Genomic DNA, 56,002 nt, shown 5'->3' on the forward strand with positions numbered 1-56,002 from the left:
CCCGAGGAAATGGGCATGATGCGGGCCTTCAACGATGCCGACGGCGATGGCCGCGTCACCCGCGAAGAGTTCCTGGCGCGCGTCCCCGACTGGTTCGCCAAGATGGACCGCAATGCCGACGGCGCCGTCACCCCCCAGGACTTCGGACCCGGCAACTAACCGCGTGGCCTTGCAAAGCCAGGTGACAGAATCGCCAATCGCGGTCAGGACTTGGGCATGAAACGCGCCCCAGTCCTGACCCAAGCCCTCGTCCTGATCCTCTGCCTCCTCGCCGCCTGTGCCCCGCGCACGACGACCGAGGCGCCAAGCTTCCCCGTCGTCGCACCACGGTTCGGCGACAGCGACCCGGTGGACTGGGCGCCGCAGGACCATCCGTTGACCCATCCGGTCCACGGCATCGACGTCTCGACCTGGCAGGGCGACATCGACTGGCGGGCGGCCCGGGCCGCTGGCGTCAACTTCGCCTTCCTCAAGGCGACCGAGGGCGGAGACCGCCTGGACCCCGCCTTCCGCCAGAACTGGGCGGCGGCCCGGGCGGCGGGCGTGCCGCGCGGCGCCTATCACTTCTTCTACCACTGCCGCTCGGCTGCCAGCCAGGCGCGCTGGTTCATCGCCCATGTGCCCGCTGACAACCAGGCCCTGCCGCCCGTGCTGGACATGGAGTGGAACGCCCATTCCCCCACCTGTCCGGGCCGCCTCCCCGCAACCGAGGTGCGCTCCGAGGCGCGGATCTTCCTCGATGCCGTGACCCGCGCCTATGGACGCCGCCCGATCCTTTACACCACGGTGGATTTCTACGCCGACAACCAGCTCTGGAAGCTGCAAGGCGTCGATTTCTGGCTGCGCTCGACGGCGAAACACCCGTCGGACAGCTTTCCGGGTCAGCACTGGCTGATCTGGCAGTATACCGCGACCGGCCAGGTGCCGGGCATCGCGGGGGATGTCGACCTCAATGCCTTCGCAGGCTCGCGCCGTGATTTCGCCGCCTGGGTGGCCCGCTAGGCCCCGCCGCCGTCGATTTAACCTGCGTTAACGCTTCTTTCACTTCGTTTTCACAGGGCCCGGGCGCAGCCTGTCCCTGCGTGGTTGACACGCGATTTCGAACGGAGACTTTCATGAGCCGTTTTGTCATCGATCTGGGCGATGTTCCGCTCTCCAAGGAGGCCACGGCGGCCTTGAATGCCGATCTGCAGAAGGTGGCCCTGTCGCATATCGCCGGGCTGCAACTCGACAAGCCCTGGGTGGTGAAGTTCCCGCGCGACTGGCTGGGCTTCATCCTGCGCAAGGACTTCGAGGCGATCATCGAGGGCCAGAGGGCGCTCGAGAAGGGCCTCTTGCAGACCACGGGGCGCATGTGATGGCCCGGGGCGAGGGAGACTTCGCCCCGGTGCTTGCCTGCCCCTCGGCCCCCGCCACCCCTGGCGCCGGGCTCCTGGGCGTGGCGACACCGGATGGCCATATCGCCTATCTGCGAACCTTGATGCAGGTCGATGCCGATTTCCTGGCGACGGCCCGGGCGGCCGGCGTGCCCGAGGCGCGGATGCGCTTCACCCATGAATGCCAGACCTCCGCCTGCCGCCAATGGACGGGCAGCGCCTGCGGGGTGATCACCCGCGTGCTGGATGCCATGGGCCCGGGCCTGAGCCCTCCGGCCAAGCTCAGCCCCTGCCCGATAAGGGGCACCTGCCGCTGGTTCGCCCAGGAAGGCCCGGTGGCCTGCACCGCCTGCGCCGAGGTCCTGACCGACACGCGCGAGCCCGCCTGAGGCGGCGGCTCGCCCGATCTGCGGGGCGCGCTTGACCAAGGTTTCCCCGACCCCAGCGCCCCAAAGGCGAAAGGCGGCCCCGCTCCCGGGCCGCCTTTCATCCATCCAAACCGCCCAGGCTTTCATTGGTCCCCAAATATCCACGGGGTTTCCAAAGGGGAGCGTGCTCCCCTTTGGGCAGGGGGTGCGGGGGGCGGCAGCCCCCCGCTTCCGGCGTGTCACGCGCAAGGCCGCCAGGCCGAAGCCGCGTGACGCGCAAGCTTCAGTCGTTCTTGCGGATGCGTTCGTTCTTCGGATCGAAGGGGCTGTCCTCGACCACGACCGCATCCCATTCCTGGCGCAGCATCTTGACCTTCAGCTTGGTGCCCACCTCGGCCAGGTCGGGACGGACATAGCCCATGCCGATCTGCTTGCCGAAGGCCACCGAATAGCCGCCCGAGGTCAGGCGCCCGACCTTCACCCCATCCACAAGGATGGCTTCCTTGCCCCAGGGATCGGCATCCGCAGGCCCGTCGATCAGCACGGTGACGCATTTCGACCGGATCCCGGTCTCCAACATCTTTGCCTTGCCGCGGAACTCTTTCGACAGGTCCACGAAGCGGTCCAGGGCGGCCTCCAGCGGCGTCGCATCGCGGCCAAGCTCGTTGCCGAAGGCGCGGTAGCTCTTCTCCTGGCGCAGCCAGTTCTGTGCGCGGGCACCGACCGCCTTCAGACCGTGCTTCTCACCCACCGACCACAGGAGGTCCCAGAGATAGCGGCCGAATTCGATCGGGTAATGCAGCTCCCAACCGAGCTCCCCCGTATAGGCCACGCGGATCGCGCGGACCGGGCACATGCCAAGCTCGATGTCGCGATAGCTCAGCCAGGGGAAGCGCTTGTTGCCCAGCACGGTATCGGGCTCGGCATCCTTGACCAGGTCGCGCAGCAAAGCCCGCGCATTCGGACCGGCGAGCGCATAGACACCCCATTGCGTCGTCACGTCATGGATGTCGATATAACCGCCACCCGCCGCCATCCAGTCTTCCGCCGCCTTCATCATGAAATCAGCGTCATAGGCGGTCCAGGCGCCGGCCGAGATCAGGTAATACTCATGCTCTTTCAACCGCACGATGGTGTATTCGGTGCGGGTCGTGCCGGCCTCGGTCAGGGCATAGGTCAGGTTGATCCGGCCCACATTCGGCAGCTTGTTGCAGGTGAAGTGGTCGAGGAAAGCCGTCGCCCCCGGACCGCGCACCAGGTGCTTGGTGAAGGCCGCCGCATCGATCACGCCCACCGTGTTGCGCACGGCCTTGGCCTCTTCGACCGCATATTGCCACCAGCCGCCACGGCGGAAAGACCGCGAGTCGTGGTCGAAGTTCGCCGGAGCATCCTTCGGCCCGTAGTAGTTCGGACGCTCCCAGCCGTTCACCTGGCCGAATTGCGCGCCCATCTCCTTCTGGCGGTCATAGGCGGGGGCCGTCCGCAGCGGGCGGCAGGCTTCGCGCTCTTCGTCGGGGTGGTGCAGGATGAAGACGTGGTTGTAGCACTCTTCGTTCTTGCGCGCGGCATATTCGGTGGTCATCCAATTGCCGTAGCGCTTGGGGTCGAGGGAGGCCATGTCGATCTCGGCCTCCCCGTTCACCATCATCTGCGCGAGGTAATATCCCGTGCCACCCGCCGCCGTGATGCCGAAGCTGAAACCTTCCGCGATCCACATGTTCCGCAGGCCGGGCACCGGGCCCACCAGCGGGTTGCCGTCGGGCGTATAGCAGATCGGGCCGTTGAAATCGTCCTTCAGACCCACGGTTTCCGAGGAAGGAATCCGGTGGATCATCGACATGTATTCCGCCTCGATCCGTTCCAGGTCGAGCGGGAAGAGGTCGGCGCGGAACGACTCCGGCACGGCATATTCAAAGCGCGCCGGGGCGCCGTATTCATAGGGCCCGAGGATCCAGCCGCCACGCTCTTCGCGGACATACCACTTGGCATCGGCGTCGCGCAGGACCGGGTGCTCCGGGTTGTTCTTGCGATAGGCCTGCAGCATCGGATCGGGCTCGGTCACGATATACTGATGCTCGACCGGGATGGCGGGGATCTTGACGCCCAGAAGCTTGGCGGTCCGCTGGGCATGGTTGCCTGTCGCGGTCACGACATGCTCGGCCACGATCTCGAACTTCTCCTCGGAAGGAACCAGGCGCCCGCCGATCTCGACCATGCGCGTGCAGGAAACCACCCACTCCGACCCGGTCCAGCGATAGCCATCGACCTGGATCTTGCGCTCGATCGTGGCGCCATGCTGACGGGCGCCCTTGGCCATGGCCTGGGTCACGTCGGCCGGATTGATATAGCCGTCCTGCGGGTGATAGAGCGCGCCCACCAGGTCCTCGGTCCGCACCAGCGGCCAGCGGTCCTTGATCTCCTTGGGGCTAAGGAATTCATGATAGACACCGGCGGTCTCGGCCACCGAGGAATAGAGCATGTATTCGTCCATCCGCTCCTGGCGCTGCGCCATGCGCAGGTTGCCCACGACGGCGAAACCGGCGTTCAGACCGGTTTCGGCCTCCAGCCCCTTGTAGAAATCCACCGAGTATTTGTGGATATGGGTGGTCGCGTAGCTCATGTTGAAGAGCGGCAGCAGGCCCGCGGCATGCCAGGTGGACCCGCTCGTCAGCTCGTCGCGTTCCACCAGCATCGTGTCCCAGCCCGCCTTGGCCAGGTGATAGGCGATGCCATTGCCGACGGCACCGCCGCCGACGACCAGAGCTTTGACATGGGTTTTCATCAGGGGGACTCCGCGAAAGGTTTGCCCCATATGTGCCCGACGGGGGCCGACTTGGGCAAGTCAGCGCGACGTGAGGCGGCGAAAAACGACATGGGGCGTAAAAACCGACGCGTGAGAGGGGCATGGGGGGCTCCCGCCCCGCTTCGGGAACTTACGCGGCGCCACTGGCGCCACGGTTTGCCTCCGCACCCCGCCCCCCATGCCCCTCTCAGCCCTGGCGGCGGAGGCTGGCGGCCAGGGCGAAGAGGCCAGCGGCGAGGGCGGCGATGGAGGGGCCTGCGGGCGTGTCCTGGTTCAGCGAGAGCGCCAGCCCCGCGATCACCGAAAGCGCGCCGACGCCCGAGGCCAGCGCCGCCATCTGTTCGGGGCCCCTGGACAGCGCCCTTGCGGTGGCGGCGGGGATCAGGAGGAGGGCCGCGATCAAAAGCGCTCCCACCAGCTTGATCGCCACGGCGATGACGACGGCCAGGGCCAGGGTCAGCCAGAGCCTCTCGCGGTCGGGGTCGATGCCGCTGGCCCGGGCGAGGTCGGGGTCCAGCGTCGCCGTCAGCATCCCCTGCCAGCGCCACAGAAGCAGCGCCAGGACCGAGGCCGACCCGCCCCAGACCAGGGCCACCTCGGTCCAGGTCACGGCGAGGATATCGCCGAAGAGATAGCTCTCCAGCGAGACATTCACCCCCTTGACGAAAGAGATCGCCACAAGCCCGACCGCCAGCGCGCCATGTGCCAATACGCCGAGCGTCGTGTCCACCGCCCAACCGCGCGCCGAAAGCGTCGCCACCGTGACCGCCACGCTCAGCGCCACGGTCAGCGTGCCAAGGCCCACCGGCAGCCCGGTCGCCAGGGCCAGGGCTACGCCCAGGATCGAGGCATGGGCCGTGGCATCGCCGAAATAGGCCATGCGGCGCCAGAGGACGAAGGCGCCAAGCGGCCCGGTGGCCAAGGTCAGGCCAAGCCCCGCCAGGCCCGCGCGGATCAGGAACTCAGGAAGCATCTGGGGTCTCCTTTCCTGATGCAAACTTCACCCCCAACTCCCCGCCGTCCCGGGCTTGCCTCGGGACCTCGACCCGATGCCGCCTTTCGTGGTCATGCCCGTGGTGGTCGTGCCCGTGGTCATGGTGTCCATGCCCGCTGTGACCCGTGACCTCGACCGCGTGCCCATGCCCGTGGTCATGGTGCCCATGCGCCCCATGGTCATGGACCCCGTCATGGCTGTGGTCATGCCGGTGCTGATACAAAGCCAGTGCCCCCTGCGTCCCCAGGCCAAACAGTGCCCGATACTCCGGAGCAGCCGAGACCACCCTTGGCGTCCCCTCGCAGCAGATATGGTGGTTCAGGCAGACCACGCGGTCCGAGGCCGCCATGACCACATGCAGGTCATGAGAGACCATGAGCACCGCCGCCCCGGTCTCGGCCCGGACCTCGGCGATCAGCCGGTAGAAGGCCGCCTCGCCCGGTTGGTCCAGCCCCGAGGTCGGCTCGTCCAGCACCAAAAGCTGCGGGCGGCCCAGAAGAGCCCGCGCCAACATCACCCGCTGCAACTGCCCGCCCGAGAGGCCCGACAAAAGCCTCGGCCCCATACCCGCCATGCCCACGCGCTCCAGCACCTGCGCCGCCTCGGCATCCTTGACCCGAACCGGCAGCGACAAAAAGCGCCGCACCGTCATGGGCAGCGACCGGTCCAGGGCCAGCTTCTGCGGCACATAGCCCACCCGCAGGCCGGGCGCCCGCACCACCTGGCCGCCCGCCGGGATCATCCCTAGAAGCGCCCGCATCAGCGTGCTCTTCCCCGAGCCATTCGGCCCCAGGACCGTGACGATCTCGCCCTGGCGGATCGCGAAATCGACGCCGGTCAGGACCTCGGTCGCACCAAGCGTCACGCGCAGGTCATGGGCCTGCAACAGGGGGGTCCTATCCAGCATGGGCTTCCTCCTGGCAGGCGGGGCAGAGGCCCAGGGCCTCGATCGTCAGCCTTTCGACCGCAAAGCCGCCCGCCGCATGAGCAACCGTCGCCGCCACGGGCGCGCCCTCGGCCTCTGACACCGATTGGCAGGCGCGGCAGATCAGGAAGACCGGGGCATGGGCCTCGCCCGGATGCATGCAGGCGGTGAAGGCGTTCAGGCGGCGGATGCGATGGGCGAGGCCATGCTCCTCCAGGAACTCCAGCGCGCGATAGGCCACGGGGGGCTGGCGGCCATAGCCCTCGGCGGCCAGGCGCTCCAGCACGTCATAGGCGCCCAAAGCCCGGTGGCTCTCCAAGAGGATCTCCAGCGTCCGGCGCCGCACCGGGGTCAGGCGCTGACCCGAGGCCGCCAGTTGCGCCTCGGCCAGCGCCATGACATCGCCCGCGCAGCGCGCATGGTCATGAGGGGCAAAGGCAAGGCCGGGAGCGGCGCAGCCGGGGCAGTCGTCATGCATGAGGGGGCCTTGACATGTTATACTATCACATCGTAGGGCGTTACAGTATAACATTCCCAGCGAAGTGAAAACCCCATGCGCGCTTTCCTTGCACTCCTGTTGACCGCCTCTCCCGTCCTGGCCGAGGCGCCCAAGGTCATCACCGATATCCCCCCCGTCGCGGGCCTGGTCGCGGCGGTCATGGGCGACCTGGGCCAGCCCGTGGTTCTCCTGGACAAGGGCGGCGACGAGCATGACCTGGCCTTGAAGCCCAGCCAGATGGAGGCCATGACCGAGGCGGACCTCGTGGTCTGGATGGGCGAGGACCTGACCCATGAGCTTGGCCATGCGCTGGAAGCCGTCGAGGTGCCGAAGCTGACCCTCTTGGAGGCGCCCGAGACGCTGAAGATGGATTACCCCGAGGGCGGCGTGAACCCCCATGCCTGGCTTTCCCCGGTCAATGCCAAGGCCTGGACCGGGCTGATCGCCGCCCGCCTGTCGGAGCTCGACCCGGAGAATGCCGCGACCTATGCCGCCAATGCCGAGGCCGCCTTGGCCGAGATCGACGCGCTCGATGCCAAGCTGGCCGCGCAGCTCACGGGCCTGAAGCCCTTCCTGACCTATCACGACGCCTATGGCTACCTGGCCGCGCATTACAAGCTGCCCTACCAGGGCGGACTGGCGGCCGGAGAGGCCCATGCCCCCGGCGCCGCCCGCCTGGCCGAGGTCGAGGCCCGGGTGAAGTCCGGCGAGATCGCCTGCATCTTCCCCGAAGAGGCCCATGACCCCGCCCTGCTGGAGGCCTTCGGCACGCTCGGCCCGGCGCTGAACCCCGTGGGCTCTGACCTCGACCCCACGCCCCAGGCCTGGGCGATCCTGATGCAGCGCCTGGCCGATGGGCTTGCCACCTGCCGCTGAGGGCCATTCTTTGCCGCAAAAGAGGCGCCAAGGCAGCGGTAAGGTCGCTGCCCGCGCCAGGCAGAGACTAAGCCTTGACCCCGAAGGCCGGGCGGGCCACCAAGGCGGAAAGGAGACCGCCATGATCACCCGCCAGGCCTTTGGAACCACCGCCTCCGGCATTCCGGTGGAAAAGATCACCCTGCAGGCCCATGGGCTGACCGCCAGCTTCCTGACCAAGGGCGTGACCCTGCAATCGGTGCGGCTGGAGGGGGTGGCCCATGACCTGACGCTGGGGTCTGATACGCTCTCGGATTACGAGGGCAAGATGCGCCACCATGGCTCCCTGGTCGTGCCCGTGGTGAACCGGCTCTCGGGCGGGCGGGCGCGGGTCAACGGGGCAGAGCTGGCCTTCGAGCGGAACCAGGCGGGCAAGCACACGCTGCACTCCGGCGCGGCGGGCGGGCAGCACAAGGTCTGGGAGATCGAGCAGCTGACCGAGACCCATGTGACCCTGGGCCTGCGCCTGCCCGATGGCGAGGGCGGCTTCCCCGGCAACCGCCATATCCGCGCGCGGCTTTCCATCGGCCCGGGCCCCGCGCTGCGGATGGAGGTCACGGCCGAGACCGATGCCCCCACGCTCTTCAACGCCGCCAACCATTCCTACTGGAACCTCGACGGGACCGAGACCTGGGCCGGCCACGAGCTGCGCATCGCCGCCAACCACTATCTGCCCACGACCGAGGACTTCACCCCGACCGGAGAAATCGCCCCGGTCGCCGGAGCCATGGACTTCCGCCGGGGTCGCGTCGTGACCCCCGAGGATACCGTTCTGGACACCAACTTCTGCCTCTCCGGCGGGCGCCAGGCCCTGCGCGAGGTCCTGTGGCTGCGCGGCCGCGATGGTGTCTCCCTGACGGTGGCGACGACGGAAAGCGGGATCCAGGTCTATGACGCCCGCAACGCGGCGCGGCCCGGGCGCGGCTTCCACGAGGGCCTGGCCATCGAGGCCCAGGCCTGGCCCGACGCGCCCAACCACCCGGGCTTCCCCGCCATCGACCTGCGCCCCGGCGAGCCCGTGACGCAAGTGACCGAGTGGCGCTTCAACCGCTGACCGCAGGAGGTCCCGGGTCAAGCCCGGGACAGCGCAGCCCTGCCGCCCCAACCCGTAGCCCGGGGTATACCCCGGGTTCACCCAACCCCAAAGTCGGCAGAACCACGCCCCCGTCCTGCCGCCGCCCTCACAGTCGGCAGGGCCACCGCGCATGACAAGGCCCGGACCTCTGGTCCGGGCCTTGTCATGCGCCACCCGAAGGGGTCTTAAAGCTGCGCGGCGACATCCTCGGGGACGTCGAAATTATGGGTGACCGACTGCACGTCGTCATCCTCTTCCAGGAGATCCACCAGCCGCATCAGCTTTTGCGCGGTCTCGAGATCGACCTCGGTCAGGGTCTGCGGCTTCCAGATCAACTTGGCCTCGGTCGATTCGCCCAAAGCCTTTTCCAGGGCCTCGGAAACCGCGCTCAGCTCTTCGACCTTGCAATAGATCCAATGGCCCTCTTCGTCGCTTTCGACATCATCGGCCCCGGCCTCCAAGGCCGCCATCATCACCTCGTCGGCCGTCCCCGCCTTGGCCGGATAGGTGATCTCGCCCACCCGGTCGAAGCCATGGCTGACCGAGCCGGTCTGGCCCAGGTTCCCGCCGCATTTCGAGAAGTACGAGCGCACATTCGACGCCGTGCGGTTCAGGTTGTCGGTCAGCGCCTCGACGATGATGGCGATGCCATTCACCCCATAGCCCTCATAGCGGATTTCCGTGTAATCGCCCGCATCGCCCATCTGGCTCTTCTTGATGGCGCGGTCGATCACGTCCTTGGGCATCGAGGCCGCCTTGGCCGCCTTGACCGCCAGGCGCAGGCGCGGGTTCATGTCCGGGTCAGGCATGCCCATCTTGGCCGCCACGGTGATTTCCTTGGACATCTTGGAAAACATCTTCGAGCGCGCCGCATCCGCCTTGCCCTTGCGATGCTGGATGTTCGCCCATTTGGAATGGCCTGCCATGTCCCCGATCCTTTGTCAGAAGTTGAGGCCCTTTACACCAGCAGGGCGGGCTGCTGCAAGGGCAGGGGTCAGGAGAGGCGGCGGACGCAGGCCTCGGGGCCCTTTGGATCGACGGCAAACAGGTGCGGCCGTTTCAACAGATAGGCGCGCCAGGTCTTTTCGGGTTGCGTCGAGATGTTGATGCCGATGCGCCGGAAGATCTCCGGGTTGAGCAGGTTCATCCGAATCTTGCCCCCGCGCTCGGAAATGAGGCGGCAGACCTCCTGGTCGATCGCCGAGGCTGTAGCCTTCGGCTTGGCGATCGGGGCTGAGACTGGGCTGATGACCGGCATCGGTTCCGCCTTGGGAGGAGCGGGCTTGCTCGGCTCGACGGTGGACAGTACCTGAAACCCCGTGCAGGCTTCGCGGAACCTGGGCGGGGCCTGCGGGCCGCCCATCCCCACCACCTCCAGCCCGTATTCCCGCAGCTTCAGGGCCAGGTGGCTGAAGCCTCCGTCCGATGAGGCGATCACAAACCGCGCGACCTTGTCCCGCAGCGCCAGCTCCATCGCGTCTACAGTTAACTGGAGGTCGGACGAATTCTTGTCCATGCCGGAGTGGAAGGCGCGCAGTCCGGCAATCTCGGACCAGGCCTGCAGGTGCTTCGTGTCCGCATAGGCGCGGCGGATCGTCACCTCTCCGAGAGACTGTGCATGGGCCAGGATCTCGGGGTAACGGTTGGCCGCCACATTGTCGGCGTCGATCAGAAGGGCAATGGTCATCGGGCAATCCAGGGCGCATGGAACGACACCAGATTGCCCGCAGATTCGGGCAGGAATTTGGCCTCAGGGATAAAGCGGCCAGATCACCGGGATCAGGAAAGAGGCCACGAGCCAGGTGATGATGTTCAAGGGCACGCCGATCCGGGTGAAGTCGAGGAACTTGTAGCCCCCCGGGCCATAGACCATCATGTTGGTCTGATAGCCAATCGGCGTCGCAAAGGCCAAGGTGGCCGAGAACATCACCGCCACGACGAAGGGCCGGGGGTCGACGCCCAACTGGTTGGCCAGCTCGATCGCAATCGGCGTATAGATCACCGCCACGGCGTTGTTGGACAGGAACTCGGTCAGGATCAGGCCCATGAGGTAAATGGCCAGGATCAGCATGAAGGGCGAGAGCCCCTCCATCCAGGGCTTGACCGCTGTCACGATCATCTCGACCGCGCCCGAGGCGTCCAGCCCCGCCCCCACCGCCAGCATGGCGAAGATCATCGCCATCAGGCGGCCATCGACGAAGCCCAGGGCCTCGTCGCTGTCGATGCAGCGGGCGATCAGGATGATCCCCACGGCCAGGAAGGCCAGGACCTGGATCGGCGCCACGTCGAAGGACGAAAGCGCGATGACGAAAACCAGCGCGCCAATCGCAATCGGCGCCTTGGTCCGGCGATAGGCCCGGGCCGTCGGATGCGAGATATCGACCAGGTCCATGTCGAGCGCCAGGCGCTTGATGTCCTCGGTCGTGCCCTCGATCAGAAGCGTGTCGCCGACCTGGACCTCGACATCGTCCATCTGGCGGCCGATGTTCTTGTCCTTGCGGTGCAGCGCCAGGGGATAGACCCCATAGCGCCGCCGCAGACGCAGCGCGCCCAGCGTCTGGCCCACCATCTTGCAGCCCGGAGTCACCAGGACTTCGACCGTCTCGGTTTCCACAGAGGACAGCTTGTCGGCGATGCGCATATCGGTGCGGTTCTGCATCTCCAGAAGCTCCGAGACCTCGGTGCGCAGGACGACGCGGTCGCCAGGCTCCAGCACCACCGGGGCCAGGTTGCGCCGCAGGCTGGCATCGCCGCGCAGGACGTCGATGACGCGAACCCCGTTGCGCTTGAACTGGCCCACGTCCAGCACCCTCTTGCCGATCAGCACCGAATCCTCGGGGATGGCGACCTCGGTGAAGTATTTCCGCTTGTTCCGGTCGCCGAGCAAAGCCGCCATCGACTGGCGGTCGGGCAGAAGCCGGGGCGCCGCGATCAGCATGTAGATCCCGCCCACCAGGGTGATGGCAATGCCCAGGGGCGCGATCTCGAACAGCGAGAAGGGCTCCATCCCCTGTTTCGTGGCCACGCCATCCACCAGGATATTGGTCGAGGTTCCGATCAGCGTGATCATCCCCCCCAGCACGGTCATATGCGACAGGGGGATCAGGAAGCGCGAGGGCGCCTTCCCCAGTTTCGCCGCGATCTGGATGACGACCGGGATCATGACGGCGACCAGGGGCGTGTTGTTCATGAAGGCCGAAGCCACGGCGACGAAGCCAAACAGCACCAGGATCGTGGCCTTGGGATAGGTCTCGACCCGGGATTCCGCCATGCCGATCAGCATTTCGACCGCGCCCGTCCGCACAAGGCCGCCCATGACCATGAACATCAGCGCGATGGTCCAGGGGGCCGAGTTCGAGAGCACCGCCCCCGCCTCCTTGATGGGCAGAAGGCCCGTGACCATCATGACGACCGCGCCGCCGATGGCGACGACCTCCATCGGATAGGTCTCGCGCACGAACATGGTGAACATGACCAGCATGATCCCCAAAGCCATCCAGGGATGCCACTCGGGCGCGAATTCCAGGCCAAACATGCGAACCTCCGTCACCAACCGCGTCGATACCCGACCCGGTTTGACGTGATTCTTTCGCGGCGACAAGAAAATTCTACAATAAAGGTCGTGTTAAGCAGGAATATGCCTTACGCGCGGTTTCACCAGCGTCATTCCTGCCAAAAGCACCACCATGGCGGCCCAGATCCAGGGCGAGGGGCGCTCTCCGAGGAACAGCATCGCGAAGGTCACGCCGGAAACCGTGGTGACATAGGAGGACTGGCTGGCAAAGACCGCCCCGGTGCGGGCGGCGAGCCAGACGAAGGTGGCGTACAAAAGCCCGTGCAGCGCGGACGAGATCGCCAGGGCCGCATCGGGCCAGGTCGCTCCGGGGATGTAGCCTTGCCCCGTCACCAGCATCAGGACGCCCACCATGCAGGCCGCCACGCAAGAGACCCCGAGCATGGCCGAGATGGCATCGAGGCCGCCAAGCCCCTTGTGGGCGACATAGGTGTTCTCCAGCGCATAGCAGAGCGGTCCGATCATCGCGATGGGCAGGAAGGCCAGCATCGCCCGGTCGGGCAGGGAGGATTGCGGCAAGGCGATCATCAGCACCCCGGTCAGCCCCAGGGCCAGGCCCATGGCGCGCTTCAGGTCGAAATGGTCCATCTTCAGCGCCAGGTTGATCGGAAAGGCGATCAGGGGAATGGTCGAGATGATGATCGACATGATCCCCGAGGGAAGCTGCGCCGCCGAGGTATAGAAGGTGAAGTTCGGCACCACGGTGCCCAGAAGCGCCACCATGACGAAAAAGCCCAGGTGCTCGCGCCGCCAGCCGATGCCGCGACGACGCACCAGGGTGATCAGACCCAGGACCAGGATGCAGGTCACAAGCTGCCAGAAGACCAGCCCAAAGGCCGGATGGCCCGAGGAGGTCGCGATCTTGCCCAGGGGCTGGGTCATCCCCCAGCCCGCGCCAAGCGCCAGGACCAGGCCGCGCTCTTTCCAGCCGTGGCTCATGGTCCCGACTGCTTCAGCTTGCCGCCCTGGCGGACCATCTCGATGCGGGTGGCGCGGCCGGTTTTGTCATCGGTTTCCACATAGACGCCCGAGAGCGTGGCCTCCCCCTCGGCCGGCTCGAACCGGCCCGAGGCCATGCCGGTGATGAAGCGCCGCAGCGGTTCAAGCTTCTGCATGCCGATGACGCTGTCATAATCCCCGCACATGCCCGCATCGGTCAGGTAGCCCGTGCCCTTGGCCAGGATCATCGCATCGGCGGTGGCGACATGGGTATGGGTCCCCACGACCAGGCTCGCCTGTCCATCGACCCAATGCCCCATGGCCATCTTCTCGGAGGTCGCCTCGGCGTGGATCTCCACGACCGAAGCCTGGACCGCGCCGCCATGGGTCTTCAGGACCTCTGACACCGCCGAGAAAGGATCGTCGAAGGGGCGTTTCATGAAGACCTGGCCCAGGACCTGGGTGACCAGCACCCGGCGACCCTGGGTCGCCTCGAAGACCCGCGCCCCCTTGCCCGGGGCGACCTTGGAGAAATTCAGCGGCCGGATGATGCGGGGCTCCTGTTCGATGAACTGGAACATGTCCTTCTGGTCGAAGGCATGGTCCCCCAGCGTCACGCAATCGGCGCCAGCGGCCAGGATGCCGCGCGCATGCTCGGCCGTGAGCCCCGCGCCATTGGAGGCATTCTCGCCGTTGACCACGACGAAATCGAGCCCCCAGTCGCTGCGGAGCTTGGGAAGGCGGTCGGTGATGGCCACCCGCCCGGTTTTGCCGACGACATCGCCGAGGAAAAGGATACGCATGGGCCTGCGTTACCCTTTGGGGCGCCTTGGCGCAATCCTGAACGCGACCTCTGGTGTCGGCCGCTGGAGGGGCCGCCTGCCCCTCCAGACCTCCCCGGGGATATTTGGGTCAGTATGAAAGAGGCTCAGAGGCCGCCGGGCAGGGCGGTCAGGGCCTCGATCACGGCTTGCAGGGAGGTGTGGCGGGGCTGGTAGCCGATCAGGCGGCGGGCCTTGTCGATCGCGTGACAGGGGGAGCGGGCGATGTGCTCCCAGGTGGCCTCGGCATCCTCGGGGCTCTGGCTCTTGGCCCAGGTCTCGAAGGGGGCGAAGCTCAGCGCGGGTTCGTGGCCGAAGTGGCGGTAAAGCGCCTCGGCATAGTGGCGGAGGTTCAGGGCTGCGGGGGAAACGGCGTTGAAGGATTCCCCCACGGCGGTGCTCCAATGGGTCAGGGCGCCCAGGACGGCCTGGGCCACATCCTCGGCATGGACATGGTGGACGGTCTCCAGGCCGAAGTTCGGCAGGGTCAGCGGGCGGCCAGCGGCGATGTCGCGGAAGACCTGAGGGTTGAAATTGCCCGCCGGGTTCAGAGGCACCCAGCCGGGGCCCACGATATGGCCGGGGCGGATGACGGTGGCGGGCAGGCCGCCCTTGCGGGCCTCGGTCAGGATCAGGTCCTCCAGCAGGCTTTTCTGGATGCCGTAATCGCCGAAGGGCTGGCGGGGGTCTTCCTCGCGCGTGGGGGAGGGGCCGGGGCGGCCATGGACCCAGATCGTGCCGATATGGATCAGGTGGGTGATGCGTCCCCGCAGCGCCTGGGCCAGGGCTTCATGCTGGGCCGGGGTGAAGCAGATCATGTCGATGACCGCATCCGGGGTTGTGGCGGCCACGGAATCGGCGAAATCCGGGGCCGCGCGGTTCATCGTCACCTGGGTGACCTGGTCCCAGGCGCGGTGGGGCAGGTAGGGCCGCGACTGGCCGCGCGTCACATTGGTGACCTGGTGGCCCGCCTGGACCAGCATGGGCACGAGGTAAGTTCCCACATGGCCCGCCCCGCCGATGATCGTGATGCGCATGACTGTCTCCCATTGCACGGGCTGTTCCCGGCACTATCCTTGGCCCCATGACGCTGTTGCCGCAAGCCTTGACGGAGTGGTTCCAGGCCCAGGGCTGGGCCTTGCATCCCCATCAGCTTCAGATGCTGGACCGGGCGGGGGAGGCCTCCACCCTGCTCATCGCGCCGACCGGGGGCGGCAAGACCCTGGCGGGCTTCCTGCCGACGCTGGCCGAGCTTGGGGCCGCGCCCGCCAAGGGGCTCCATACGCTCTATATCTCGCCCCTGAAGGCCCTGACCTCGGATATCCGCCGCAACCTTGGCCGCCCGGTGGAGGGCGCGGGGCTGGCGATCCGGATCGAGGACCGGACCGGCGACACCGGCTATACCCAGCGCAGGCGGCAGAGGGCGGATCCGCCGCATATATTGCTGACGACGCCGGAAAGCCTCGCGCTTTTGCTGACCTATGAGGATGCGCCGCGCATCTTTGCGGGGCTCCAAAGGGTCATCGTGGACGAGATCCATGCCCTGGCCGAAAGCAAGCGCGGCGATCAGCTGATGCTGCAGCTGGCGCGGTTGCAGGCGATGAACCCGGGGCTGCGGCGGGTCGGGCTCTCGGCCACGGTGGAGGATCCCGGCGCGCTGGCCGCCTGGCTCGGCGCGGGGACCGGGGTGCTGATGGCCGATCCGGGGCCGGAGCCCGATATCTCGATGCTGGAGGCGGGCGATCCGCCCTGGGCCGGGGGCGGGGCGGCCTATGCCATTCCGGCGGTGCTGGAAGAGGTCAAGCGCCACCGCACGACGCTGATCTTCCACAACACCCGCGCCCAGGCCGAGATCTTCTTCCGCAACCTCTGGATGGCCAATGACACGGACCTGCCCATCGGCATCCACCATGGCTCCCTCTCCCGCGAGCAGCGCGAGCGGGTCGAGGCCGCGATGGCGGCGGGTGCCCTGCGGGCGGTGGTCTGCACCGGGTCTCTGGACCTTGGCATCGACTGGGGCGACGTGGACCTGGTGATCCAGGTCGGCGCGCCCAAGAACGTCAAGCGGCTGGTGCAGCGGATCGGGCGGGCGAACCATCGTTACAACGCGCCCTCCAAGGCTCTGCTGGTGCCGGCCAACCGGATGGAGGTCGTGGAATGCAAGGCGGCGCTGGAGGCCGTGAAGGCCCGCGACCTCGATGGCGAGCCGAGGGGGCGGGGGCCGAGGGATGTGCTCTGCCAGCATATCCTGGCCACGGCTTGCGCGGGCGGCTTCGACGCCGGGGCGCTTTATGCCGAGGTCGCCTCGGTCGGGGCCTATGCCGACCTGACGCGGGCCGAGTTCGACGCCTGCCTCGATTTCGTGGCCACCGGGGGCTATGCGCTGCGGGCCTATGACCGCTGGCAAAGGCTGATGCTGCGCGGCGGGCTTTGGACCCTGCGCGACCCCCGCGCGGCCGCGGTGATCCGGCAGAACCTGGGCACGATCATCGAGGTCGAGACGCTGAAGGTCTCGCTGAAAGGCCGGGGCGCGCCCCTGGGCGAGATCGAGGAGAGCTTCGCCGCCACCCTGACCCCCGGCGATACCTTCCTGATCGGCGGCGAGGTCGTGCGGTTCCACGGGCTCCGCGAAATGACCGTCGAAGTGACGCGCGACCCCGGGAGGCCCCCCAAGGTCGCGGTCTTCAATGGGACGAAGTTCGCGACCTCGACCCAGCTTTCGGACCGCATCCTGCGGATGTTCCAGGAGCCCCTGGACCTGCCGCACCACACCTCCGACTGGCTGAACCTCCAGCGCGAGGTCAGCCAGTTGCCGCGCCCGGACCGGCTCTTGATGGAGAGCTTTCCCCATGACGGGCGCGAGCACCTCTGTGTCTATGGCTTTGCCGGGCGGAATGCGCAGCAGACCCTGGGGCTCTTGCTGACCAAGGAGATGGAGGCCCTGAGCCTCGCCCCCCTGGGCTTCGTCGCCACCGATTACGCGACGCTGATCTGGGGGCTGGAGCCGGTGCGGGGCTTCGCGCTTGACCGCGCGCGCCTGCGCGAGGGGGTGGAGACCTGGCTGGCAGGCAACGCCGTGATGAAGCGGACCTTCCGAAACGTGGCCATCGTGGCCGGCCTGATCGAGCGCAGCCACCAGGGGCGGCGGAAATCCGGGCGGCAGGCGACCTTTTCCAGCGACATCCTTTACGACACGCTGCGGCGCTTTGATCCCGGCCATCTGCTCCTGGAAATCACGCGGGAAGAGGCCATGCGCGGCCTCGTCGACTTCGGCCGGATCGAGGCGCTTCTGGACCGGGTCGGCGACCGGGTGGATTTCCGGCGGCTGGACCGGGTCTCCCCCCTGGCCGCGCCCCTGATGCTGGAGCCGGGAAAGGTCCCGATCCATGGCCAGGCCCGCGAGAGGCTGGCCGAGGATGCCGCCCGCGAGATGCTGCGGGCGGCGGGGCTGGGCTAGGCTTGCACGCGTGCAAGGGAGCGCAAGCCCTTGACCTTAAAAGGGTATTCCTGAGCGGTTAGGAGGTTGTTAACCACGGTCGCGCCCGGGGCCGCGCTTGGAGGGGGGCTGTCTGCCCCCCGAGGCTTCGCCTCCCCCCCGAGGATATTTGGGCCAATGTGAAAGACGTGAAGGGGCCAGGGCGGTGCTTTGGGCGGTATGCGGAGGCCTGGGGGGCTTGGAGCGGTGTTCGGGGCGTGGCAGGCGCAGGGGGCGCTTCGGGCGGTAGTCCGTGGGTCTGGCGGCTGGGCGTTGCGCTTGGGTTCCCCGGAGCGCGGTGCCAGGGTCTCGGAGGGGCTCCGGCCGATTGGGGGCTTGCCTTTTCCGGGTCTCGGGGCAAAAGCCAAGGGATGGATGGCTATTCCTTTTCCCTTGCAGGTGTCGGGCTGATGGCCCTGCCCTCGGGCGCCCTCTGGTGGCCGGAGGCGGGGCTTCTGACCGTCTCGGACCTGCATTTCGGCAAGTCCGAGCGGCTGGCGCGGCGGGGGGGCAGCCTCTTGCCGCCCTATGAGACCCAGGCGACGCTGACCAAGCTGGACGGCGACCTCGAGGCCACGGGGGCGGGCCAGGTCATCTGCCTCGGCGACAGTTTCGACGACCTGGCCTCGGAGGGCGCCATGGAGGAGAGTTGCCGACTCTGGCTTCTGCGGCTGATGGCGGGGCGGGTCTGGACCTGGGTCGAGGGCAACCATGATCCCGGACCCCTGGCGCTGCCGGGGGCGCATCGGGGGGAAGTGGCGCTGGGGCCGCTGGTCTTCCGGCATATCTGCACGGGGGCGGCGGGGGAGGTCTCGGGCCATTACCACCCGAAAGCGCGCCTGCCGGGCAAGGTGGCGCCCTGTTTCCTGGTCGACAAGGAAAGGGTGATCCTGCCCGCCTATGGCACCTATACCGGGGGCCTGTGGAGCGACGCGCCCGAGCTCCAGGCGCTCATGGCCCCTGACGCCCTGGCCGTGCTCACCGGAACCAAATGCCTCATCCGCCCGATGCGCGGCTAGGCCCTTTCAACTTGGCCCAAATACTCACGGGGTTTCCAAAGGGGAGCGTGCTCCCCTTTGGGCGGGGGTGCGGGGGCGGCAGCCCCCGCCTTCGGGCGTGTCGCGGACCAGGGCGTCAGCCCGCAGGCTCGCGACGCGCAAGCTTCAGGCCGTCAGCCCCTTGGGCTCCGCCAGGCCATTCGACCGGCAGCAGGCGGTCAAGGTATTGGCCAGAAGGCAAGCGATGGTCATGGGCCCCACGCCACCCGGCACCGGGGTGATGGCGCCCGCCACGGCGGCGGCGCTTTCGTAATGCACATCGCCCACGATCTTGCCCTTGCCGTCGCGCTCGATCCGGTTGATGCCCACGTCGATCACCGTGGCCCCGGGCTTCACGAAATCGCCGGTGATCATCTCGGGACGGCCCACCGCCGCCACCAGGATATCCGCGCCCCGGCAGACCGCCGCCAGGTCCTTGGTGCGGCTATGCGCAATCGTCACCGTGCAGCTGTCGCCCAAGAGAAGCTGCGCCATGGGCTTGCCCACGATGTTCGACCGCCCCACGACCACCGCATTCAGCCCCGCGAGGCTCCCATGGTGATCGCGCAGCATCATCAGGCAGCCCAAGGGCGTGCAGGGCACCATGGACTTCTGCCCGGTCCCCAAAAGCCCCACATTCGAGATATGGAAGCCGTCCACATCCTTGGCCGGATCAATCCGGTTGATCACCAGCTCGGAGTTCAGATGCCCCGGCAAGGGCAGCTGCACCAGGATGCCATGCACCGCTGGATCGGCGTTCAGCTTGTCGATCAGCGCCAGAAGATCGGCCTCCGAGGTCGCCGCATCCAGACGATGCTCGTAGGAGTTCATTCCCACTTCCACCGTCGAGGCATGCTTGTTCTTCACATAGACTTTCGAGGCCGGGTCTTCCCCCACCAGCACGACCGCGAGGCCCGGGACGATGCCCTTCTCCTTCAGGGCGGCCACATGGGTCGCCACCTCTGCGCGCACCTTGGCCGCAAAGGCCTTGCCGTCGATCACCTTGGTCATGTCTTCCTCCGTCTGGGCCCGATGGGCTCTCGTTCTGGTTCAGGCGGAGGCAAAGGCCGCCGCGTAGTGGTCTTTTTGCATCTTGGTCGCAAGGACCGCATTCTTCATCAGGATGGCCACCGTCACCGGCCCCACCCCGCCCGGAACCGGGGTGATCCAGCCCGCCACCTCGGCACAAGAGGCGAAATCGGCGTCGCCCACCGTCCGCCCCTCAACCCGGTTGATCCCGATGTCGATCAGCGCCGCGCCCGGCTTCAGCATGGCGCCCGTCACCAGGCCCGGCTTGCCCACGGCCACGAAAACCGCATCCGCGGCGCGGGAATGGACCGCCACTTGCCGCGTCATGTGATGGCAGACCGTGACCGTCGCCCCGAGCCCCATCATCAGGAAGGCGATCGGCTTGCCCACGATCTCGGAATGGCCAATGACGCAGACTTCCAGCCCATCGACCTTCAGGGGCAGGGTCTTCAATATCTCGACCGCGGCAACGGCGGTGCAGGGGCCCAAGGCCAGGTCGTTGTAGACGATGTTCCCGATCGAGGAGGGATGCATCCCCTCCACATCCTTCAAGGGATGCACTGCCTTCTGCAGCGTCTTGACCGGGATATGGCCGGGCAGGGGGCGCTGGATGATGATGCCATTGACGCGCGGATCGGCGTTCAGACCCTGCAGAACCCCCACCAACTGCTCGAGACTGATCTCGGAGGGGTAATTGCGCGCCTCGAAAGCCACCCCGGCCGCCTCGGCCTGGCGGCTCTGGTTGCGCACATACAATTCCGCCGCCGCCACATCGCCGACCGAAATCGAGACCAGGCGCGGCTCCCAGCCCTGACCCGCAAGCCCCAGGGCTTCGGCCCGCGTTTCCGCCATCATCCTGGCGGCAATGGCTTTCCCGTCGATCAGCGTCGCCGTCATATTCCCAGCACTTTCTCTTCCCGCGCGATGGACCAGTCGATCACTTGGCGCCAGATCGCCTGATAGAGATCAGCATCCAAGCCGGCCGCGCGCGCATGATCGCCGACATTCATGACGACTTCCTCAACACGCGCCTCGATCCGTGCCGGCATGGCCAGGGGCCCCTTGATCTGCGCCGCCCGGTCGATATAGCCCGCGCGCTCGGCAAACAGCGCGACCAGCGCCGCATCCAGCCGGTCGATCTCGGCCCGGATCTCGGCCATCGTCTTGCAATCCGCCGCTTTCATCGCAGCCCCCTTTTCCGTTCAGGCCCCAGATAGGCCAAGCAGGGCCCCCGGAAAAGGTCTTTCATTGGTCCAAAAATATCCCACGGAGGGGTCCGGGGAGGTGTGAAACCTCCCCGGGGTGTCCACTCAGAACAGGCCTTCGACGAAGCCCTGGTCGTTCAGCCGGATCACCTCGGCCGAGGGCACCTTGGGCAGGCCCGGCATGGTCATGATCTCGCCGCAGATCGCGACGATGAAGCCGGCGCCGGCCGAGAGACGCACTTCGCGGACCGGGACCGTGTGGCCGGTGGGCGCGCCGCGCAGGTTCGGGTCGGTCGAGAAGGAATACTGCGTCTTGGCCATGCAGACCGGCAGGTTGCCGTAGCCAGCGGCCTCCCAGGCCTTCAGCTGGTCACGGATCGACTTGTCGGCGATGACTTCCGAGGCGTGGTAGATCCGCTTGGCAATCGTCTCGATCTTCTGGAACAGCGGCATTTCATCCGGGTAGAGCGGCGCGAAGGTCGAGGCGCCGGATTCCGCCAGCGAAACCACCTTGTGCGCCAGCTCTTCGATGCCCGCCGAGCCATTCGCCCAGTGCTTGCACAGGATCGCTTCCGCGCCCTGCTCGGCCACATAGGCCTTCACGGCCGCCACTTCCGCATCGGTGTCGCTGTAGAAATGGTTGATCGCCACGACCACCGGAACGCCGAAGCCCTTCACGTTCGCAATGTGACGGCCGAGGTTCGGGCAGCCCTTCTGCACGGCGGCCACGTTCTCGGCGCCCAGATCGGCCTTGGCCACGCCGCCGTTCATCTTCATCGCGCGCACCGTGGCCACGATCACCGCGGCGGCAGGCTTCAGCCCGGCCTTGCGGCACTTGATGTCGAAGAACTTCTCGGCGCCGAGGTCCGCGCCGAAACCGGCCTCAGTGACGACATATTCCCCCAGCTTCAGCGCGGTCTTGGTGGCGATGACCGAGTTGCAGCCATGGGCGATGTTGGCGAAAGGCCCGCCATGGACGAAGGCCGGGTTGTTCTCCAGCGTCTGCACCAGGTTCGGCTGCATCGCGTCCTTCAAGAGAACGGTCATCGCGCCATCGGCCTTCACGTCGCGGCAATAGACCGGGGTCTTGTCGCGGCGATAGCCGATCACGATGTTGCCGAGACGGGTTTGCAGGTCGGTCAGGTCCTTGGAGAGGCAGAGGATCGCCATGACTTCCGAGGCGACCGTGATGTCAAAGCCCGTCTGACGCGGGAAGCCATTGGCCACGCCGCCCAGGTTCACCACGATATCGCGCAGCGCGCGGTCGTTCATGTCCATGACCCGGCGCCAGGTGATGCGGCGCGCGTCGATGTCCTGCTCATTGCCCCAGTAGATGTGGTTGTCGATCATCGCCGACAAGAGGTTGTGGGCCGAGGTGATCGCATGGAAGTCGCCGGTGAAGTGGAGGTTCATCTCCTCCATCGGCACGACCTGGGCCATGCCGCCGCCGGCAGCGCCACCCTTCATCCCGAAGTTCGGGCCGAGGGAGGCTTCGCGGATGCAAACGACCGCCTTCTTGCCGATGCGGTTCAAGCCGTCACCCAGACCAACGGTGGTCGTGGTCTTGCCCTCGCCCGCCGGGGTCGGGTTGATCGCGGTCACCAGGATCAGCTTGCCATCGGGACGGCCCGCGAGGCTTTCGATGAATTCCTGCGAGACCTTGGCCTTGTCATGGCCATAAGGAAGCAGGCTCTCGGAGGGGATGCCAAGCTTGGCGCCGATCTCGAGGATCGGTTTCTTCTTCGCTTCGCGCGCGATTTCGATGTCGGTCTTGAAGGCCATGATACTCTCCCGGTGGGCAAAGGGGCTTTGGCCACAGGTGTAGCCCCGGATGCGACAAGCGGAAGTCGCTTTTGCGACCAAGGTTCCACCAAATTCGCCAGAGCCTGTTTCCGATCGGAAAGAATGGAACGTGAGCGGGGAATATTCCAGAATTGGAACGCGCGATCTGATTCTGGCGGCTTGATTCTGTCAGCCCAGCGGCAGGCTGGCCTGGGTGCTCAGGACCTGGTCCTCATGGGCCCAACGGCGCTGATCGGGGATGAAAAGCGCGATCTCTTCGCCGATTGCAAGCGTCCCGGGCCGCTCGACCCAGGCGACGAGGCCGCGCCGCCCCTCTGCCGCGGGCTTGAAGCGCTTGCCCATGCCGGGGTGGGCGCGCTCGATGGCCTTGGAGGGGATGGTGCAGGGCCGGTTGTTGAGGTTGACGACGAGGGTGGCCTCGCGGCCTTGCAGGCGCGAACCGGGCGGGATGTAGGAGAGGTCGGGCAGGCCCTCGATCACCATGGTGGCGCCGAGGAGGGAGGGGGAGAGGGTCGGCAGCCCCATGGCGGCGGCGATCTGAGCCAGCTCCTCGGCGGAGAGGATCGAAAGCTGGCGGGTGTTGGCGATCTCGGTCCCGGGCCTGTAGAGGTCCCGCATCCGCGTGCAGGAGGGCACGGTGAGGCCGGCATGGGTCTCGCCCTCGATGCCTGCGAAGGAGGCGGTCAGTTGGTCGGAGGGTTCCGCGTGGATCGGGTCATGGGAAGAGGCCATGCGCCCGAGGAATGTGATGCGGCCGGTAAAGGGGGTGCGTTTGAGGATGGGCATGGGGGCTCCGTTTGCGGCAGGGTGGTGAAGGGGGGCGGGCTTGGCAAGAGCATCACGCATAAGCGATGCGCTGCGGCTCGTCACCATGCCCTGCGCGAGGCAGCGGCCCTGCCCTGCGCCTCATCTGCGGCGCAATAATCCCTTCAGACGGGCAAAGATCCCCCTTGGCTCGTCCTGCTGCCTTGCCGCTTTGGCCAAGTCCTCCCAATCCTCCGTATCTCCGGGGAGCAACTTGGCGCCTGCCAATCGATGGCCCCGATCATCATGGAAGGCCATGCGCCTGGGAATCTCTTCGGCGAGAAAGATCGCAAGGGAAGCCCACCTGGCACCAACCCGGTCGAGCCGGGAGTGGTAGAGCTCGACCTCTCCGGTCGAGGCCAGGTAGAGATGGCCTTGCGAATACCAGGGACCGTTAATCGCCCCGATCCCCAAGGAGCCCGCAGGGATATAGGCCGGGCGTTCCACGACGTTCGAGTAGCGCAGGCTGATCGGCTGACCGATCCCATGCAATGAGCGACCGACCAAAGGCCCGATCGCACCCTGAAGCGTAATGCCAAGAATATTGGCGCCGTCCATATGGGCAAGGAGGGCGCGGTATGGCTCTGGCAAATAGCGACCGGCTTCCTCTTCGGCGGCTTGGAGGCCTTGATCATCCAGGCCTGGATATCGGGTGCAGAGATAGGCGAAGGGCGCAACATGAGGAACGTGGCCGGTCAGAAAAGCGCCATCGGGGCCCTCACGAAAGCCCAAGTGATCATAGGCTTCTCTCAGGATGAGGTCGGTCCGGTGCAAGGTTTCGGAAATAGAGGTCGGCATCGCAAAGACTTTCGGAAGAAGGTCAAAGCATCTTTGGGCATCTGGTCCGATTGTCAAGGAATAGGCCTCCCTCGGGCCTCCCGCCGCCAAGCCGTGAGGGGCCCCGGCTCAAGCCCGGGGCGCGGCGGGGGGATGCGGAACCAGTAGCCCGGGGTATACCCCGGGGCCGGAAATGGAAACGCCGGAGGCATCGAGCCTCCGGCGTTTCCCTTGGTGCTGGCGGGACGGTTACGCCTGGGGTTCAGGCGCGGCGTCCGGGGTGATCCGGGTGCGGGTCTTGGGCATCGAGAGGACCGAGGTCACGCCGCCCGAGGGGGGCTCGTCGCCGCCAAGGGCCTCGCCGCGGATGACCTTCTTGATCTCGTCACCGGTCAGGGTCTCGTATTCCAGGAGGCCCTGGGCCAGGCGTTCGAACTCTTCGGGGTTCTCGAGCAGGATGCGGCGGGCGGTCTGGTAGCCTTCGTCGATGAGGCCCTTGACCTCGTTCTCGATCATCATCTTGGTGTCGGCAGAGACCGAGAAGCCGCCAGCGTTGCCCTGGTAGCCCTCATGCGCCTCGGCGTAGTCGATGTTGCCGACCTTGTCCGACATGCCCCAGCGCAGAACCATCGCGCGGGCAAGGGCCGAGGCCTGCTGGATGTCGCCCGAAGGGCCGTTCGAGACCGCCTCTTCGCCCCATTTGATGATCTCGGCCGCCTTGCCCGCCATGGTCATGGCGATCTTCTGCTTGCACTCGTCCTTGTGCCAGTTCAGGCGGTCGATCTCCGGCAGGGACATCACCATGCCGAGCGCGCCGCCGCGGGGGATGATCGTCGCCTTGTAGACCGGGTCGCATTTCGGCAGGTGGATGCCGACGATGGCGTGACCGGCCTCGTGATAGGCGGTCATCTCTTTCTGCTCGTCGGTCAGGACCATGGACCGACGCTCGGCCCCCATCATGACCTTGTCCTTGGCCTTTTCGAAATCGACCATGGCCACGAACTTGCGCCCCGCCCGGGCGGCCATCAGCGCCGCCTCGTTCACCAGGTTCATCAGGTCGGCGCCCGAGAAACCGGGGCTGCCGCGCGCGATGACGCGCAGGTCGACATCGGGACCGATCGGAACCTTGCGGGCATGGACGTTGAGGATCTTCTCGCGGCCCTTGATATCGGGGTTCGGCACATAGATCTGGCGGTCGAAGCGGCCCGGACGCAGAAGGGCGGGGTCCAGCACGTCCTTGCGGTTGGTGGCGGCCACGATGATGACGCCCTCATTGGCCTCAAACCCGTCCATCTCGACCAGGAGCTGGTTCAGCGTCTGCTCACGCTCGTCATTGCCGCCGCCCATGCCCACGCCGCGCGCGCGACCCACCGCATCGATTTCGTCGATGAAGACGATGCAGGGGGCGTTCTTCTTGGCCTGTTCGAACATGTCACGCACGCGGCTTGCACCCACGCCGACGAACATTTCCACGAAATCCGAGCCCGAGATGGTGAAGAAGGGCACGCCCGCCTCGCCGGCAATCGCACGCGCCAAGAGCGTCTTACCCGTGCCGGGCGGGCCGACCAGAAGCGCGCCTTTCGGGATCTTGCCGCCCAGGCGGGAGAATTTCTGCGGGTTGCGCAGGAACTCGACGATCTCTTCCAGCTCTTCCTTGGCCTCGTCGATGCCCGCGACGTCGTCGAAGGTCACGCGGCCGTTCTTTTCGGTCAAGAGCTTGGCCTTGGACTTGCCGAAGCCCATGGCCCCGCCCTTCCCGCCGCCCTGCATCCGGTTCATGAAATAGATCCAGACCCCGATCATCAACAGCAGAGGCGCCCAGGAGATCAGGATCGTCATGAAGGACGACTGTTCCTGCGGCTTGGCATTGATGTTGACGCCCTTGCCCAGGAGACGCTCTGTCACCTGCTCGCCCGCGGGCTTGATGACGGTATAGGCGGCGCCATCCGCGGGCGTCACCACGATCTGCTCGCCGTTCAGCGTGACCGATTTGACCTTTCCGTCATTCACGTTCTGAATGAAGTCGGAATAGGAAACCGGCTGGGTCGTGAGGCCGCTGGACGACTCGAAGACCTTGAAGAGCGCCAGGACCAGCAAGAGCAGGACGACCCAGAAGGCGATGTTGCGTGCGTTTCCCAAACCGGAACTCCTTGAACTGCGTGGCGCGATGCGGCGCACCTCGCTTTGGACTGTAAAATAGACATTCATTTGGCCGGTTCAATGCGATAACGCGGCTGTGAGCGACAGGAACTCGCCGAAGCATGGCCGGATTGTGGTTTCCGGCTGGTTAACGCCGATGGCGGGGGCCGAAATGACCCTTCCCTCCAGCCGCAGCGCCGGAGAGGAGGCGAGCGCCGCCCGGGGCAGGCCGGTCTCGCGCCAGTCTTTCGGCAGGTCGGGGCCAAGCGCGCCGAGGGTGGCGCCCGGGGGTGCCGTGGCGGTGAAGCGGGCGTCCCAGATCTGGCTGGCGGGGACGTCTGGCGGCAGACTCCGGGCCTCGCGATACAGGCGCTTTCCGTCGAAGCGAGTGCCGGCGAGGGTGGCTGGCCGGGCCTGGGCCAGGGCGGCCAGGAAGCGGGTCAGGGCCTCTCCGCGCGGCGGATAGGGCGCGGGGGCGAGCCAGAGGAGGGCGCGGGTGACAAGGCGGCGCCGGGTCTCGGGCGGGGCGCCTGCGAGATCGCGCAGGAGAAGGGTGCCGCGATCCTCGGCAAAGGCCTTGGGCGCCCAGAGGTCGGCGAGGCTATCCAGAGCCTGGCGGGCCTCCGACAGGTGGCGGGCGGATTGGGCGATGGCCTCGGTGGGGAGGTCACTCAGCGCCGCGCGGGTGCGGGCGCGCAGGTAATGCGGGTCGCGGTTGGTCGGGTCCTCGGCCCAGGGCGCGCCGATCTCGGTCAGATAGGCGCGCAGGGTGGCGCGGGGGATATGCAGGAAGGGGCGCAGGAAGGTCGCCCCTGCATGGGAAAAGGCAGGGCTCATGGCGGCAAGGCCATCGACGCCCGCGCCCCGGGTCAGCCGCATCAGGAAGGTCTCGGCCACGTCGTCTTGCGTATGGGCGAGGAGGACCACGGGGTTCCAGGCGGCCAGCAGGTCGCGGCGCGCGCGGCGGGCGGCGTCCGAGAGGTTGCCGCGGCCGTCCCAGTGCCAGTGCAGGGTCTGGTGCTCCAGCCCAAGCCGGGCGCAGGTCTGGGCCACCATCGCGGCCTCGGCCTCGGCTTCGGGGCGGAGGTGGTGGTTCACCGTGGCCACCCGGGGACGCAAGGGCGCCAGGAGATGCAGCATCGCCATGCTGTCCCCTCCGCCCGAGACGGCGAGACCAAGGCCCGATGTCACCGGCAGGTTCAGGCTTTCCCGAAGCTGCCCCGGGCCTGACCCGGGGCCTCGACCCATGGGGGGCGCCCCGGTCACCTTATTGGCAGCCCTGCGCCTGCATGGCGGCGGTGGCCGCCGTCGCATCGGCCGAGCCGGGGAAGCGCTTGCCGACCTCGGCCAGGGTCACGCAGGCCTCGGGGCCCTGGCCGAGTTTCCCCAGCGCGGTGCCCAGTTTCAAGAGCGCCTGACCGGCCAAGGGCCCGTCCTGCTTGGCCGAAAAGGCGTCCAGGTAGGCGCGGGCGGCATTGGCGGTGTCTCCGGTCTGGGTCAGCGCATCGCCGCGATAAAGATCGGCCTGGGGGACTAGCGGGCCTCCCGGAAAGGATTGGGCATAGGCCTTAAAGAGGTCAGCGGCGCCCTGAAAGTCACCGGAATCGAGCACCCCCTTGGCCCGGTCGAAGTCTGCCTGCTCGTTCAGGGCCAATTCCGGTTGATCGCCCGAGGTCGTGGGCGCGGGAGTCGTCGGGGTCTCGGCCAAGGGCGCCGTGGCGCCGCCCGCCATGCCGCCAAGGTCCGGCGTGGGGGGCAGGGCGCCCGGGTCGCAGCCCTCGGTCAACTCGCAAAGGCGAAACTCGATGTCGCCGATGCGGTTGGTGCCGTCGGACACCACCGCATTGACCTTTTGCTCGACGCTTTCGGTGCGCGCGGTCAGGGACCGCAGCGCCGCCTCGATCGCATCCATGCGCGACAGGGGATCGGCCCCCGCCGTGCCATTGGTCGCGGCCCCGGAGGCCACGACCTCTTGCTTCAGCGAGACCAGCTGGGCGGCCAGCACCGCCAGTTCCGCCTTCACATCGGCCAGGGTCTGGGCCTTGTCCTGGGCGAGGACCGGGCCCGCCGCCAGGAGGCTGACCGCCAGAAGCAGTCGCTTCATTTACGCCCCCGAGCCCATCGACAGCACGGTGACCGCGCGGCGGTTCTGGCTGTAGCACGATTCATCCGAGCAGATGGCGATGGGGCGTTCCTTGCCATAGGTCACGGTCTGGATGCGGGCGCCCGAAACCCCCTTGGAGATCAGGTAGTTCTTGACCGAATCCGCGCGGCGGCCGCCCAGCGACATGTTGTAATCGCGTGTGCCCTGCTCGTCGGCATGGCCTTCCACGATGATGGCGTAGTCCGGGTTGGCCGCCAGCCACTGCGCCTGGCCGTTCAGGATGCCCTTGGCCTCCTCGGTCAGGGTCGACTGGTCGACGACAAACAGCACGCGGTCGCCCACGGTCTGGTTGAAATAGGCGATGGAGGCCGGGTTGGACGGATCCCCCAGCGCGCCGGAGGCGATGCCGTCCTGGCCGATCCCGTTTGCCCCATTCGCGCCATTGGCCCCATAGGCGCCATCGGCTCCGAAGCCATCCCCGCCACCGGGGTTGCGACAGGCCGAGAGGGCCAGCGCGGAAACGATCATCAGGACTTTGAAGGCAACAGAGGCGCGCATGGGTTTTTTCCGTTTTTGGGGCTCGATTGGGGCCAATATAGCAGGTGTGTCGCGGGCTGTTAACCGCCCGCGAACAATCAGGGCAGCAAAGGCGACCAGGCCGGGTCAGAGGCGGCCGAGGGCGTCGGCACCTGGTGCAGGTTGCGCCCCGAGATATCGACCGAATAGAGCGAGGCCGAGCCAGAGGCGCCCTCGCCCTGGCGGGTGAACATGATCACGCGGCCATTGGGCGCCCAGGTCGGGCTTTCATCCAGGAAGGAGGAGGTCAGAAGCCGTTCGTCCGACCCATCGGGGCGGATCACGCCGATATAGAAGCGCCCGTCCGCGATCTTGGTGAAGGCGATGAAGTCGCCGCGCGGGCTCCAGACCGGGGCGGCATAGCGGCCCTTGCCCGAGGAGATGCGGGTGGGCTCGCCGCCGCCTGCGGACATGACATAGATCTGCTGGTTGCCGGAGCGGTCGGATTCGAAGGTGATCTGCGACCCGTCGGGGGAGTAGGAGGGCGCGGTCTCGATCGAGGGGGCGTTGGTCAGCTGGCTGATCTGGCCCGACTCGCTGTCCATGGCGTAAAGGTCGGAATTGCCGTCCTTGTCGAGCGTGAAGACCACGGTCCGCCCATCAGGGGCAAAGCGCGGGGCGAAGGTCATGGTCCCCGGAAGCTCGGCCAGCGGGCGCTTGGACAGGTCGCGGGTGTTCATCAGGTAGATGCGCGGGAAGCCGGTCTCGTAAGAGGTATAGACGATCCGGCTGCCATCGGGCGAGAAGCGGGGCGCGAGCACGATGGAGGACGAGTCGGTCAGATACTGCACATTGGCGCCGTCGTAATCCATGACGGCGAGGCGCTTCTGGCGGGCCTCTTTCGACCCGGATTCCGAGACGAACAGCACGCGGCTGTCGAAATAGGGGCCCTCGCCCGTGATGCGGCTATAGACCGCATCGGCGACCTTGTGCGCCATCCGCCGCCAGGACTTGGCCGAGCCCGCGAATTGCAGCCCGTCGCCCATCGCCTGGCCGGTGAAGACGTCGTAAAGCCGGAACTTCACCACGATCTTGCCGCCCGAGGACTGGACCTCTCCGGTGATCAGGACCTGGGCATTGATCGCCTGCCAGTCATTATAGGCAATCGGCGCGTCGAAATTCGAGACGGTGGAGATATAGGCCGACGAGGGGATCTCGCGGAAGAGGCCCGTGCCGGTCAGGTCGGCCGAGATGACCTGCGTGATATTGGTCGCCTCTTCGCTGCCGCCGGTGAAGGTCGGCAGGGCGAAGGGCATGGGCTCGATCACCGGGTTGTCGAAGCGGATCGTGGGTTCGGCTGCGACAGGGGCGGCCAGGCTGGCCAGCGCCAGCAGAACGGCGGCAAAGAAAGGATGTTTCATGCGGTCCTCATCGGATGGCGCGCTGCCCCCGGGGGGAGCGGGCAGGCGGGAAAATGGCGGGCAGGGCTCAACGCATCGCCCCCTTGGACGGGTCGAAGACGAAGAGCATCGACTTCCAGGTCTCATACTTCTCGGGCGGCAGGCCCAGGCCGTTCGTCGCCCCGCGATAGACGGCGCGCTTGGCGGATTCAAAAGCCTGCTTGGCGGCGGCCTCGGTGCCGCCGCTGAACTCGACCAGCTCGATGGACAGGACCTTTTGCTCCTGGCTCAGCTTGACACGCATGGTGATGGTCACGCCGGTCGCCTCGGTCGAAAGCGAGCCGATGTTCCAGAACTGCTCGATGGCGCGGTGCAGGTCGTCGATCTCGCCAGAGGAGAGCGGCGGGCCGGAGGCTTGGCTTCCCGTGCCGCCCTCTCCTTGCGTCGAGGCCTGGGCCTGGTCAGCGTCCGAGGCGTTGCTTTCGGCGGTCGCAGCGGCAAGGGCTGCGGCGATGGCGTCTTCCTCGGTCGATTGGTCGGTGGCCGAGGCCGTGTCCTCGGCGCTTTGCGTCGCGCTGTCCGAATTCGAGTCAGTGGCGTTGTCCGAGGAGGCGGTGGAAGTGTCGGGCGCGGGCTTGGCCTTGCCCAGGTCCTTGGGCTTTGAGGCCGGGCGGGGCGAGGAGGTTGGCGCCAGCGTGGGGGCGTCTTCCTTGACCGGGTCAGCCTCGGGCGTGACATTGGTCACGGTTTCCTCGGGGGCCTTGGCCTCTTCGGGGGGCTTTTCGGGCGCAGGCGTCGGGGTTTCGACGGTCGCAGGGGTTGGCTCGGGCGCCTCGCTGGGCGTCTCGGTCGCGGGGGTGGCGGTGTCGGCGATGCGATCCGCCGGGCGGGGCTTCGGCCGCTTTTTCGACAGCGGAACCTCGACCGGCTGCGGGACCACGGCGGGCGGAGCCTCGGTCGGCGGAGTCACGGGCTCGGGCGCCGGGGGGGCGACCTCTTCCGGGACAGGCTCGGGCGTGGGTTCGGGCGCGGGCGTGGGTTCGGGGGCCGGTTCGGGTTCGGGTTGCGGCTTGGGCTGCGGTTTCGGCAGGGGTTTGGGCGCGGGTTCGGGGGCGGGCTCGGGCGTGGGCTCCGGCGCGGGTTCGGGGGTCGGCTCGGGCGCGGGCGTGGCCTCGGTCTCGGCGGCCTTGGGCTGGGCGGCGGGGGTGGCCGCCGTCTCCGCCGCATTGGGCGCGGCCGCGTTCATGGCGTCGAACTGCTCGGTCGAGACCAGGGACACCGTGGTCACCGGCACTTCGGGCGTTTCGGTTTCCCAATGGAACAGGCCCCCGAGCACAGCCCAGAGGACCAGGCCCATATGCCCGATGCCCGAGTAGAGGGTGCCTTTGTTCATCATCCTCACGGCGCCTGGTCGTTTGCGCCCGCTTCTGCGCCCATGCTGGGCCCGCCGGGGTCGGTCACAAGCCCGATGTCATTGAACCCGCCCGCATTCAGCGCGCCCATGAGCTGGGCCACCATGGCATAGGGCACGGCCCCATCGGCCCGGACGAAGACCTTCTTCGAGGTCCGCTCGGCCGCCACGGCGGAGAGCTTGGGGATCAGGTCGGCCTCGGCCATCTCGGTCGAATTGAGCAGGATCAGCCCATCGGCGGTCAGCGTGATGGTCAGCGGCTCTTCCTGTTCGGTGGGCAGGGCATTGGCGGCGGTTTCCGGCAGCTTGATCGGCACGCCCACGGTCAGCATGGGGGCGGCGACCATGAAGATGATCAGAAGCACCAGCATGACGTCGACAAAGGGCGTGACGTTGATTTCCGACATGGCGGCGGAATGGCCGCGACGCCGTCCGCGCCGCCCGCCTCCGCCCGATTTCTTGACGACACCGGCCCCCATGTCAGGCGTCCAGCTGGCGCGAGAGGATGGTGGCGAATTCGTCGGCAAAGGCCTCGTAGCCGCCAAGGATACGCTCGGAATCCGCGTTCAGCTTGTTATAGGCGACAACCGCCGGGATGGCCGCGATGAGGCCGATGCCGGTGGCCAGAAGCGCCTCGGCGATGCCCGGGGCCACGACGGCCAGCGAGGTGTTCTGGCTGATGGCGATTTGCTCGAACGAGTGCTTGATCCCCCAGATCGTGCCGAAAAGCCCGATGAAGGGCGCGGTCGAGCCGGTGGTGGCGAGGAAGGACAGGCCCTTGTTCAAGACCTCGGCCTCGCGGTTGATGGCGACATCCATGGCGCGGTCGATGCGGGCCTGGGCGCCGGCGATCAGCCCGCCGTCCTGGCGATGCGAGCGGCGCCATTCCAGCATGCCGGCGGCGAAGATCTTCTCGGATGCGCCCTCTGGGGTCGGCCCGATGGTCTCATAAAGCTCGTCCAGCGGTTCGCCCGACCAGAAGGCGCGGTCGAAGATCGCGGCCTCTTTGCGCGAGGCGCGGAAGAGGATGCCCTTCTGGATGATGATCGACCAGGACCAGAAGGACATGAGCACGAGCCCCAGCATGACCAGCTGGACCACGACGGTCGCGCGCATGAAGAGCGAGACGAGGGAGAAATCGGGAGCCTCGGCGGGGGCGGCAGCTGCAGCGACGGTGGTCGCAACGTCGGTCGCATCCTGCGCGAGGGCAAGGAAGGTCTGAAACATGGGGCCTGCTCGTGCGTTATCGGGGTCTTTTGCCCCTGTTGACCTGATTCTACACGGATTCAAGGGGAAATGCCAACAGTCCTGCTGTGGGCGGCCGATTGTCGCCGGAATGGGCGGCGGGGGCGGGGTTTTGGCTGGGCGTGGGCTGCCCCCGGGGTGAAGCAGAAGAGAGGGGGCGCTGCCCCCTCGGGCCATTCGGCCCTCACCCCCGGGATATTTGCGTCAATGTGAAAGGGGAAGGGGCGGCGGGGTGGGCTGATGGGCTTGGGGGCGTCAGTATGAGGGGGGCACCGGGGCCCAGGGGATGGGCGTTGGGGGTTCAGTTTTCGGGGCGGAGGGCTTGGTACCAGACTTCGCCGGCCTCGGTGCCGGGGAAGGGGGTGGGCCAGGCGGGGAAAGTGGTGCGCAGATGGGTCATCCCGATCTTCTCCATCACGCGGCGGGAGGCCAGGTTGACGGTGAGGGTCGAGGCGGTGATGGCCCTGTGGCCTTGGGAAAAGCCCCAGTCCATCAGGGCCCGGGCGCCCTCGGCGGCGAGGCCCTGGCCCCAATGGGCGCGAGCGAGGCGGTAGCCCATTTCGGCGGAGCCGTCCTCTTCGGGCCAGAGGCCGAACCAGCCCACGAAGCTGCCGTCATGGAGGCGGGCGGTCCAGACCTCGGGCTCGGTGCCCTGGGGTTGGGCCCAGGTGCCGTCGGAGGGTTGGCCGGTTTGGCCTCCGGTCAGGAAGCGCATGACCTCTGGGTCCGCCTCCAGCGCGCGGAAGTCGGGCGCGTCGGAGGGGCGGGATTGGGAGAGGGTCAGGCGGGGGAGGTGGATCATCGGGCCGCGGTCGGTTGGGGTTGCGGCCATGAGGGCATGGGATGGGGGGAGAGGCAAGGGGGGCGTCCCTGGGGGGGCGATGGCGCGGTGAAGGCTGGCGGGCCCGCAAGGCGCGAAAACGGGGACTTGGAGGCAGCAGGGCGGAGTCTGCTGATCCGGTGGAAGGCTGGAGAGAAGGGCTGGGGGGAGGAGGTGCCCCCGGGTCTTGAGCCAGCCGTAGGTGAGAGGAGTGCAGGATGAGCAGGCGCTGGGGTCCAGGCCGCCAGCCGGGGCGGGGCGGTTGGGGGGGCGGTGGCCCCCCCGATGTTTCAGGGCTTCTGGCGCGACAGGACGAAGTCGAACTCCAGGTCGAGGAATTGGCCCTCGAAGCCGGAAGCCGGGTCGGTCGTGGGGCGGAACTTGGCCATCAGGCTCTCCTTCACGCCGAAGACCGCGTCGGAGCGGATATAGGGGTCGTCGGGGTCGAAGATATGGGTCACCAGGCGGTCGAAGCCCGGGGCCTCGACGATGTAATGCAGATGGGCGGGGCGGTAGGGGTGGCGGCCGAGGGCGGCCAGAAGCTTGCCCACCGGGCCGTCGTCGGGGATCGGGTAGAACTTGGGCTTCACGCCGCGGAAGTGATAGGCGCCGTCCGCCCCGGTGCGGAAGACGCCGCGCAGGTTGAAATCGGGCTGGATGCCCTTTTGCTGGACGTCGTAAAAGCCCTCGTCATTGGCCTGCCAGACGTCGATCTTGGCCCCCGGGATCGGGTTCCCCTCGGTGTCGAGAATGCGGCCATGGACGCGCATGGGCTCTCCCTTTTGGTCGAGGCAGATATTGGCGCCCATCGGCAGTTCCGGCGCATCGGCGACGTGGAAGGGGCCGAGCACCGTGCTTTCGGACGCGCCCGAGGGTTTGCGGTTGTTGATCGCATCGACCAGCATCGAGACGCCCAGCACATCCGACAAGAGGATGAACTCTTGCCGCCAATCGGTGCAGGTATGGCCCGTCGCGGTCAGGAACTGGATGGCCTGGAACCATTCGGCCTCGGTCGGCTCGATCTCTTTGACGGCCTCGTGGAGCTTGCGGGTGATGACCGCCATGACCTGCGCCAGGCGGGCGTCCTGGGCCTTGTTGCGGCTGATGACGACCTCGGCCGAGTTCGCTTCGGTGAAGAACCCCTGTTCCATGGTCAGAGCCCCAGGATGGCGTGCAGGACGCGGGAGAGGTCGGCCTTGGGGTCGGCAGTGAGGCCGGGGCTGCGCCAGGCGACGTGCTGGTCGGGGCGGACGAGCAGGCAGCCGGCATCCGTGATCTCCCGCGCGCGGGCCCAGTCGCCGCTGTGGTCCTCGATGGCGCAGCGCGGGCCGATCTTGACCACGCGGATCGGCAGGGAGAGGGCTTCGGCGGCCTCGGCCCAGGCCTCGCCGCCGATGCCTGTGATCAGGGTGAACTGGCCCTTGCCGGTCAGGTCCAGCGTCGAATGTTTGCCCCCCTTGCGGTCAAAGACCCAGACATGGGGGAGGCGCGCGCCGGGGAAGGTCGTGGGCTGGTAATGCAGCTCCATGTCGGCCAGCGGTGCGGGGGGCGTTTGGCCATCGGTCACCACGGCGCCCGAGGCATAGCGCTGGTTCATCTCCACCCCGTGGCAGTCGAATTCATAGGCCTTGAAGGCGATGGCCTTGCGCAGGGCCTCGCGCTGGGCCTCTCCGGCCGGGGTGGCGTCGCAGCGGGCGGCCATGGACCGCGCGATCTTGTCGTGATCGACGCCGCCATCCATGCCGAGCGCCTCGAAGATCGGGCCGAATTCGGCGATGGACTGGTTGGCGCGGGTGACGATCTGGCGGGCGATGGGGGCACGCTCCGCTCTGTAGCTTTCAAGCAGCGCCGGGCCCGCCTGGCCCTTGACCACGGCGGCGAGCTTCCAGGCCAGGTTATAGCCGTCCTGGATCGAGGTGTTCGACCCCAGCCCGTTCGAGGGCGGATGGCGGTGCGCGGCGTCTCCCATGATGAAGACCCGGCCCTTTTGCATATGAGTGGCGAAGCAGTTGTTCACCGTCCAGGTGTTGGCCGAGATCAGGTCGATCTCCAGCTCGGGGTCGCCGATCAGCTGGCGGGCGACCTGGGTGGCCATGGCCTCATCGACCACCGGGGCGGGTTGGGTGATGTCATAGCCCCAGACGATCAGCCACTCGTTCCAGGGCCGGACCATCCGCACCAGGCCCATGCCGATGCCGCCCACATCGGCTCCGGGCTGCATGACCCAATACAGAACCGAGGGCCGATGGGCGACATGGCGCGAGAGGTCGGCCTTGAAGAGGATGTTCATCGAGCCGCCGACGCCCATCTTTCCCTCAAACGGCAGGCCGAGGTGTTCGGCCACGAGGGAGTTGCCGCCATCGGCCCCCACAAGATACTTGGACCGCACGGTGAAGGTCTGGCCCGAGAGCCTGTCGCGGCAGGTCGTCGTCACGCCCTCCGCATCCTGCTCATGGCTGACATATTCGACGCTCATCCGCGCCTCGGCCCCCCGGGCGCAGGCGGTCTTGAAGAGGATCGGCTCCATGAAGGTCTGGGGCAGGTCGTTCATCTCGCAGGGCGAGGACATGAGGTGTTCGGCCTTCGACAGGGGCGAGGTGCCCCAGCTTTTCATCCGGCCCAGTTCCTCGCCGGTCAGGCTTTCGCAGAAGACATTCTCGCCCATCAGCGCCTGGGGGGTGGCATGCATCATCGCCTCGGCCTCGACCTCGGGGCCAAGGTCGCGCAGGACCTCCATCGTGCGCTGGTTGGTGATATGGGCGCGCGGCGTGTTCGACAGCCAGCGGTAGCGGTTCACCACCATGACCTTGACGCCATAGCTGGCCAAAAGCGCCGAAGTGGCCGAGCCCGCAGGCCCGGTGCCGATCACCAGCACATCCGTCGAGAAATCCGCCATCATTTTCCTCCCTCAAGGTCAATCCGTTCCAGCCTGCGCCGGACGGGAAACAGGTGCAGCCCGGTCCGGTCGGACAGAAGGCCCCAAAGCCCGCGTGGGGCAAACAGCATGACGACCACGGCGATCAGCCCCAGCGTCAGAAGATACCAGGCGCCGTAATCGGCCAAGGCCTGTTGCAGCGCGTAGAAGACGATGACGCCGAGGATCGGGCCCTCCAGCCTTCCGATCCCGCCGATCACCACGATGAAGATGACATAGGCCGTCCAGTTGGTGACGCTGAAGGCGGCATCCGGGGAGATGCGGGCGGTCTGGACATAGATCAGCGCTCCGGTCAGGCCGGTGACGAAGGCGGCGATCAGGAAGACGGCCCATTTGATGCGGGTCGTGTCGATGCCCACGGACTTTGCGGCCTCGGTGTTGTCGCGGACGGCGGCGAGCGCGAGGCCCAGGCGGTTGCGCAGAAGGGCGTAGATGGCCGCGATGGTCAGGACGGCGAGGGCCAAGGCCAGCCAATAGGCGAGCACATCGCGGGCAGCGGCCTCGCGCAGGCCGAAGAGCACGCGGATGGGTTCGACGCCGAGGATGTCGGAGGTGGCCTCGCGGGGGAGGGAGGTGCCGGTGCCTCCGCCCAGGGTCTTCCATTGGGCGATCAGCAGGCGGGTGACCTCGGCCACGACCCAGGTGCCGATGGCGAAATAGGCGCCTTGCAGGCGGAAGGCGAAGAAGGCGGTGGGGATGGAGAGCGCCAGGGCCGCGAGGCCGCCCAGCGGGATGGCGAGGATGGGGTCGAGGCCCATCAGGATCACCCCCGCGAACATCGCATAGGCGCCGAGGCCGACGAAGGCTTGCTGGCCGACGGAGACGAGGCCTCCGTAGCCCGCGAGCAGGTTCCAGAGTTGGGCCAGGGTGAGGAGGGTCAGGATGGTAAACAGGTCCTGGATCACCGCGCGCGAGGCGAAGGCGGGCAGGGCCAGGGCCAGCGCGACCAGGGCGAGGGCGGAAAGGCCAGCGATGCGGCCGGTGCGGGTGGAGGTGGTGACGCGCATCAGTCCACCGCCCTTGGGAAGAGCCCGCGCGGGCGCAGGAGCAGCACGACGAGGAAGGCCAGGTGACCCGCCAGGATCTGCCATTCCGGGTTGATCGCCGCGCCGAAGGTTTGGGCGACGCCGATGATGACGCCTCCGGCCAGCGTGCCCCAAAGGCTGCCGAGGCCGCCGATGATCACGGCCTCGAAGGCATAGATCAGGCGGGCCGGGCCGATGGAGGGGTCGAAGTTCGAGCGCATGCCGAGGTAAAGCGCGGCGATGGTGACGACGACCATGGCAAGGCCGGTGGCCAGCGCAAAGACCCCTTTCGGCGCGATGCCCATGAGGCTGGCGGTCACCGGATCATCCGAGGTGGCGCGGAAGGCGCGGCCAAGCGCGGTGCGGTAGAAGATCTGGTTCAGCCCGACGATCACCGCAATCGCGGTGGCAAAGGTCAAAAGCGGCATCCAGCCGACGGTCACCAGGCCCAGGTCGACCGAGGCGCTCTCCAAAGGTCCGGCGGCCAGGCGCTGGCTGTCGGCGGAGAAGCCCTGCAGGAGGCCGTTTTGCAGGGCGACCGAGAGGCCGAAGGTCACGAGGAGCGGCGGCAGGATGTCCTTGCCCAGGACCCGGTTCAGGACAAAGCGTTGCAGCGCCCAGCCGAGGGCGAACATCACGGGGGCGGCGATGAGGGCGGCCAGGAAAGGATGCAGGCCCAGCGTCTGGGTGATGAGCAATATGGCGAAGGCGGCGAAGACGATCATGTCGCCATGTGCGAGGTTCACCAGCCGCATGATGCCGAAGACGAGGCTGAGGCCAGCGGCGAAGAGCGCGTAAAGCCCACCGAGGAGGATGCCTTGCACGAGCGTATCGAGCCAGATCATGCGGCACCTCCGAAATAGGCCTGGTGGATCTCGGCGCGGGTGACGCCTTGCGCCGGGGCGGTCAGGGTCACGCGGCCCTCCATCATGCAATAGACCCGGTCGGCGACGGAAAGCGCCCGGGCGATGTCTTGTTCGACCACGATCACCGCCGTGCCGGTGGACTTGATCGCGGGCAGGGCGGCGTAGATGTCGCGGATCACCACGGGGGCGAGGCCGAGGCTGATCTCGTCACACAGAAGCACCTCGGGGTTGGACATCAGGGCGCGGCCGATGGCGACCATCTGCTGCTGGCCTCCGGACAGCGAGGTGCCCGGCGCCAGGCGCTTGGCCTGCAGGATCGGGAAGAGGTCGTAGATCGCGGCCAGCGACCAGGGGCCGGGGGCGCGGCGGACCTGGCCGCCGATCAGCAGGTTCTCCTCGACGGAAAGCGAGGGGAAGAGCTTGCGGCCCTCGGGCACCATGGCGATACCGCGCCGCATGACGATCTCGGGCGGCAGGGCGCCGATGGGCTCTCCCCGGTGCAGGACCATGTCGGGGGCGTTGCGCAGGACACCGGTGATGGAGCGCAGAAGGGTGGATTTCCCCGCGCCATTGGCACCGATGATGGCGACGGTTTCCCCTGCCGCCAGGGTGATATCGACGCCGAAAAGGGCGCGGAACTGGCCGTAAGCGGCGGTGAGGGCGCGGGTTTCCAGGATCATCACGCCTCCATCCCCAGGTAGATCTCGCGGACCTCTTTCGAGGCCATGATCTCGGTGGGCGCGCCGAGGGCGATGACCTTGCCGAAATCCAGGACCAGGAGCCGTTCGACGACAGCGGTCAGGGCATGGAGGACATGTTCGATCCAGATGATCGTCATGCCCCTCGCATGGAGCCCCTTGATCGTGGCGACCAGGGCCTGGCACTCGCCCTCGGTCAGGCCCCCCGCGATTTCATCCAGCAGCAGGAGCTTCGGCCCGGTCGCCATGGCGCGGGCGAGCTCCAGCCTTTTGCGGTCCAGCAAAGACAGGGCGCCAGCTTGCGTGTTGGCCAGGCGCAGAAGTTCGGTGTCGCGCAGGATCGCGATGCAGTCCTCGGTCACGGCGGCTTCGGACCTGCCCTGGCCGAAGCTGGCGGCCACGGCGAGGTTCTCATAGACGGTCAGGCCCTCGAAGGGCTGGGGGATCTGGAAGCTGCGGCCCACGCCCATACGCACCCGCGCCATGGCGGGGCGCTGGGTGACGTCCTGGCCGAGGAAGGTGATGCGCCCGGAGTTGGGCGCGATATTCCCGGTGATCAGGTTGAAGAGCGTCGATTTCCCGGCGCCATTCGGCCCGATGATCCCCAGGGCCTGACCCTGGGGCACGGAAAAGCTGACCCCATCGGCGACCTTGAGGGCGCCGAAGCTTTTCGTCACATCCGTAAGGGTCAGGATCATTCGGGGTCTCCATGGATCCCCCGGCCCGAGGGCCGGGGGGCTGGTTCAGGCCAAGAGTTCCATCTTGCCGCCAGTCGGGATGGCGGGCGCGCTTTGGTTGTCGACCACGACCAGGGAGAAGCTGCCATCCGCAGCCCGGCGCCACTGGCCGCCCACCAAAGGTGTCTTGCAGACATTGGCCGCCGCGAAGGGCGGGACGCCGGTGCCATCCCAGGCGACGCGGCCCACCATCGTCTCCATGCTGGTGGCCGCAATCGCCGCCGCCACGGCCTCGGCATCGGTCACGTCGCTGACGCGGCCCATGACATTGGTCGCCACCTCGAAGAGCGAATGGACGAAGCCGATGGGCTGGGTCCAGGGGCGCTGGGTCTGTTCGGTGAAATCGGCGGCCAGGTCAGCCGCGCTCGCCCCGGTCAGCGAGGATTTGAACGGGTGGCTGGGGGTCCACCAGACCTCGGAGGAGAGGTTGTGGCCCGCCTCGCCCAGGGCCTCGACCGATTGCGGGAAAAGGATGGCCTTGGCGACCGTGATGACCTTGGGCGACAGGCCCTGCTGGATCGCCTGGTTGCGGAAGGTGGTGAAGTCGGGCGGGATCACCACGCCGGTGATGATATCGGCTTGGGCGGCCTTGAAGGCATTGATCTGGGCCGAGAAATCGTCGGTCAGGTTCTGATAGCGGCCCGGGTCGGTCAGCTGATAGCCCGCCGCCGCGAAGCCCGGCCCCACGCCCACATTCGGATCGCCCCAGGCGTTGCCGTCGCCGTCATTGGGGAAGAGCCCGCCGACCATCTTGTTGGTCGGAACCTGGTTCCACATGTTCAGGAAGACGCCGATGACATCCTCGAGCCCCCAGAAATAGTGGAAGGCGAAGTCGAAGGGCTTCCAGCTGGGCGGGTCGCCGGGGTTGCCCTGCTGGCCGATGAACCAGGGCTGCCAGGGGGCCACGGTCGAGATCACCGGCACGCCCTCGGCCTCGCAGGTCGTGGCGACGGGGTTGGTGTTCTCGGGCGTCGAGGCCACCAGCATCAGGTCGATCTCGTCGCTGACGATCAGCTCCTTGGCGACCTCGGCGGCGCGGTTGGGGTTGGACTGGCTGTCCTTGACGATGACCTCGAAGTTCTTGCCGGCCTCGGAGGCCAGGAAGGACTGGATGTTGTAGGCATCGCTTTCGGCAAATCCCGCCAGCGGCCCGGATTGCGGGCTGACATAGCCGAGCTTGATCTTGGCGCCCTGGGCGATGGCCGGGGCCGCAAGACCGGATGCCGCCAAGGTCAGGCCGGTGGCAGCGGATGAGCGCAGGAACGTCCGTCTGGTGAACATGGTCTTCCTCCCTTTATGTGTTGGGTCTGCGGCCTTCGAAGGCCGCTTGCAGCAGGTTGCGGATACCCGACCGGTCGAAGGGCCTGGGGTTCCAATAGGCGTTTCGCATGGCGATCTCGGCGGCGCGGTCGAGGTCTTGGGCCTTCATGCCGATATCGGCCAGCCGCAGGGGCGCGCCGAGGCTTTGGGCAAAGTCCCAGAGGCCCGGGGCGCCGCCGAAGGTCTCGGTCAGGGGGCGCAATAGGTCGGGCGCCGCTGCCGCGTTGAAGGCGGTGGTATGGGGCAAGAGCACGGCATGGGTCTCGGCATGGGGCAGGCCGAAGGAGCCTCCCAGCACATGGGCCAGCTTGTGATGCAAGGCCATCGAGACCTGACCCAGGGCGGTCGAGCAGCACCAGGCGGCGTAGAGCGCCTCCGCCCGCGCATCCAGGTCGGCGGGGTTCTGGGTCAGACGCGGCAGGGCGGTCTTGAAGGCGGTGAGGGCCTCGCGGCACAGGGCCTCGATCACCGGGTTGCGGTCGGGGGCGTAAAGCGCCTCCATCGCATGGGCCAAAGCGTTCAGCGCCGAGGTCACGGTGAGGGAGAGGGGCAGGGTCAGCGTCAGGGCGACGTCATAGACCACGACCTCGGGGCGGATGGCGGGGTCGCGGCGGGTGGTCTTTTCGCCCCCTGCGGTCTCGCCCAGGATATCGGTCATCTCGGAGCCGGCATAGGTCGTGGGGATCACCAGCTGATCCGCCCCGGTGCGGACCGCGATGGCCTTGCCGAGGCCGGTGGTCGAGCCTCCGCCCAGGGAGACGACACAGGTGGCGCCGCTGGCCGTGTAGGCCTCGACGGCCTTTTCGGTCACATCGGTTGGCGTATGCATCGCCGCCCCGGCAAAGACCCCCGCCGAGAGGTCGCCCAGGGGGAGCGCGCGGGCCTCGGCCTCCTGGTGGGGGGTGCTGAGGACCAGGGCCTTTCGGTGTCCCATGCGGCGGAGTTCCTCCGGCACCTGCGCCAGGGTGCCCGCGCCGAAGATCACGCGGGTGGTGAGGCCGGGGAAGAGGAAGGCGCGGGTCATGTCGGGGCCTTTGTCAGGACGAGGGTGGTGTCCAGCGCATGGCCCCCGGGCACGGCGCGGAAGGCGGCCAGAAGCTCTGGCCGGACACCGAAGAGGGCGTCGCGGGTGATGGCGGGATCGGCCTGGTCGAAGATATGCGTCGTCAGGGTCTGGAGCCCCGGGGCCGAGACGCGGAAATGCAGATGGGCGGGGCGCTCCAGCGGCAGGCCGAGCTTGCGCAAGAGCTGGCCCACCGGACCATCGCCGGGCAGGGCATAGCCGCGCGGCTTGATCGTATGGAACCGGACCTCTCCAGCCGCATCGGCGCGGAGCTTGCCGCGCAGGTTGAACTCGGGCTGAAGGTCGGGGTCCTGGTTCTCATAGCGGCCGAGGGCATTGGCGTGCCAGACCTCGACCAGGGCCTCGGGCAGGGGATGGCCCTCAAGGTCCTGGAGCCGCAGGTGGACATGCAGCGGCTCGCCCAGGCCATCGCGCGACAGGGTGCCGCCCTGGGCCACCTCGGGGGCATCGGCGCGGTAGAAGGGGCCGGGCAGGGTGTGGGGGGTGGCGCCTTGGGGGCAGGGGCGGTTCAGCTCCTCGACCCTTGCCGAGACGCCCAGGACATCGGCCAAAAGCACCCATTCCTGCCGCCTTGCATCGGCGGTATGGCCGACCTCGGTCAAGAAGGCGATCAGGGCGGTCAGCTCGTCCGGGGTTGGACGCAAGGCGCCCAGAAGGTCATGGATGCCCGCGACGATGGCCAGGAAGGCCGGAGCCAGCCGCGCATCGGCCCCGGGGGCCAGGCGCTGGCCCAGGTCGCGGACCATGTCAGGCGACATCTCCATCCCGTCCGGGCCTCCCCTCCCGTGTGCTCAGGATGGAGCGCCCGGCGGAAAAGGGGATGAAATCTGCGCGGTCTACTATACCATCGTGTTATGAAACTCAGCGAATCCCACTTGATGCAACTGGCGGCGGTCCTGGATGCGGGCAGCATCAGCGGCGGGGCGGCGAACCTGGGCCTCTCGCAGCCCTCGGTCAGCCGGGCGCTGGCCATGCTGGAGGCGCGGATCGGCGAGCCCCTCTTCGTCAAGGGCAAGCGACCCTTGCAGGCGACGGCGCTGGGGGCACAGATCGCGGCGCATGGCCGGGTGATCCTGGCGGCCTCGCGCAGGGCCTCGGACACGGTCAAGGGCTTCATGACCGGAACCAAGGGGCTGGTCCGCATCGGTGGCGTGCCCTTCTTCATGGATGCGATGATCAGCCGGATGGTGGCCGAGTTCCAGAACCTGGAGCCCGATGTGACCGTCAGCCAGAGCTATGGCAACCTGCCAGACCTGACGGCGGCCTTGCAGAATGACCTGATCGACCTGGCCATCGTGCCCCTGGGCGGGCCCGAGGCGGCGGCGGGTTTCGAGTTCACCGAGATCCTTGCCGGTCGCAACATCGTCTCGTGCCGGACGGGCCATCCTTTGCTGCGCAAGCCGCGGTTGCATATCTCGGACCTGGCCGATTGCCCCTGGGTCGCGCCCTTGCCGGGGTCGCCCTTGATGTCGGACCTGCATTCGATCCTTCTGGCCCATGGCATGTCCGAGATCAACATCCGCTATTCCGGCGGCAGTTTGATGAGCGTCATCAACTATATGGCCGAGACCAATGCCCTGGCCGTCCTGCCCTTTTCGGTCGTCTTCGCGCAGCGGAAAGAGAACCGCATCACCGTCCTGCCCTTGGAGATCCCGCAGCCGGGCCGCGCGCTGGGCATCCTGCGGCGGGCGGGCGTGCCGAAGTCGCTGGCCGCCGACCGCCTGGCCGCCCATGTCATCCGCGCCTTCGAGGACCTGAAACACCTGATCAAGCGCCACGAAAACGCGGTGATCTGGGGGCGCTGAGGCGGCTAGGACATGGCGGCCCAATACATCTCCAGCAGGATCTTTGCCATCAGCCATGCCCCTGCAAAGAAGAGCAGCGGCATGGCGACGGCGGCACCCAGGCGGACCGCCGCGCGCAGTGTCTTTCGGGCGCGCAGCCAGGCTCCCAGCCGCACGAGCCTGTCCCTTGTCGGGCTGGGCGCCAGGGTCAGCCCGGGCTGCCACATGACCCGCGCCTCGTCCTGCACCGCGCTGCCAAGCCAGCCGGCCAGGCGGTTCAGACCGACCAGGAGCACAAGCAAGAGCCCGATGATGACGGGATGATCGACGACGACCTGCACATGGGGCTTGAGGTAGAAGGGCGTGCCCTTGACGATCGCTGCTGCCCCGGGAATGGCCGGATCGGGCAGCCAGGGCAGAAGTGCCGCCAGCCAGGGGCCGATCTGCGGCGACAGGAGCAGCAGGATCAGGGTCGCCAGCTGGCAGCGGTCGGTGATCACCTGAAGCGCTGCCAGGTCGCGGGCCCTGGGCGCAAGGGGTGGGGCGGCGGCGCCGTCCTCCCAGGCGAAGGACCGGTAAAGCGACACGGGGCCGTAGCCGTCATTGCCCTCGTGGATCTTCTCGCGCACGGAAGGGTGGAGGAGGGGGAGGGCAGCGTCCTCCGCCCCCGGAGCCGCGATCCGGCGCGGGGCAAAGCGATAGAAGCTGGCCGCGCCGCTGCGGGAGTCATGGGTCAGGGCGGCGGGGGTCAGGCGTTTGCCCCACTTCGCCACCTCGGCCTCGTTGAAACGCAGCGCCGCCGCGTCGGCCATCCAGACCAGCGGCTGAAAGGCCAGCGCGTCGTCCGGGTAGCCGCCGCCGACATCGGCATGGCTGCCGGCAAACCAGACCTCCTTGATGTCCTGGTCAGGGGTTTTCCGTTCGCAATGGACCGGGTGAAAGGTCAGGCGGCAATCGTCCAGCGAGAGCGCATGGCGCACCACCTGCACACAGCCTGCGACCTTGTGGTTGCGGAAGGTGATCGGCCAGAGGAACTGGTCAAAGGCGGCCAGCAGCTCCTTGACCGGCAGGCCATAGGCCTCGACCGTGTCATAAAGCCCCATGAAGGCGATCTTCACCTGTCCCGGCGCGATGGCGCCCTGGTCCCGTGCGGTCTCGACCTGATCATGGGTCTTGTAGCCCATCATGCGGCGGTAGAACCGGCTGCAGGTCTCGATCAGCGGGCGGCCAATCGTGGCAAGGCTGAACCTGCGCCAGCCCGTCAAGGGCGCGGTCTGGGTGCGGTAAGCCCGCCAGGCCCCGCGCGTGTTGCGCCGCATCTCTTCGTTGGTCACCGCATGGCCGTCGATCTCGCGCGGCATCAGCCCCTGGAAGGCGATCATCCCCGCGAGCGTCCGCACGGTAAAGGCGCCCCGGCTGAAACCCACCAGGTGGATCTCGTCGCCCGGGCGATAGTTCCAGCACAAAAAGCGATAGGCCTTGCGCACGGTCGAGGGCACGCCAAGCCCGAGCGCCCCGTCGATGGCGCGCAGATAGCGGTTGGAGGAAGTGCCGACGCCGCGAAAATAGCGCCCGCGCTGGTTGGCCGTGTCCAGCGCCTGATACATGCGCCAGACATTGGTCGAGCTGCCGCCATAGGCATTGGCCGTGCCATCGGCAAAGATCACCAGCTTGCGCGCGGGTTCGGACATGATCGCCTCCGTGTGATTCGCCCTGATGCTTGGGCGCGGTGTTGAAAAACGCGATTGAAACCAGGATAATCGATGTAAAACAGGGTTTTGCCGGGGTAGCCCGGCGCGGGGTTTCGTGGCCTTGGATTGCATGATGACGCGGTTTGCCTGGCCTGTCTTGCCTCCAGGCCGCAGGAGGTCTGGCTTGATCACTGAAGCCTCTGCGTGCCAAAGCTTGGAAGAAACGGGCGAAACCGGAGGTTGCCTTGCGCAAGTCCCTGATCTTCCTGGCCCTGACCGGCCTTCTGGCGAGCCTTGGCGTCGCCGGGCCCGTGGCGCCGACCCTTGTCATCTCCGCGACCGTAGAGGGGCTCGACCCCGCCGAGATCGAGCGCCGGGTTCAGGACCTGGCCTGTTCTGGCTGCTATGTGCCGCTTCATCCGGCGGAGGCCTGGTCGGAGGTCGATCGTGTGATCCTGGTCCTGGACGCTTGGGAGGACCTGGAGGGGGCCTCGAACCTGCCCGCCGACCTCTTTGCGGTCCTCCCGGCCAAGGAGCGCCGCGGCGTCAGGGCGGTCCAGGTGAACCTGGGGCCTGAGGCGGCAGGGCATGAGATCCTGTTCTATCTCTTCCTGCCCCCCCTCGGCATGGATCGGACCGAGGTCGCGGCCTGCGTCGCAAAGACCTTCATCGAGCTGGAAACCAGCGACTGGGAGGCCTTGTCCTTGGCCGACCGGTCGCTCTGCGGCGGCTAGGTTGGCCGCGCGGCCTTGGGGGGAAGGCAGGGGGCGCTGCCCCCTCGGGCCATGCGGCCCTCACCCCCGGGATATTTGGGCCAATGTGAAAGGGAAAGAGCGCGCCTTGGCGGGTGCGGTGGCGCTTGGGGACGGGATCTTGACGCGCGGGGTCGGGCAGGCGCTGGCCTTGGTCCTCGGCGGGGTTTGGCTTTGGACCGCCTAGGGGGGCGGCGGGCCTCGCGTGAGGGCTGGACGGGTGGCGGTTCCCGCGGCTGCGGTCTGGCGCCTGGCAGGTCCGGTCGCCCTGTCCTTCGGGGGGCTTGCGACCTGGGCCATCCGCAGGCCCGGGTTCTTCCGGGGCCAGGCGGCGACTAAAGCGGCAGGCGGGTCGGGGTGCCCTTGTCGGTCAGGCAGACCAGGGTGACCTCGGCGACAAAGAGCGGGGTTGTGTCGCGCAGGACGGTCTGGGTCAGGACCAGGCGCGCGGGGCTGCGGGCGGTCTCGGAGGTCTCGATGGTGAGGAGGTCGTCGAACCGTGCGGGTTTCAGGTAATCGGCCACGAGGCGGCGGACGGCGAAGACGAGGCCCTGGGCTTTCAGCGCGACCTGGTCAATGCCCTGGGCGCGGACCCATTCGCTGCGGGCGCGCTCGATGAACTTCAGGTAATTGGCGTAATAGACGATGCCCGCGAGGTCGGTGTCCTCGTAATAGACGCGGCAGGTGAAGCTGTGGGTCATCGCGGGCCTTGGACTTGGGGGCTTGGGCCTTGATAGGGCAAGATCGCGCCGGGGTCACGGGGCCGCGACAGGGTTCGGACACTGGGGGGACGGCTGTTCCTCTCCGCTCTTTTCATGTTCGTCCGGTTGCGGTCTGACCACGCAGACCTTGCTGCCCAAGACCCGCCGGGCAGGACGGGAGGGTGGGGCGCAAGATCGGGGAGACGGCGTGGGCTGCCTCCTCCCGGCCGGGGGGCTCGTGCTGCGGCTTGACCTATCCCCCGGTATAGCTGCGCACCAGCGCGCTGGAGATCAGGGTCCAGCCATTGGCCACCACGAAAAACGCCAGCTTGAAGGGCAGGGAGACCACGGCGGGCGGGACCATCATCATCCCCATGGCCATCAGGATCGCGGCGACCACAAGGTCGATGATCAGGAAGGGGAGATAGATCAGGAAGCCGATCTGGAAGGCGCGGCTGATCTCCGACAGCATGAAGGAGGGGACCAGCAGCGAGAAGGGCGCCTCTTCGAGGGTGGAGGTCTCACCGGGGCGGAGGGCCTGAAGCTCGGCAAAGGTCTTGGGGTCGGTGCGGTTGGCCATGAAGCCGCGGAAGGGCTCGGCGATGCGGGGGATGGCCTCTTCGACCTGGATTTTGCCCTCGGTCAAGGGTTGGACGCCATCGGTCCAGGCCTTGGTCAGGACCGGGTCCATCACGAACCAGGTCAGGAAGAGCGCGAGGGAGACGATCACCATGTTGGGCGGCGATTGCTGCAGGCCCAGGGCCTGGCGCAGGATCGACAGGACCGTGACGACGAAGGGAAAGCAGGTGACCATCACTGCGAGCCCGGGCACGAGGCTCAGGAGCGTGACGAGCAGGATGATCTCGACCGAGCGGTTGGCGAGCGAGCCCGTGTCGCCGAAGTCCAGCGACAGGTCCTGGGCCAGGGCGGCGTCGGGGAGCACGAGGATCAGGAGGCAAAGGGCAAGGGACAGCTTGCCCGGGAGCGCGGTCGCAGGGCCCTTCTGGCCCGGGTTCGGCAAGCTTGCCGGAGGCGCGTTTGGGGTCACAAGCCGCCCCGCAGGTTGGCCACTTCGGTCAGGCGGACGCAAAGCTGGCCGGCCTGGTCGCCCTCCATCTCTTGCAGTTCTCCGCGCGCGATGAGGCGGTCGCCGACATATAGCTCGACCGGGTCGTCGACGCGGCGATCCAGGGGCAGGATGGCGTCGCGACCGAGCCGCAAGAGGTCCTTGACCAGCGGTCGCGCCTTGCCGACCGAGATCGTCACCTCGATCGGGACCTGGGCGAAGGGGTTGCTTTCGGGATTATCCATTGGGCCGATCCTTTACGGGTGTGTCGAAGAAGCCGCGGACGGCGGCAGCGATGTCGGCGGTGGCCTGGTCGAGGTCGACATGGGCCTCGACCGTGCCGAAGCGCAGGAAGGCCTGGCCCTCGCCCAGGGTGGGTTCTTCCTGGACCTCGATGGGCAGGCCGGTGGCCTGGGCCAGGACGCTTTCGACCGCCAGGCGCGAGGCAGGGCTGATCACCAGCGTCACCGGCGCATCGGCCATCTTTTCGGCCAGGGGCATCAGGGCCTCCAGCACGGCGGGGGCCAGGCTTTCGCGGGCGACCTCGGGCAGGAGCTGGGTGACGACCTGCAGAAGTAGCGGCTCGACCGATTTCAGGATGCTCGCCCGCGCCTCGTGATAGGTGAAGCTCAGCGTTTGCAGGTTCCGCGCGAGGTCAGCACGGACGCGGGACTGTTCTTCGCCCATGGCGGCCGAGGCATCGTCCCAGCCGTTCTTGTAGCCCTGTTCGTAGGAGGCGAGTTTCTCATCCTCCAGCGAAGAGCGGTCAAGCACCACGGTGTCGGTCTTCACCGGCTTGGGCTCGGTGTCGAAGATCGGCAGTTTCAGCGCCATCAGGCGGTCTCCTCGTCATGTTCCATCCAGGACCGCAGGATTTCCAGCGATTCGGACTGCCGCTCTTCGATCAGGCGGCGCAGGCGGGCGACGGGGTCGGTCTCGATCCCGGTCATGGCGGCCTCTTGCTCGGCGAAGTCGGCCATGGCGGGCATGGGGAACATGCCGTCGTCGATCTCGCCATTCAGGGCAGAGGCGGTGTTCAGGCCGGCGAGGCCGGAAGGCAGGGCCAGCGGGATCCCGTCGGATTCCACGGCCGGGGCAGCGCGACCCGAGGAGAGGATCGGGCGGATGACGAAGAGGCCGAGGATCAGCGCCACGATGGAGAGAACGGCAAGCTGGATCAAGGACATGGCATTGATCGGACCGAAGGCGGCAAGCAGGGAGGATTCCGCCAGCGTCCCCTCGGCCAGCGGCTGGTTGAAGGGCATGGACTTGATCGTCAGCACGTCGCCCCGCGCCTGGTCATAGCCCACGGCCGAGGCCACGAGGTCCTTGAGATCGGTCATCTCTTGTTCAGAGCGGGGCTGGAAGGTGACGGTCCCATCCTCGGCCACGACGCGCTCCTGGTCGACCAGCACGGCGACCGACAGCTTCTTGATCGCGCCGGGCATCTTGGTCAGCTGGCTTTTCGTCTCTGACACGTCGTAGTTCACCCGCTCGGAACTGTCGGAGGAGGAGCTTTGGTTGGACCCCCCGCCCGCCTGGCCATTGGGCAGGTTCGAGGCGACGGTGACATTCTGGTCGGTGCCCTGGGAGGTGTCGGATTTCGAGTTGGTCTCGGTCGCGATCGCAATCCGGCCCTGGGGGTCGAGGGTGCGGCTGGTCACCTCCTCGCGGTCGGTGACGACATCGACGGCGACCTCGACCACGGCATTGCCGGGACCGACACGGGCGGCCAGCAGGCGTTCGACGTTCTTCTTGATCTCGGCCGCGCGGCTGTCGCCCGAGGGGTTCACGGCGCCATCGGCATCCTCGTTCGGAATGAGGCCCGCGACCGAATCGATGACGGCCACATCCTCGGCCAGCATCCCGGCGACGGCCCCCGAAACGAGATGCCGGATCGCCTTGGCCTGGGCGCCCGTCAGCGGCGTGCCCTTGGTGGTGATCGTCACGCTGGCCGTGGGCTTCGCCTTGGCTTGAAACAGCTCTCCCGGCGCCTCGGCGATATGGACGCGGGCGGTGCGGACCTCTGGCATGGCCAGGAGCGTGCGCGCCAGCTCCCCCTCTTTCGCGCGCCAATAGGCGGCGTCGAACATCTGGCTGGTCGTCCCGATGCCGGAAAGATTGTCCAACAGCTCATAGCCCGAGCCACTGGTGGTCGGCAGACCCTGGCTGGCGAGCGTCATGCGCAGGCCGTCGCGCAGGGCCGAATCGACATAGATGGCCGAGCCCTCGACCGTATAGGTCACCCCCTGCTGATCCAGCGCGGCGATGACCTCACCGGCGGCGGCGGCATCGAGGCCCGAGAAGAGCAAGGCGTTGCTGCCTTGACCCGAGATGCGCGCGACGCTGAGAATCGCCATGAACATGGCAATCGTCGCCCCGATCACGACCAGGCGTCGCCGATTGTTCAGACCCGCCCATATCGACAAGAGATTTTGCAAGACTTTCTCCGTTCGGCTTCTGCCGTATGAGGGCAGAATGATCTGTCGGCCTTAACAATCAGTTAGGATGATCGTTCTATCTTCGTCCCATCTCAGGATGGAGATTTGCCTTGGCCGAAGCCGAAGCCCCGCAGGATGCGGAACCGAAAAAGAAGTCGAAACTGCCGCTGATCATCGGCCTGGTGCTGTTCCTGGTCATGGGCGGGGGCGGGTTCTTCGCCGTCTACTCGGGGCTGATCCTCGCGCCGGCCGAACCGGCGGCGGGCGAACATGCCGCGGATGCCGCGCATGAGGAGGCGCCCGACGACTTTGCCTTCGTTGCCGTTCCGCCGGTGACGATCTCCTTGGGCAATCCCTCTGAAAACAAGCACCTGCGCTTTACCGCGCAGCTCGAGGTGGCCAAGGCCAAGGCCACCAAGGTCGAGGAGTTGATGCCGCGCATCCTGGACGTGCTGAACGGCTACATGCGCGCGCTGGAGGAAAGTGACCTCCAGCAACCCGATGCCCTCGTGCGGCTGCGGTCCCAGATGCTTCGGCGCATCCAGATCGTGACGGGCGAAGGCTATGTGCGTGACCTGTTGGTCACGGAATTCGTTTTGGATTGAGGGGCGGCGATGAATCTGATCGCGGATATTCTGATGGCGGCGGGGTCCTTCGGGGCGGCCATCTATTGCTATGTGCTTTCTGCCCGGCTGAAGAAGTTCACCGCGCTGGAGAATGGCATGGGCAGTGCGATCGCCGTCCTGTCGGTGCAGGTCGACGACATGACCAAGGCCTTGGAAAAGGCGCGCAATTCGGCCTCTGGCTCGGCCACGAGCCTCGAGGGTCTGACCACGCGGGCCGAGACGGTCGCCGCGCGAATCGAGCTGCTCCTGGCCTCGATGCATGACCTGCCCGACCCCGCGCCCCGTGCGGCGCCACCGCCCGCGGCAGCGGCGCCAGAGCCCGAGGATGAGGACCGCAAGCTGCGCTTCATCCGCAGGCGGTCCTCGCGCAATGACCTGGAGGCGGCGGAATGAAGCCAGCCAAGCCGGCCGAGAAAAAAGCCGCACCTGCCCCGCGCAAGCCTGCGGCCAAGGTCTCTCGTCCCGGCCCGGTGCGGTCGGGGCGCAGCGTGCTCCTGATCCTGGCGCTGATCCTTGCGGCGGGCGGGGCCCTGCGGCTGGGTGTCGGTGTCGGGGGGGCCATGGCCAACAACGCCAGGGAATCCGACCTGCCGCTGAACTGCCCGGTGCCCCCGGCAGCCTTGGCGGCGGCACTTTCGGCCCGTGAGGCGCAAGTCCAGGCCAAGGAGGACAAGCTGGCGCAGCGCATGTCGGCCCTGACCCTGGCCGACCAGGCGATCACCAAGCGCATGGAAGAGCTTCAAGCCGCCGAGGAAGAGCTGAAGAAGACCATCGCCATCGCGGATGGCGCCTCGGAAAAGGACCTCACCCAGCTGACCGCCGTCTACGAGGCGATGAAGCCCGCCGATGCGGCCGACCTGTTCCAGACCATGGCGCCCGAATTCGCCGCAGGCTTCCTCGGCCGGATGCAGCCCGCCTCGGCCGCGGCGATCCTGACCGGCATGGACCCGGCCAAGGCTTACGAGGTCTCGGTCCTCCTGGCCGGACGCAATGCAAATGCGCCGAAGAATTGAAGAGATCAGCCTTTGTTAACGCGGCTGTGGCAAGGCTGAGGGTGGATTTTCCAGTGGGGTTGGAACCATGATCGCAATCGTCGGCATCATCGTCATTTTCGTCATGGTCTTCGGTGGCTATGTCTCGGCCGGCGGCAAGATGGACATCATCATGCACTCCCTGCCGCATGAGATGATCATCATCGGCGGGGCCGCCGCTGGCGCCTTCATGCTGGGCCATGACTTCGCCACCGTGAAGCAGACGATGAAGGACATCGGCAAGGTCGTCAAAGGCCCCAAATGGAAGGCGGCCGATTACCGCGACCTGCTGGCGCTGCTCTTCGACCTGGTGCGAATCGCGCGGTCGAACCCGGTTGCGCTGGAAGAGCATGTCGAGAATCCGCATGGGTCCTCGATCTTCGGGCGCTATCCCAAGATCCAGCATGACCATGACGCGGTGGAGCTGATTTGCGACACGCTGCGCGCGGCCTCGATGAACTATGACGACCCCCACCAGGTCGAAGAGGTGCTGGACAAGCGGATGGAGGAGGCGCATCACCACGCGCTGCACGGCAGCCACGCGCTGCAATCCGTGGCCGACGCCATGCCCGCGATCGGGATCGTCGCAGCCGTTTTGGGCGTTATCAAGACGATGGCCTCGATCGACCAGCCGCCCTCGATCCTGGGCGGCATGATCGGCGGCGCGCTCGTGGGCACCTTCCTCGGCGTGTTCATGGCCTATGGGTTCATCGGACCCATGGCCACCCGCGTTGCGGCCGTGGTGAACCAGGATCACTACTTCTTCCAGCTCATCCGCGAGGTCCTGGTGGCCAACCTGCACCGGCACCCGCCCAACATCTGCATCGAAGTCGGGCGCCAGAATACGCCGCACCATGTGCGCCCCAGCTTTGCCGATGTCGAAGAGGTGCTGCGCGGTCTGAAGCAGGAAAACGCGGCATGAGGCTGGCGGCTGCCCTTCTCGTCCTGCTGGCCGCGATCGTTCCGGGCTGGGCGGCGCCTGTCGTCGTCACCTCGGGCGAGCATCGGGATTTCACCCGTGTCGTCCTGCAATTCGAGGGGCAGCCCGATTGGCAATTCGGCCGCACGCTGGATGGCTACGCCATCCGCATCCCGGGGGCGCGCCCGGATTATGACCTGGCGCGCGCCTTTGCCCTGATCGGCAAGACGCGGCTGGCGACCATGGGACCGGACCCCGCGACGGGGGATCTTGCGCTCGGGATCGCCTGCGCCTGCCACGCCATCGCCTTCGAGTTCCGCCCCGGCATCGTGGTGATCGACCTGCGCGACGGCGCCCCCCCGGCGGGTTCCTCCTTCGAAGAGCCGCTCCCCCCCCTCTCCGCGCCTCCGCCCGCCGAAGTTCCCGTCGCTGAGGCCAGCCAAGCCGAAACCACGCCAGGCCCCGATGCCGAGGCCCTGGTCGGCGGCTATGACTGGACCCGTCTCTCGCTGGAGCAGTTGGGCATTTCGGCAGGCGATCCCGCGGCCGAAAGTCTGGCGGAGGCCGCCCCCGCGGCCCCCAAGCCGGATTTGGACCATTTGCGCGATTCCCTGGTGCAAGAGCTTGGGATGGGCGCAACGGCCGGCCTGATCGAGCTTGCCCCGCCTCCCAGGACCGAAACCGATCTCGCCGATCCCCTCGGGACGGACCATGCCGCCCCCGATCATGCACCGGTCGATCATGCACCGGTCGATCATGCACCGGCCGAACATGCGCCGGCCGAACATGCGCCGGCCGAACATGCGCCGGCCGAACATGCGCCGGCCGAACATGCGCCGGCCGAGGTCGCGGCGGAGCACGGGACGCAGACGGGTCACGCAGAGGCGACGAAGCTTGCCGAACATGCCACGATCTCCGGCGCCTCCGAGGCCGAGATCGAAAGCATGATGCGCACGCACCTGGGCGAAACGCCCGAAATCCAGATGCGCGATGTCGGAGAGGCCCGGCCCGCGCTGACTGCCCAAGGCGCGAGATGCATCTCGGACGAGGATCTTGACCTGCCCGCCTGGGGCGGGGCCGATCGCGCGATCGCCGACCAGTTCGGCCCGATCCGGCAGGGCATGATCGGCGAGTTCGACAAGCCCTCGCCCGAGGCGATCAAGCGCGTCATCCGCTTCTACCTGTTCATCGGCTTCGGGGCCGAGGCGCGCAGCCTCCTGCGGGCCTATCCCGACCTTTTCGAAGAGGCACCGATCTGGACCGCGATGGCCCATCTTCTGGACGGTGAGCCCGATGTGACCGGCACGTTCTCGGGGATGGAAGATTGCGACACGGCCGCCGCGCTCTGGGCGGTGCTCAGCGATCCGAAGTCCATGCCGCGGGACGAGATCGGGCGGGCCGCCGTGGCGCGCAGCTTTTCGGCCATGCCCGCCGCGATTCGGCGCCTGATCGGCCCGCGCCTGGTCGATGCCTATATCGCGGCGGGCGACATTCCGACGGCCACCGCCCTTTCGACCTCTGTCCTGCGCGCCCCGGGAGACGCCGGGCCAGAGGTGGTGATGATGCAGGCCGCCATGGACCGCGCGCTGGGCCATGTCGGCGAGGCCGAAGCCAAGCTCGAACCCCTGGCCCATGCGCCCGGGCCCGCCTCGACCGATGCCCTGGTCGACCTGGTCGAGCATCGCGCCATGCTGGGCCAGACGGTCAGCGAGGATGAGGTCATCACGCTGGAGGCTGCCCTGCGCGAACGCGAGGGCAGTGTCGACGAAGAGCGGTATCGCACGGCACTGGTCCTCGCCAAGGCGGCCTCTGGCAATTACGATGCGGCTTTCGCCGAGACGGAGGATCCCGCGACGCTCAGCTCGATCTGGCGACTTCTCGCCCAGGCGGGCGGGGATACGCCGCTCTTGAATCATGCGACCCTGGCCGAAGGCGATCCTGCCCCGGTCGAGGCCAGGGAAAGTGCCGGGATCATCGCCGACCGGATGTTGATGCTGGGCCTGGCCGACCAGGCTGCCCGATGGCTGACCCTGGCGCCGCGTGCGCCCGACCTGTTGCGGGCCAGGGTGGCCCTGGCCAATGGCGAGGCGCAGGCCGCCATCGACCTCGTGCGGGATGACAGCTCCGAGCGTGCCATGCACCTCAAGGCGCAGGCGCTGATTTCGCTGGGCGATCAGCAGGGAGCGGCCGAAATCTATGCCGCCATGGGGCAGGCCGACCAGGAAATGTCGATCCTGACGGCGAACAAGGCTTGGGAAAAGCTCGCGACCCA

Annotated in this window: 54 protein-coding genes and 1 pseudogene (2 of these 55 running past the window's edge); 15 read left to right on the forward strand and 40 right to left on the reverse strand. The window is 67.2% G+C overall.

The features are described 5' to 3' along the window. From GV832_RS06720 to GV832_RS06735, 4 genes are all read left to right on the forward strand, one after another. Positions 1-159 carry the 3' end of an EF-hand domain-containing protein gene (locus GV832_RS06720; RefSeq protein WP_168774076.1) on the forward strand. Its footprint begins 279 nt before the window's first position, so the window shows 159 of its 438 coding nt (coding positions 280-438); the start codon falls outside the window, past its left edge; its stop codon occupies positions 157-159. Positions 160-216: 57 nt separating this feature from the next. Next, positions 217-1,002: a glycoside hydrolase family 25 protein gene (locus GV832_RS06725; RefSeq protein ID WP_168774077.1), complete on the forward strand. Its 786-nt coding sequence runs from the start codon at positions 217-219 to the stop codon at positions 1,000-1,002. 113 nt (positions 1,003-1,115) lie between these two features. Then, the gene (locus GV832_RS06730) at positions 1,116-1,358 is read left to right on the forward strand and encodes a hypothetical protein (RefSeq protein ID WP_168774078.1); all 243 of its coding nucleotides are present in this window, start codon (positions 1,116-1,118) and stop codon (positions 1,356-1,358) included. Beyond that, positions 1,358-1,765: a hypothetical protein gene (locus GV832_RS06735; RefSeq protein ID WP_168774079.1), complete on the forward strand. Its 408-nt coding sequence runs from the start codon at positions 1,358-1,360 to the stop codon at positions 1,763-1,765. The genes GV832_RS06730 and GV832_RS06735 overlap by 1 nt, the downstream gene beginning before the upstream one ends. A 262-nt stretch (positions 1,766-2,027) precedes the next feature. On the opposite strand, the gene GV832_RS06740 is transcribed toward GV832_RS06735, so the two are convergent. The 4 genes and pseudogenes from GV832_RS06740 to GV832_RS06755 form a co-directional block, all read right to left on the reverse strand. Further along, on the reverse strand, positions 2,028-4,526 hold the full coding sequence (locus tag GV832_RS06740) for a GcvT family protein (RefSeq protein ID WP_168774080.1): 2,499 nt from the start codon (positions 4,524-4,526) through the stop codon (positions 2,028-2,030). A gap of 208 nt (positions 4,527-4,734) precedes the next feature. Further along, entirely contained in the window at positions 4,735-5,520 is a 786-nt protein-coding gene (locus GV832_RS06745; protein ID WP_168774081.1) for a metal ABC transporter permease, read from the reverse strand. A 187-nt stretch (positions 5,521-5,707) separates the two neighbouring features. Next, positions 5,708-6,448: pseudogene (locus GV832_RS06750) on the reverse strand (ATP-binding cassette domain-containing protein); the annotation flags it as partial. Then, on the reverse strand, positions 6,438-6,944 hold the full coding sequence (locus GV832_RS06755) for a Fur family transcriptional regulator (protein ID WP_168774083.1): 507 nt from the start codon (positions 6,942-6,944) through the stop codon (positions 6,438-6,440). The gene GV832_RS06755 and the pseudogene GV832_RS06750, both read right to left, overlap by 11 nt. Before the next feature lie 75 nt (positions 6,945-7,019). On the opposite strand from GV832_RS06755, the gene GV832_RS06760 reads away from it, so the two are divergent. Together GV832_RS06760 and GV832_RS06765 are read left to right on the forward strand one after the other, a co-directional pair. Beyond that, positions 7,020-7,841 carry a zinc ABC transporter substrate-binding protein gene (locus GV832_RS06760; RefSeq protein WP_168774084.1) on the forward strand — a complete coding sequence of 274 codons (822 nt, stop codon included), beginning with the start codon at positions 7,020-7,022 and terminating at the stop codon, positions 7,839-7,841. Positions 7,842-7,962: 121 nt separating this feature from the next. Then, positions 7,963-8,934 (forward strand): aldose epimerase family protein, encoded by a 972-nt coding sequence (locus GV832_RS06765; protein ID WP_168774085.1) that lies wholly within the window; start codon positions 7,963-7,965, stop codon positions 8,932-8,934. A gap of 206 nt (positions 8,935-9,140) precedes the next feature. On the opposite strand, the gene GV832_RS06770 is transcribed toward GV832_RS06765, so the two are convergent. From GV832_RS06770 to GV832_RS06795, 6 genes are all read right to left on the reverse strand, one after another. After that, a complete protein-coding gene (locus tag GV832_RS06770; RefSeq protein ID WP_168774086.1) occupies positions 9,141-9,881 on the reverse strand; it encodes a YebC/PmpR family DNA-binding transcriptional regulator in 741 nt (246 codons plus the stop codon). A 68-nt stretch (positions 9,882-9,949) separates the two neighbouring features. Then, on the reverse strand, positions 9,950-10,642 hold the full coding sequence (locus GV832_RS06775; RefSeq protein ID WP_168774087.1) for an NYN domain-containing protein: 693 nt from the start codon (positions 10,640-10,642) through the stop codon (positions 9,950-9,952). Between the two features lie 63 nt (positions 10,643-10,705). Continuing rightward, positions 10,706-12,490: an SLC13 family permease gene (locus GV832_RS06780; RefSeq protein ID WP_168774088.1), complete on the reverse strand. Its 1,785-nt coding sequence runs from the start codon at positions 12,488-12,490 to the stop codon at positions 10,706-10,708. A 90-nt stretch (positions 12,491-12,580) separates the two neighbouring features. After that, positions 12,581-13,468, reverse strand: a complete 888-nt coding sequence (locus GV832_RS06785; protein ID WP_168774089.1) for a DMT family transporter — start codon at positions 13,466-13,468, stop codon at positions 12,581-12,583. Continuing rightward, on the reverse strand, positions 13,465-14,271 hold the full coding sequence (locus GV832_RS06790; protein ID WP_168774090.1) for a TIGR00282 family metallophosphoesterase: 807 nt from the start codon (positions 14,269-14,271) through the stop codon (positions 13,465-13,467). The genes GV832_RS06785 and GV832_RS06790 overlap by 4 nt, the downstream gene beginning before the upstream one ends. Positions 14,272-14,396: 125 nt before the next feature. After that, the gene (locus GV832_RS06795) at positions 14,397-15,326 is read right to left on the reverse strand and encodes an NAD-dependent epimerase/dehydratase family protein (protein ID WP_168774091.1); all 930 of its coding nucleotides are present in this window, start codon (positions 15,324-15,326) and stop codon (positions 14,397-14,399) included. 47 nt (positions 15,327-15,373) lie between these two features. On the opposite strand from GV832_RS06795, the gene GV832_RS06800 reads away from it, so the two are divergent. Together GV832_RS06800 and pdeM are read left to right on the forward strand one after the other, a co-directional pair. Then, positions 15,374-17,746, forward strand: a complete 2,373-nt coding sequence (locus GV832_RS06800) for a ligase-associated DNA damage response DEXH box helicase (protein WP_168774092.1) — start codon at positions 15,374-15,376, stop codon at positions 17,744-17,746. 389 nt (positions 17,747-18,135) lie between these two features. Continuing rightward, positions 18,136-18,783 (forward strand): ligase-associated DNA damage response endonuclease PdeM, encoded by a 648-nt coding sequence (gene pdeM / locus GV832_RS06805; protein WP_168774093.1) that lies wholly within the window; start codon positions 18,136-18,138, stop codon positions 18,781-18,783. 144 nt (positions 18,784-18,927) lie between these two features. Here the strand turns inward: pdeM and folD are convergent, their stop codons facing one another. From folD to GV832_RS06920, 24 genes are all read right to left on the reverse strand, one after another. Continuing rightward, entirely contained in the window at positions 18,928-19,812 is an 885-nt protein-coding gene (gene folD, locus GV832_RS06810) for a bifunctional methylenetetrahydrofolate dehydrogenase/methenyltetrahydrofolate cyclohydrolase FolD (protein WP_168774094.1), read from the reverse strand. A 39-nt stretch (positions 19,813-19,851) separates the two neighbouring features. Further along, positions 19,852-20,727 (reverse strand): bifunctional 5,10-methylenetetrahydrofolate dehydrogenase/5,10-methenyltetrahydrofolate cyclohydrolase, encoded by an 876-nt coding sequence (locus tag GV832_RS06815; RefSeq protein ID WP_168774095.1) that lies wholly within the window; start codon positions 20,725-20,727, stop codon positions 19,852-19,854. Beyond that, on the reverse strand, positions 20,724-21,014 hold the full coding sequence (locus tag GV832_RS06820) for a chorismate mutase (RefSeq protein ID WP_168774096.1): 291 nt from the start codon (positions 21,012-21,014) through the stop codon (positions 20,724-20,726). Before GV832_RS06820 ends, GV832_RS06815 begins: the two co-directional genes overlap by 4 nt. 126 nt (positions 21,015-21,140) lie before the next feature. Beyond that, positions 21,141-22,817 carry a formate--tetrahydrofolate ligase gene (locus tag GV832_RS06825; RefSeq protein ID WP_227754278.1) on the reverse strand — a complete coding sequence of 559 codons (1,677 nt, stop codon included), beginning with the start codon at positions 22,815-22,817 and terminating at the stop codon, positions 21,141-21,143. A 189-nt stretch (positions 22,818-23,006) separates the two neighbouring features. Continuing rightward, a complete protein-coding gene (locus tag GV832_RS06830; RefSeq protein ID WP_168774097.1) occupies positions 23,007-23,624 on the reverse strand; it encodes an MOSC domain-containing protein in 618 nt (205 codons plus the stop codon). 120 nt (positions 23,625-23,744) lie between these two features. Beyond that, positions 23,745-24,497: an SMI1/KNR4 family protein gene (locus GV832_RS06835; protein WP_168774098.1), complete on the reverse strand. Its 753-nt coding sequence runs from the start codon at positions 24,495-24,497 to the stop codon at positions 23,745-23,747. A gap of 171 nt (positions 24,498-24,668) precedes the next feature. After that, entirely contained in the window at positions 24,669-26,558 is a 1,890-nt protein-coding gene (gene ftsH, locus GV832_RS06840) for an ATP-dependent zinc metalloprotease FtsH (RefSeq protein WP_168774099.1), read from the reverse strand. A 78-nt stretch (positions 26,559-26,636) separates the two neighbouring features. Further along, positions 26,637-27,872, reverse strand: a complete 1,236-nt coding sequence (gene tilS, locus GV832_RS06845) for a tRNA lysidine(34) synthetase TilS (protein WP_354001933.1) — start codon at positions 27,870-27,872, stop codon at positions 26,637-26,639. Continuing rightward, a complete protein-coding gene (gene ybgF, locus GV832_RS21980; protein WP_227754280.1) occupies positions 27,826-28,662 on the reverse strand; it encodes a tol-pal system protein YbgF in 837 nt (278 codons plus the stop codon). The genes tilS and ybgF overlap by 47 nt, the downstream gene beginning before the upstream one ends. Then, a complete protein-coding gene (pal, locus tag GV832_RS21985) occupies positions 28,663-29,220 on the reverse strand; it encodes a peptidoglycan-associated lipoprotein Pal (RefSeq protein WP_227754281.1) in 558 nt (185 codons plus the stop codon). It abuts the gene before it with no gap. 77 nt (positions 29,221-29,297) lie between these two features. Then, positions 29,298-30,599 (reverse strand): Tol-Pal system beta propeller repeat protein TolB, encoded by a 1,302-nt coding sequence (gene tolB, locus GV832_RS06855; protein ID WP_168774101.1) that lies wholly within the window; start codon positions 30,597-30,599, stop codon positions 29,298-29,300. A gap of 67 nt (positions 30,600-30,666) precedes the next feature. Beyond that, the gene (locus GV832_RS06860) at positions 30,667-31,974 is read right to left on the reverse strand and encodes a cell envelope biogenesis protein TolA (RefSeq protein WP_168774102.1); all 1,308 of its coding nucleotides are present in this window, start codon (positions 31,972-31,974) and stop codon (positions 30,667-30,669) included. 2 nt (positions 31,975-31,976) lie between these two features. Next, positions 31,977-32,468 (reverse strand): protein TolR, encoded by a 492-nt coding sequence (tolR, locus tag GV832_RS06865; RefSeq protein WP_168774103.1) that lies wholly within the window; start codon positions 32,466-32,468, stop codon positions 31,977-31,979. 1 nt (position 32,469) lies between these two features. Then, positions 32,470-33,216 (reverse strand): protein TolQ, encoded by a 747-nt coding sequence (gene tolQ / locus GV832_RS06870; RefSeq protein ID WP_168774104.1) that lies wholly within the window; start codon positions 33,214-33,216, stop codon positions 32,470-32,472. Between the two features lie 319 nt (positions 33,217-33,535). Further along, a complete protein-coding gene (locus GV832_RS06875) occupies positions 33,536-34,036 on the reverse strand; it encodes a GNAT family N-acetyltransferase (RefSeq protein WP_168774105.1) in 501 nt (166 codons plus the stop codon). Positions 34,037-34,344: 308 nt separating this feature from the next. After that, a complete protein-coding gene (locus tag GV832_RS06880; RefSeq protein WP_168774106.1) occupies positions 34,345-35,205 on the reverse strand; it encodes an intradiol ring-cleavage dioxygenase in 861 nt (286 codons plus the stop codon). 2 nt (positions 35,206-35,207) lie between these two features. Beyond that, complete coding sequence (locus GV832_RS06885) at positions 35,208-36,953, reverse strand: FAD-dependent oxidoreductase (RefSeq protein ID WP_354001934.1); 1,746 nt, start codon at positions 36,951-36,953, stop codon at positions 35,208-35,210. Then, positions 36,950-37,996, reverse strand: coding sequence for a branched-chain amino acid ABC transporter permease (locus tag GV832_RS06890; protein ID WP_168774107.1), 1,047 nt, complete (start codon positions 37,994-37,996; stop codon positions 36,950-36,952). The genes GV832_RS06885 and GV832_RS06890 overlap by 4 nt, the downstream gene beginning before the upstream one ends. Beyond that, positions 37,996-38,859, reverse strand: coding sequence for a branched-chain amino acid ABC transporter permease (locus GV832_RS06895; RefSeq protein WP_168774108.1), 864 nt, complete (start codon positions 38,857-38,859; stop codon positions 37,996-37,998). Before GV832_RS06895 ends, GV832_RS06890 begins: the two co-directional genes overlap by 1 nt. Further along, on the reverse strand, positions 38,856-39,560 hold the full coding sequence (locus GV832_RS06900; RefSeq protein WP_227754282.1) for an ABC transporter ATP-binding protein: 705 nt from the start codon (positions 39,558-39,560) through the stop codon (positions 38,856-38,858). Before GV832_RS06900 ends, GV832_RS06895 begins: the two co-directional genes overlap by 4 nt. Further along, complete coding sequence (locus GV832_RS06905) at positions 39,560-40,276, reverse strand: ABC transporter ATP-binding protein (RefSeq protein WP_168774110.1); 717 nt, start codon at positions 40,274-40,276, stop codon at positions 39,560-39,562. The genes GV832_RS06900 and GV832_RS06905 overlap by 1 nt, the downstream gene beginning before the upstream one ends. A gap of 45 nt (positions 40,277-40,321) precedes the next feature. Beyond that, positions 40,322-41,596: an ABC transporter substrate-binding protein gene (locus tag GV832_RS06910; RefSeq protein WP_168774111.1), complete on the reverse strand. Its 1,275-nt coding sequence runs from the start codon at positions 41,594-41,596 to the stop codon at positions 40,322-40,324. A 13-nt stretch (positions 41,597-41,609) separates the two neighbouring features. Continuing rightward, the gene (locus GV832_RS06915) at positions 41,610-42,659 is read right to left on the reverse strand and encodes a maleylacetate reductase (protein ID WP_168774112.1); all 1,050 of its coding nucleotides are present in this window, start codon (positions 42,657-42,659) and stop codon (positions 41,610-41,612) included. After that, on the reverse strand, positions 42,656-43,483 hold the full coding sequence (locus GV832_RS06920) for a dioxygenase family protein (protein WP_168774113.1): 828 nt from the start codon (positions 43,481-43,483) through the stop codon (positions 42,656-42,658). The genes GV832_RS06915 and GV832_RS06920 overlap by 4 nt, the downstream gene beginning before the upstream one ends. 90 nt (positions 43,484-43,573) lie before the next feature. Between GV832_RS06920 and GV832_RS06925 the strand changes: the two genes are divergently transcribed. Next, complete coding sequence (locus GV832_RS06925; RefSeq protein ID WP_168774114.1) at positions 43,574-44,524, forward strand: LysR family transcriptional regulator; 951 nt, start codon at positions 43,574-43,576, stop codon at positions 44,522-44,524. A gap of 5 nt (positions 44,525-44,529) precedes the next feature. Here the strand turns inward: GV832_RS06925 and GV832_RS06930 are convergent, their stop codons facing one another. Beyond that, positions 44,530-46,194, reverse strand: coding sequence for a T6SS phospholipase effector Tle1-like catalytic domain-containing protein (locus GV832_RS06930; RefSeq protein ID WP_168774115.1), 1,665 nt, complete (start codon positions 46,192-46,194; stop codon positions 44,530-44,532). Between the two features lie 245 nt (positions 46,195-46,439). Here GV832_RS06930 and GV832_RS06935 point away from each other — a divergent pair, with 245 nt between their 5' ends. Beyond that, positions 46,440-46,928 (forward strand): hypothetical protein, encoded by a 489-nt coding sequence (locus tag GV832_RS06935; RefSeq protein WP_168774116.1) that lies wholly within the window; start codon positions 46,440-46,442, stop codon positions 46,926-46,928. Between the two features lie 353 nt (positions 46,929-47,281). Here GV832_RS06935 and ybgC read toward each other — a convergent pair whose 3' ends face one another. The 5 genes from ybgC to fliF all read right to left on the reverse strand — a co-directional run bounded on the left by ybgC (position 47,282) and on the right by fliF (position 51,154). Further along, positions 47,282-47,647 (reverse strand): tol-pal system-associated acyl-CoA thioesterase, encoded by a 366-nt coding sequence (gene ybgC / locus GV832_RS06940; protein ID WP_168774117.1) that lies wholly within the window; start codon positions 47,645-47,647, stop codon positions 47,282-47,284. A gap of 253 nt (positions 47,648-47,900) precedes the next feature. Further along, positions 47,901-48,590 carry a flagellar type III secretion system pore protein FliP gene (fliP, locus tag GV832_RS06945; RefSeq protein ID WP_354001935.1) on the reverse strand — a complete coding sequence of 230 codons (690 nt, stop codon included), beginning with the start codon at positions 48,588-48,590 and terminating at the stop codon, positions 47,901-47,903. A gap of 101 nt (positions 48,591-48,691) precedes the next feature. After that, positions 48,692-48,958 (reverse strand): FliM/FliN family flagellar motor switch protein, encoded by a 267-nt coding sequence (locus GV832_RS06950; protein WP_168774118.1) that lies wholly within the window; start codon positions 48,956-48,958, stop codon positions 48,692-48,694. Then, positions 48,951-49,547, reverse strand: coding sequence for a flagellar biosynthesis protein (locus GV832_RS06955; RefSeq protein WP_168774119.1), 597 nt, complete (start codon positions 49,545-49,547; stop codon positions 48,951-48,953). The genes GV832_RS06950 and GV832_RS06955 overlap by 8 nt, the downstream gene beginning before the upstream one ends. After that, a complete protein-coding gene (fliF, locus tag GV832_RS06960) occupies positions 49,547-51,154 on the reverse strand; it encodes a flagellar basal-body MS-ring/collar protein FliF (protein WP_168774120.1) in 1,608 nt (535 codons plus the stop codon). The genes GV832_RS06955 and fliF overlap by 1 nt, the downstream gene beginning before the upstream one ends. 110 nt (positions 51,155-51,264) lie before the next feature. On the opposite strand from fliF, the gene GV832_RS06965 reads away from it, so the two are divergent. The 5 genes from GV832_RS06965 to GV832_RS06985 form a co-directional block, all read left to right on the forward strand. Beyond that, positions 51,265-51,759 carry a flagellar basal body-associated FliL family protein gene (locus tag GV832_RS06965; protein WP_168774121.1) on the forward strand — a complete coding sequence of 165 codons (495 nt, stop codon included), beginning with the start codon at positions 51,265-51,267 and terminating at the stop codon, positions 51,757-51,759. Positions 51,760-51,768: 9 nt separating this feature from the next. Continuing rightward, complete coding sequence (locus GV832_RS06970) at positions 51,769-52,173, forward strand: hypothetical protein (protein WP_168774122.1); 405 nt, start codon at positions 51,769-51,771, stop codon at positions 52,171-52,173. Further along, positions 52,170-52,793, forward strand: a complete 624-nt coding sequence (locus GV832_RS06975; protein WP_227754283.1) for a MotE family protein — start codon at positions 52,170-52,172, stop codon at positions 52,791-52,793. The genes GV832_RS06970 and GV832_RS06975 overlap by 4 nt, the downstream gene beginning before the upstream one ends. A 67-nt stretch (positions 52,794-52,860) precedes the next feature. Continuing rightward, complete coding sequence (gene motA / locus GV832_RS06980; protein ID WP_168774123.1) at positions 52,861-53,733, forward strand: flagellar motor stator protein MotA; 873 nt, start codon at positions 52,861-52,863, stop codon at positions 53,731-53,733. Further along, positions 53,730-56,002: the 5' portion of a hypothetical protein gene (locus GV832_RS06985; protein WP_168774124.1), read on the forward strand. It continues 202 nt past the right edge of the window; the window shows 2,273 of its 2,475 coding nt (coding positions 1-2,273); the start codon lies at positions 53,730-53,732; the stop codon falls past the right edge of the window. Before motA ends, GV832_RS06985 begins: the two co-directional genes overlap by 4 nt.

Source organism: Stagnihabitans tardus, assembly GCF_009925085.1.
GTDB lineage: Bacteria > Pseudomonadota > Alphaproteobacteria > Rhodobacterales > Rhodobacteraceae > Stagnihabitans > Stagnihabitans tardus.

Coding starts and splice junctions, on each gene's coding strand:
- GV832_RS06725 (WP_168774077.1), top strand. CDS start 217: ATGAAACGCGCCCCAGTCCTGACCCAAGCCCTCGTCCTGATCCTCTGC.
- GV832_RS06730 (WP_168774078.1), top strand. CDS start 1,116: ATGAGCCGTTTTGTCATCGATCTGGGCGATGTTCCGCTCTCCAAGGAG.
- GV832_RS06735 (WP_168774079.1), top strand. CDS start 1,358: ATGGCCCGGGGCGAGGGAGACTTCGCCCCGGTGCTTGCCTGCCCCTCG.
- GV832_RS06740 (WP_168774080.1), bottom strand. CDS start 4,526: ATGAAAACCCATGTCAAAGCTCTGGTCGTCGGCGGCGGTGCCGTCGGC.
- GV832_RS06745 (WP_168774081.1), bottom strand. CDS start 5,520: ATGCTTCCTGAGTTCCTGATCCGCGCGGGCCTGGCGGGGCTTGGCCTG.
- GV832_RS06755 (WP_168774083.1), bottom strand. CDS start 6,944: ATGCATGACGACTGCCCCGGCTGCGCCGCTCCCGGCCTTGCCTTTGCC.
- GV832_RS06760 (WP_168774084.1), top strand. CDS start 7,020: ATGCGCGCTTTCCTTGCACTCCTGTTGACCGCCTCTCCCGTCCTGGCC.
- GV832_RS06765 (WP_168774085.1), top strand. CDS start 7,963: ATGATCACCCGCCAGGCCTTTGGAACCACCGCCTCCGGCATTCCGGTG.
- GV832_RS06770 (WP_168774086.1), bottom strand. CDS start 9,881: ATGGCAGGCCATTCCAAATGGGCGAACATCCAGCATCGCAAGGGCAAG.
- GV832_RS06775 (WP_168774087.1), bottom strand. CDS start 10,642: ATGACCATTGCCCTTCTGATCGACGCCGACAATGTGGCGGCCAACCGT.
- GV832_RS06780 (WP_168774088.1), bottom strand. CDS start 12,490: ATGTTTGGCCTGGAATTCGCGCCCGAGTGGCATCCCTGGATGGCTTTG.
- GV832_RS06785 (WP_168774089.1), bottom strand. CDS start 13,468: ATGAGCCACGGCTGGAAAGAGCGCGGCCTGGTCCTGGCGCTTGGCGCG.
- GV832_RS06790 (WP_168774090.1), bottom strand. CDS start 14,271: ATGCGTATCCTTTTCCTCGGCGATGTCGTCGGCAAAACCGGGCGGGTG.
- GV832_RS06795 (WP_168774091.1), bottom strand. CDS start 15,326: ATGCGCATCACGATCATCGGCGGGGCGGGCCATGTGGGAACTTACCTC.
- GV832_RS06800 (WP_168774092.1), top strand. CDS start 15,374: ATGACGCTGTTGCCGCAAGCCTTGACGGAGTGGTTCCAGGCCCAGGGC.
- pdeM (WP_168774093.1), top strand. CDS start 18,136: ATGGATGGCTATTCCTTTTCCCTTGCAGGTGTCGGGCTGATGGCCCTG.
- folD (WP_168774094.1), bottom strand. CDS start 19,812: ATGACCAAGGTGATCGACGGCAAGGCCTTTGCGGCCAAGGTGCGCGCA.
- GV832_RS06815 (WP_168774095.1), bottom strand. CDS start 20,727: ATGACGGCGACGCTGATCGACGGGAAAGCCATTGCCGCCAGGATGATG.
- GV832_RS06820 (WP_168774096.1), bottom strand. CDS start 21,014: ATGAAAGCGGCGGATTGCAAGACGATGGCCGAGATCCGGGCCGAGATC.
- GV832_RS06825 (WP_227754278.1), bottom strand. CDS start 22,817: ATGGCCTTCAAGACCGACATCGAAATCGCGCGCGAAGCGAAGAAGAAA.
- GV832_RS06830 (WP_168774097.1), bottom strand. CDS start 23,624: ATGCCCATCCTCAAACGCACCCCCTTTACCGGCCGCATCACATTCCTC.
- tilS (WP_354001933.1), bottom strand. CDS start 27,872: ATGCGACGGCGGCCACCGCCGCCATGCAGGCGCAGGGCTGCCAATAAG.
- ybgF (WP_227754280.1), bottom strand. CDS start 28,662: ATGAAGCGACTGCTTCTGGCGGTCAGCCTCCTGGCGGCGGGCCCGGTC.
- pal (WP_227754281.1), bottom strand. CDS start 29,220: ATGCGCGCCTCTGTTGCCTTCAAAGTCCTGATGATCGTTTCCGCGCTG.
- tolB (WP_168774101.1), bottom strand. CDS start 30,599: ATGAAACATCCTTTCTTTGCCGCCGTTCTGCTGGCGCTGGCCAGCCTG.
- GV832_RS06860 (WP_168774102.1), bottom strand. CDS start 31,974: ATGATGAACAAAGGCACCCTCTACTCGGGCATCGGGCATATGGGCCTG.
- tolR (WP_168774103.1), bottom strand. CDS start 32,468: ATGGGGGCCGGTGTCGTCAAGAAATCGGGCGGAGGCGGGCGGCGCGGA.
- tolQ (WP_168774104.1), bottom strand. CDS start 33,216: ATGTTTCAGACCTTCCTTGCCCTCGCGCAGGATGCGACCGACGTTGCG.
- GV832_RS06875 (WP_168774105.1), bottom strand. CDS start 34,036: ATGATCCACCTCCCCCGCCTGACCCTCTCCCAATCCCGCCCCTCCGAC.
- GV832_RS06880 (WP_168774106.1), bottom strand. CDS start 35,205: ATGGAACAGGGGTTCTTCACCGAAGCGAACTCGGCCGAGGTCGTCATC.
- GV832_RS06885 (WP_354001934.1), bottom strand. CDS start 36,953: ATGATGGCGGATTTCTCGACGGATGTGCTGGTGATCGGCACCGGGCCT.
- GV832_RS06890 (WP_168774107.1), bottom strand. CDS start 37,996: ATGCGCGTCACCACCTCCACCCGCACCGGCCGCATCGCTGGCCTTTCC.
- GV832_RS06895 (WP_168774108.1), bottom strand. CDS start 38,859: ATGATCTGGCTCGATACGCTCGTGCAAGGCATCCTCCTCGGTGGGCTT.
- GV832_RS06900 (WP_227754282.1), bottom strand. CDS start 39,560: ATGATCCTGGAAACCCGCGCCCTCACCGCCGCTTACGGCCAGTTCCGC.
- GV832_RS06905 (WP_168774110.1), bottom strand. CDS start 40,276: ATGATCCTGACCCTTACGGATGTGACGAAAAGCTTCGGCGCCCTCAAG.
- GV832_RS06910 (WP_168774111.1), bottom strand. CDS start 41,596: ATGTTCACCAGACGGACGTTCCTGCGCTCATCCGCTGCCACCGGCCTG.
- GV832_RS06915 (WP_168774112.1), bottom strand. CDS start 42,659: ATGACCCGCGCCTTCCTCTTCCCCGGCCTCACCACCCGCGTGATCTTC.
- GV832_RS06920 (WP_168774113.1), bottom strand. CDS start 43,483: ATGGAGATGTCGCCTGACATGGTCCGCGACCTGGGCCAGCGCCTGGCC.
- GV832_RS06925 (WP_168774114.1), top strand. CDS start 43,574: ATGAAACTCAGCGAATCCCACTTGATGCAACTGGCGGCGGTCCTGGAT.
- GV832_RS06930 (WP_168774115.1), bottom strand. CDS start 46,194: ATGTCCGAACCCGCGCGCAAGCTGGTGATCTTTGCCGATGGCACGGCC.
- ybgC (WP_168774117.1), bottom strand. CDS start 47,647: ATGACCCACAGCTTCACCTGCCGCGTCTATTACGAGGACACCGACCTC.
- GV832_RS06950 (WP_168774118.1), bottom strand. CDS start 48,958: ATGGATAATCCCGAAAGCAACCCCTTCGCCCAGGTCCCGATCGAGGTG.
- GV832_RS06955 (WP_168774119.1), bottom strand. CDS start 49,547: ATGGCGCTGAAACTGCCGATCTTCGACACCGAGCCCAAGCCGGTGAAG.
- GV832_RS06970 (WP_168774122.1), top strand. CDS start 51,769: ATGAATCTGATCGCGGATATTCTGATGGCGGCGGGGTCCTTCGGGGCG.
- GV832_RS06975 (WP_227754283.1), top strand. CDS start 52,170: ATGAAGCCAGCCAAGCCGGCCGAGAAAAAAGCCGCACCTGCCCCGCGC.
- motA (WP_168774123.1), top strand. CDS start 52,861: ATGATCGCAATCGTCGGCATCATCGTCATTTTCGTCATGGTCTTCGGT.